General features: G+C 48.3%; 70 protein-coding genes (2 of these 70 cut by a window edge). 23 read left to right on the plus strand and 47 right to left on the minus strand.

Annotated elements, in window-relative coordinates; genetic code table 11:
- From L9P36_RS12020 to L9P36_RS12055, 8 genes are all read left to right on the plus strand, one after another.
- Window positions 1–137, plus strand: partial view of a hypothetical protein gene (locus L9P36_RS12020; RefSeq protein WP_237467227.1) — the final stretch only. It extends 226 nt beyond the left edge of the window; the window shows 137 of its 363 coding nt (coding positions 227–363); its start codon lies off the left edge, out of view; the stop codon is at window positions 135–137.
- Window position 138: 1 nt separating this feature from the next.
- Window positions 139–1,587: a Wzz/FepE/Etk N-terminal domain-containing protein gene (locus tag L9P36_RS12025; protein ID WP_237467230.1), complete on the plus strand. Its 1,449-nt coding sequence runs from the start codon at window positions 139–141 to the stop codon at window positions 1,585–1,587.
- Window positions 1,584–2,660: a glycosyltransferase gene (locus L9P36_RS12030; RefSeq protein WP_237467231.1), complete on the plus strand. Its 1,077-nt coding sequence runs from the start codon at window positions 1,584–1,586 to the stop codon at window positions 2,658–2,660. Before L9P36_RS12025 ends, L9P36_RS12030 begins: the two co-directional genes overlap by 4 nt.
- Window positions 2,657–4,468: a sugar transferase gene (locus L9P36_RS12035; RefSeq protein WP_237467233.1), complete on the plus strand. Its 1,812-nt coding sequence runs from the start codon at window positions 2,657–2,659 to the stop codon at window positions 4,466–4,468. The genes L9P36_RS12030 and L9P36_RS12035 overlap by 4 nt, the downstream gene beginning before the upstream one ends.
- A 90-nt stretch (window positions 4,469–4,558) precedes the next feature.
- Window positions 4,559–4,861 carry an STAS domain-containing protein gene (locus tag L9P36_RS12040; protein ID WP_237467234.1) on the plus strand — a complete coding sequence of 101 codons (303 nt, stop codon included), beginning with the start codon at window positions 4,559–4,561 and terminating at the stop codon, window positions 4,859–4,861.
- A gap of 11 nt (window positions 4,862–4,872) precedes the next feature.
- Window positions 4,873–5,640, plus strand: coding sequence for an OmpA family protein (locus L9P36_RS12045; RefSeq protein ID WP_237467236.1), 768 nt, complete (start codon window positions 4,873–4,875; stop codon window positions 5,638–5,640).
- Window positions 5,641–5,642: 2 nt separating this feature from the next.
- Window positions 5,643–7,724, plus strand: a complete 2,082-nt coding sequence (locus tag L9P36_RS12050; protein ID WP_290368698.1) for an SLBB domain-containing protein — start codon at window positions 5,643–5,645, stop codon at window positions 7,722–7,724.
- Window positions 7,721–8,419 (plus strand): P-loop NTPase family protein, encoded by a 699-nt coding sequence (locus tag L9P36_RS12055; RefSeq protein ID WP_237467253.1) that lies wholly within the window; start codon window positions 7,721–7,723, stop codon window positions 8,417–8,419. The genes L9P36_RS12050 and L9P36_RS12055 overlap by 4 nt, the downstream gene beginning before the upstream one ends.
- Window positions 8,420–8,448: 29 nt before the next feature.
- Here the strand turns inward: L9P36_RS12055 and L9P36_RS12060 are convergent, their stop codons facing one another.
- From L9P36_RS12060 to fkpA, 38 genes are all read right to left on the minus strand, one after another.
- Window positions 8,449–9,450, minus strand: coding sequence for a glycosyltransferase family 4 protein (locus tag L9P36_RS12060; protein WP_237467255.1), 1,002 nt, complete (start codon window positions 9,448–9,450; stop codon window positions 8,449–8,451).
- 101 nt (window positions 9,451–9,551) lie between these two features.
- Window positions 9,552–9,938 carry a 50S ribosomal protein L17 gene (rplQ, locus tag L9P36_RS12065; protein ID WP_237467264.1) on the minus strand — a complete coding sequence of 129 codons (387 nt, stop codon included), beginning with the start codon at window positions 9,936–9,938 and terminating at the stop codon, window positions 9,552–9,554.
- Window positions 9,939–9,971: 33 nt separating this feature from the next.
- Window positions 9,972–10,961: a DNA-directed RNA polymerase subunit alpha gene (locus L9P36_RS12070; RefSeq protein ID WP_237467266.1), complete on the minus strand. Its 990-nt coding sequence runs from the start codon at window positions 10,959–10,961 to the stop codon at window positions 9,972–9,974.
- A gap of 24 nt (window positions 10,962–10,985) precedes the next feature.
- The gene (gene rpsD / locus L9P36_RS12075; protein WP_237467275.1) at window positions 10,986–11,606 is read right to left on the minus strand and encodes a 30S ribosomal protein S4; all 621 of its coding nucleotides are present in this window, start codon (window positions 11,604–11,606) and stop codon (window positions 10,986–10,988) included.
- Window positions 11,607–11,633: 27 nt separating this feature from the next.
- Window positions 11,634–12,023 (minus strand): 30S ribosomal protein S11, encoded by a 390-nt coding sequence (gene rpsK / locus L9P36_RS12080; RefSeq protein ID WP_237467277.1) that lies wholly within the window; start codon window positions 12,021–12,023, stop codon window positions 11,634–11,636.
- A gap of 17 nt (window positions 12,024–12,040) precedes the next feature.
- Window positions 12,041–12,397 (minus strand): 30S ribosomal protein S13, encoded by a 357-nt coding sequence (rpsM, locus tag L9P36_RS12085; protein ID WP_237467280.1) that lies wholly within the window; start codon window positions 12,395–12,397, stop codon window positions 12,041–12,043.
- Between the two features lie 153 nt (window positions 12,398–12,550).
- Entirely contained in the window at window positions 12,551–12,664 is a 114-nt protein-coding gene (gene rpmJ / locus L9P36_RS12090; protein WP_039969906.1) for a 50S ribosomal protein L36, read from the minus strand.
- A gap of 24 nt (window positions 12,665–12,688) precedes the next feature.
- Window positions 12,689–14,020, minus strand: a complete 1,332-nt coding sequence (gene secY / locus L9P36_RS12095; protein WP_237467282.1) for a preprotein translocase subunit SecY — start codon at window positions 14,018–14,020, stop codon at window positions 12,689–12,691.
- A 20-nt stretch (window positions 14,021–14,040) separates the two neighbouring features.
- Window positions 14,041–14,475: a 50S ribosomal protein L15 gene (gene rplO, locus L9P36_RS12100; RefSeq protein ID WP_237467284.1), complete on the minus strand. Its 435-nt coding sequence runs from the start codon at window positions 14,473–14,475 to the stop codon at window positions 14,041–14,043.
- Between the two features lie 5 nt (window positions 14,476–14,480).
- Window positions 14,481–14,660, minus strand: a complete 180-nt coding sequence (gene rpmD / locus L9P36_RS12105) for a 50S ribosomal protein L30 (protein WP_237467286.1) — start codon at window positions 14,658–14,660, stop codon at window positions 14,481–14,483.
- Between the two features lie 5 nt (window positions 14,661–14,665).
- Window positions 14,666–15,172, minus strand: coding sequence for a 30S ribosomal protein S5 (gene rpsE / locus L9P36_RS12110; protein ID WP_237467288.1), 507 nt, complete (start codon window positions 15,170–15,172; stop codon window positions 14,666–14,668).
- 12 nt (window positions 15,173–15,184) lie between these two features.
- The gene (gene rplR, locus L9P36_RS12115; RefSeq protein WP_237467298.1) at window positions 15,185–15,538 is read right to left on the minus strand and encodes a 50S ribosomal protein L18; all 354 of its coding nucleotides are present in this window, start codon (window positions 15,536–15,538) and stop codon (window positions 15,185–15,187) included.
- Between the two features lie 9 nt (window positions 15,539–15,547).
- Window positions 15,548–16,081, minus strand: coding sequence for a 50S ribosomal protein L6 (gene rplF / locus L9P36_RS12120; protein ID WP_237467300.1), 534 nt, complete (start codon window positions 16,079–16,081; stop codon window positions 15,548–15,550).
- A 10-nt stretch (window positions 16,082–16,091) separates the two neighbouring features.
- Entirely contained in the window at window positions 16,092–16,484 is a 393-nt protein-coding gene (gene rpsH / locus L9P36_RS12125) for a 30S ribosomal protein S8 (protein ID WP_237467302.1), read from the minus strand.
- Between the two features lie 33 nt (window positions 16,485–16,517).
- On the minus strand, window positions 16,518–16,823 hold the full coding sequence (rpsN, locus tag L9P36_RS12130; RefSeq protein WP_237467304.1) for a 30S ribosomal protein S14: 306 nt from the start codon (window positions 16,821–16,823) through the stop codon (window positions 16,518–16,520).
- Between the two features lie 17 nt (window positions 16,824–16,840).
- Window positions 16,841–17,380 (minus strand): 50S ribosomal protein L5, encoded by a 540-nt coding sequence (gene rplE, locus L9P36_RS12135; protein WP_237467306.1) that lies wholly within the window; start codon window positions 17,378–17,380, stop codon window positions 16,841–16,843.
- A 15-nt stretch (window positions 17,381–17,395) separates the two neighbouring features.
- Window positions 17,396–17,710 carry a 50S ribosomal protein L24 gene (rplX, locus tag L9P36_RS12140; RefSeq protein WP_237467308.1) on the minus strand — a complete coding sequence of 105 codons (315 nt, stop codon included), beginning with the start codon at window positions 17,708–17,710 and terminating at the stop codon, window positions 17,396–17,398.
- A 12-nt stretch (window positions 17,711–17,722) separates the two neighbouring features.
- Window positions 17,723–18,091, minus strand: a complete 369-nt coding sequence (gene rplN / locus L9P36_RS12145; RefSeq protein ID WP_237467309.1) for a 50S ribosomal protein L14 — start codon at window positions 18,089–18,091, stop codon at window positions 17,723–17,725.
- Between the two features lie 160 nt (window positions 18,092–18,251).
- A complete protein-coding gene (rpsQ, locus tag L9P36_RS12150) occupies window positions 18,252–18,506 on the minus strand; it encodes a 30S ribosomal protein S17 (protein WP_237467311.1) in 255 nt (84 codons plus the stop codon).
- Complete coding sequence (gene rpmC, locus L9P36_RS12155) at window positions 18,506–18,697, minus strand: 50S ribosomal protein L29 (protein ID WP_237467314.1); 192 nt, start codon at window positions 18,695–18,697, stop codon at window positions 18,506–18,508. Before rpmC ends, rpsQ begins: the two co-directional genes overlap by 1 nt.
- Window positions 18,697–19,107, minus strand: coding sequence for a 50S ribosomal protein L16 (rplP, locus tag L9P36_RS12160; protein WP_237467316.1), 411 nt, complete (start codon window positions 19,105–19,107; stop codon window positions 18,697–18,699). Before rplP ends, rpmC begins: the two co-directional genes overlap by 1 nt.
- Window positions 19,108–19,118: 11 nt before the next feature.
- Window positions 19,119–19,808: a 30S ribosomal protein S3 gene (gene rpsC / locus L9P36_RS12165; RefSeq protein ID WP_237467318.1), complete on the minus strand. Its 690-nt coding sequence runs from the start codon at window positions 19,806–19,808 to the stop codon at window positions 19,119–19,121.
- 19 nt (window positions 19,809–19,827) lie between these two features.
- Window positions 19,828–20,160, minus strand: a complete 333-nt coding sequence (rplV, locus tag L9P36_RS12170) for a 50S ribosomal protein L22 (protein ID WP_237467320.1) — start codon at window positions 20,158–20,160, stop codon at window positions 19,828–19,830.
- Window positions 20,161–20,170: 10 nt separating this feature from the next.
- Window positions 20,171–20,449: a 30S ribosomal protein S19 gene (gene rpsS, locus L9P36_RS12175; RefSeq protein WP_004394525.1), complete on the minus strand. Its 279-nt coding sequence runs from the start codon at window positions 20,447–20,449 to the stop codon at window positions 20,171–20,173.
- A 20-nt stretch (window positions 20,450–20,469) separates the two neighbouring features.
- The gene (gene rplB, locus L9P36_RS12180; protein ID WP_237467322.1) at window positions 20,470–21,294 is read right to left on the minus strand and encodes a 50S ribosomal protein L2; all 825 of its coding nucleotides are present in this window, start codon (window positions 21,292–21,294) and stop codon (window positions 20,470–20,472) included.
- Between the two features lie 17 nt (window positions 21,295–21,311).
- The gene (rplW, locus tag L9P36_RS12185) at window positions 21,312–21,614 is read right to left on the minus strand and encodes a 50S ribosomal protein L23 (protein ID WP_237467325.1); all 303 of its coding nucleotides are present in this window, start codon (window positions 21,612–21,614) and stop codon (window positions 21,312–21,314) included.
- On the minus strand, window positions 21,611–22,213 hold the full coding sequence (rplD, locus tag L9P36_RS12190) for a 50S ribosomal protein L4 (protein ID WP_237467327.1): 603 nt from the start codon (window positions 22,211–22,213) through the stop codon (window positions 21,611–21,613). The genes rplW and rplD overlap by 4 nt, the downstream gene beginning before the upstream one ends.
- Before the next feature lie 16 nt (window positions 22,214–22,229).
- On the minus strand, window positions 22,230–22,859 hold the full coding sequence (gene rplC / locus L9P36_RS12195) for a 50S ribosomal protein L3 (protein ID WP_237467328.1): 630 nt from the start codon (window positions 22,857–22,859) through the stop codon (window positions 22,230–22,232).
- 13 nt (window positions 22,860–22,872) lie between these two features.
- Entirely contained in the window at window positions 22,873–23,184 is a 312-nt protein-coding gene (gene rpsJ / locus L9P36_RS12200) for a 30S ribosomal protein S10 (protein WP_237467335.1), read from the minus strand.
- Window positions 23,185–23,549: 365 nt separating this feature from the next.
- Window positions 23,550–24,734 carry an elongation factor Tu gene (gene tuf, locus L9P36_RS12205; RefSeq protein ID WP_237467336.1) on the minus strand — a complete coding sequence of 395 codons (1,185 nt, stop codon included), beginning with the start codon at window positions 24,732–24,734 and terminating at the stop codon, window positions 23,550–23,552.
- Window positions 24,735–24,835: 101 nt separating this feature from the next.
- Entirely contained in the window at window positions 24,836–26,932 is a 2,097-nt protein-coding gene (gene fusA, locus L9P36_RS12210) for an elongation factor G (RefSeq protein WP_237467337.1), read from the minus strand.
- A gap of 78 nt (window positions 26,933–27,010) precedes the next feature.
- Window positions 27,011–27,481, minus strand: coding sequence for a 30S ribosomal protein S7 (rpsG, locus tag L9P36_RS12215; RefSeq protein WP_237467339.1), 471 nt, complete (start codon window positions 27,479–27,481; stop codon window positions 27,011–27,013).
- 95 nt (window positions 27,482–27,576) lie between these two features.
- On the minus strand, window positions 27,577–27,951 hold the full coding sequence (gene rpsL / locus L9P36_RS12220; protein WP_237467341.1) for a 30S ribosomal protein S12: 375 nt from the start codon (window positions 27,949–27,951) through the stop codon (window positions 27,577–27,579).
- Between the two features lie 172 nt (window positions 27,952–28,123).
- Window positions 28,124–28,414: a sulfurtransferase complex subunit TusB gene (gene tusB, locus L9P36_RS12225; RefSeq protein ID WP_237467342.1), complete on the minus strand. Its 291-nt coding sequence runs from the start codon at window positions 28,412–28,414 to the stop codon at window positions 28,124–28,126.
- Window positions 28,414–28,776 (minus strand): sulfurtransferase complex subunit TusC, encoded by a 363-nt coding sequence (tusC, locus tag L9P36_RS12230; RefSeq protein ID WP_237467343.1) that lies wholly within the window; start codon window positions 28,774–28,776, stop codon window positions 28,414–28,416. Before tusC ends, tusB begins: the two co-directional genes overlap by 1 nt.
- Before the next feature lie 12 nt (window positions 28,777–28,788).
- Window positions 28,789–29,181, minus strand: a complete 393-nt coding sequence (tusD, locus tag L9P36_RS12235; RefSeq protein ID WP_237467346.1) for a sulfurtransferase complex subunit TusD — start codon at window positions 29,179–29,181, stop codon at window positions 28,789–28,791.
- Window positions 29,178–29,864: a helix-turn-helix transcriptional regulator gene (locus L9P36_RS12240; RefSeq protein ID WP_435532782.1), complete on the minus strand. Its 687-nt coding sequence runs from the start codon at window positions 29,862–29,864 to the stop codon at window positions 29,178–29,180. Before L9P36_RS12240 ends, tusD begins: the two co-directional genes overlap by 4 nt.
- 190 nt (window positions 29,865–30,054) lie before the next feature.
- Window positions 30,055–30,882 carry an FKBP-type peptidyl-prolyl cis-trans isomerase gene (gene fkpA / locus L9P36_RS12245; RefSeq protein WP_237467349.1) on the minus strand — a complete coding sequence of 276 codons (828 nt, stop codon included), beginning with the start codon at window positions 30,880–30,882 and terminating at the stop codon, window positions 30,055–30,057.
- A gap of 124 nt (window positions 30,883–31,006) precedes the next feature.
- Here fkpA and L9P36_RS12250 point away from each other — a divergent pair, with 124 nt between their 5' ends.
- Window positions 31,007–31,993, plus strand: coding sequence for a WD40 repeat domain-containing protein (locus L9P36_RS12250; RefSeq protein WP_237467352.1), 987 nt, complete (start codon window positions 31,007–31,009; stop codon window positions 31,991–31,993).
- The gene (locus tag L9P36_RS12255) at window positions 31,974–32,204 is read left to right on the plus strand and encodes a SlyX family protein (RefSeq protein ID WP_435532746.1); all 231 of its coding nucleotides are present in this window, start codon (window positions 31,974–31,976) and stop codon (window positions 32,202–32,204) included. Before L9P36_RS12250 ends, L9P36_RS12255 begins: the two co-directional genes overlap by 20 nt.
- Window positions 32,205–32,279: 75 nt before the next feature.
- Here the strand turns inward: L9P36_RS12255 and slyD are convergent, their stop codons facing one another.
- The 4 genes from slyD to kefG form a co-directional block, all read right to left on the minus strand.
- Window positions 32,280–32,885, minus strand: a complete 606-nt coding sequence (slyD, locus tag L9P36_RS12260; protein ID WP_237467361.1) for a peptidylprolyl isomerase — start codon at window positions 32,883–32,885, stop codon at window positions 32,280–32,282.
- A 64-nt stretch (window positions 32,886–32,949) separates the two neighbouring features.
- The gene (locus L9P36_RS12265) at window positions 32,950–33,162 is read right to left on the minus strand and encodes a YheV family putative zinc ribbon protein (RefSeq protein ID WP_237467362.1); all 213 of its coding nucleotides are present in this window, start codon (window positions 33,160–33,162) and stop codon (window positions 32,950–32,952) included.
- A gap of 2 nt (window positions 33,163–33,164) precedes the next feature.
- Window positions 33,165–34,964, minus strand: coding sequence for a glutathione-regulated potassium-efflux system protein KefB (gene kefB, locus L9P36_RS12270; RefSeq protein WP_237467364.1), 1,800 nt, complete (start codon window positions 34,962–34,964; stop codon window positions 33,165–33,167).
- Complete coding sequence (kefG, locus tag L9P36_RS12275; RefSeq protein ID WP_237467366.1) at window positions 34,957–35,517, minus strand: glutathione-regulated potassium-efflux system ancillary protein KefG; 561 nt, start codon at window positions 35,515–35,517, stop codon at window positions 34,957–34,959. Before kefG ends, kefB begins: the two co-directional genes overlap by 8 nt.
- Window positions 35,518–35,702: 185 nt before the next feature.
- Here kefG and L9P36_RS12280 point away from each other — a divergent pair, with 185 nt between their 5' ends.
- From L9P36_RS12280 to L9P36_RS12320, 9 genes are all read left to right on the plus strand, one after another.
- Entirely contained in the window at window positions 35,703–37,628 is a 1,926-nt protein-coding gene (locus L9P36_RS12280) for an ABC transporter ATP-binding protein (RefSeq protein ID WP_237467368.1), read from the plus strand.
- Window positions 37,629–37,634: 6 nt separating this feature from the next.
- A complete protein-coding gene (locus L9P36_RS12285; RefSeq protein ID WP_237467370.1) occupies window positions 37,635–38,603 on the plus strand; it encodes a hydrolase in 969 nt (322 codons plus the stop codon).
- 239 nt (window positions 38,604–38,842) lie between these two features.
- Entirely contained in the window at window positions 38,843–39,049 is a 207-nt protein-coding gene (locus L9P36_RS12290) for a hypothetical protein (RefSeq protein ID WP_237467372.1), read from the plus strand.
- Window positions 39,034–40,044: a DUF3187 family protein gene (locus L9P36_RS12295; protein WP_237467373.1), complete on the plus strand. Its 1,011-nt coding sequence runs from the start codon at window positions 39,034–39,036 to the stop codon at window positions 40,042–40,044. The genes L9P36_RS12290 and L9P36_RS12295 overlap by 16 nt, the downstream gene beginning before the upstream one ends.
- A 3-nt stretch (window positions 40,045–40,047) precedes the next feature.
- Window positions 40,048–40,272, plus strand: coding sequence for a YheU family protein (locus L9P36_RS12300; protein ID WP_237467382.1), 225 nt, complete (start codon window positions 40,048–40,050; stop codon window positions 40,270–40,272).
- Between the two features lie 373 nt (window positions 40,273–40,645).
- A complete protein-coding gene (gene crp, locus L9P36_RS12305; protein ID WP_237467384.1) occupies window positions 40,646–41,278 on the plus strand; it encodes a cAMP-activated global transcriptional regulator CRP in 633 nt (210 codons plus the stop codon).
- Between the two features lie 228 nt (window positions 41,279–41,506).
- Window positions 41,507–42,775: an O-acetylhomoserine aminocarboxypropyltransferase/cysteine synthase family protein gene (locus L9P36_RS12310; protein ID WP_237467386.1), complete on the plus strand. Its 1,269-nt coding sequence runs from the start codon at window positions 41,507–41,509 to the stop codon at window positions 42,773–42,775.
- Between the two features lie 28 nt (window positions 42,776–42,803).
- Complete coding sequence (locus tag L9P36_RS12315) at window positions 42,804–43,349, plus strand: PadR family transcriptional regulator (protein ID WP_237467388.1); 546 nt, start codon at window positions 42,804–42,806, stop codon at window positions 43,347–43,349.
- A 24-nt stretch (window positions 43,350–43,373) separates the two neighbouring features.
- Window positions 43,374–44,591, plus strand: coding sequence for a serine hydrolase domain-containing protein (locus L9P36_RS12320; RefSeq protein WP_237467390.1), 1,218 nt, complete (start codon window positions 43,374–43,376; stop codon window positions 44,589–44,591).
- Between the two features lie 175 nt (window positions 44,592–44,766).
- Here the strand turns inward: L9P36_RS12320 and metF are convergent, their stop codons facing one another.
- From metF to L9P36_RS12335, 3 genes are all read right to left on the minus strand, one after another.
- A complete protein-coding gene (gene metF / locus L9P36_RS12325; protein ID WP_237467391.1) occupies window positions 44,767–45,687 on the minus strand; it encodes a methylenetetrahydrofolate reductase in 921 nt (306 codons plus the stop codon).
- Between the two features lie 193 nt (window positions 45,688–45,880).
- Window positions 45,881–48,316: a bifunctional aspartate kinase/homoserine dehydrogenase II gene (locus tag L9P36_RS12330; RefSeq protein WP_237467393.1), complete on the minus strand. Its 2,436-nt coding sequence runs from the start codon at window positions 48,314–48,316 to the stop codon at window positions 45,881–45,883.
- Window positions 48,313–49,476, minus strand: a complete 1,164-nt coding sequence (locus tag L9P36_RS12335) for an O-succinylhomoserine (thiol)-lyase (protein ID WP_237467396.1) — start codon at window positions 49,474–49,476, stop codon at window positions 48,313–48,315. Before L9P36_RS12335 ends, L9P36_RS12330 begins: the two co-directional genes overlap by 4 nt.
- Before the next feature lie 207 nt (window positions 49,477–49,683).
- On the opposite strand from L9P36_RS12335, the gene metJ reads away from it, so the two are divergent.
- Entirely contained in the window at window positions 49,684–50,001 is a 318-nt protein-coding gene (metJ, locus tag L9P36_RS12340) for a met regulon transcriptional regulator MetJ (RefSeq protein ID WP_237467397.1), read from the plus strand.
- A gap of 129 nt (window positions 50,002–50,130) precedes the next feature.
- On the opposite strand, the gene L9P36_RS12345 is transcribed toward metJ, so the two are convergent.
- Both L9P36_RS12345 and rpmE read right to left on the minus strand, forming a co-directional pair.
- A complete protein-coding gene (locus L9P36_RS12345) occupies window positions 50,131–51,375 on the minus strand; it encodes a malic enzyme-like NAD(P)-binding protein (protein ID WP_237467399.1) in 1,245 nt (414 codons plus the stop codon).
- Between the two features lie 185 nt (window positions 51,376–51,560).
- On the minus strand, window positions 51,561–51,770 hold the full coding sequence (gene rpmE / locus L9P36_RS12350; RefSeq protein ID WP_237467401.1) for a 50S ribosomal protein L31: 210 nt from the start codon (window positions 51,768–51,770) through the stop codon (window positions 51,561–51,563).
- A 247-nt stretch (window positions 51,771–52,017) separates the two neighbouring features.
- Here rpmE and priA point away from each other — a divergent pair, with 247 nt between their 5' ends.
- The 3 genes from priA to L9P36_RS12365 all read left to right on the plus strand — a co-directional run.
- Window positions 52,018–54,216 carry a primosomal protein N' gene (gene priA / locus L9P36_RS12355; RefSeq protein ID WP_237467403.1) on the plus strand — a complete coding sequence of 733 codons (2,199 nt, stop codon included), beginning with the start codon at window positions 52,018–52,020 and terminating at the stop codon, window positions 54,214–54,216.
- A gap of 179 nt (window positions 54,217–54,395) precedes the next feature.
- Window positions 54,396–55,400, plus strand: coding sequence for a DNA-binding transcriptional regulator CytR (gene cytR / locus L9P36_RS12360; RefSeq protein ID WP_237467405.1), 1,005 nt, complete (start codon window positions 54,396–54,398; stop codon window positions 55,398–55,400).
- Window positions 55,401–55,582: 182 nt separating this feature from the next.
- Window positions 55,583–55,645, plus strand: the beginning of a protein-coding gene (locus L9P36_RS12365; protein WP_237467407.1) for an SPOR domain-containing protein. It continues 510 nt past the right edge of the window; only the first 63 of its 573 coding nucleotides appear in the window; the start codon lies at window positions 55,583–55,585; its stop codon lies off the right edge, out of view.

The following is a 55,645-nucleotide window of genomic DNA, read 5'->3' on the forward strand; positions in this document are numbered from 1 at the left end:
CAGCCTTTGACTCTCTTTGGCGCAGCCAGCAACGACTGAAACAGATCCACCAGCTCGCCATGCCCTATCGCATTCAGTTTGATCAGATCTTTGATCCCAATTTATCGATCAATACCGTGATCATCGAGACCTTGTGATATGCGTTATCGCCTCTTTCACCTTCTTTACCCCCTGCTTTTAGCGTTATGGAAACAACGCTATTTAGTGGTGGTACCGATGATCCTATTACCGATCCTCGCATTGCTTATTCACAGTAGCATGGAGAAGAAATACTACTCGCACACCACCATTTTGGTTCAGGAAAGTGCGCTGATTAATCCCTTTCTAGAAGATATTTCCATCTCCTATAACCTCAAAGAGCGAATCGAGGCACTGCGCGTACTTCTTCATAGCCGTAGCGTCTTAAGTGACGTCATTGATGAACTTGAACTAGTTGATGCTGCCAATCGTGCGCAATATGACGCCATGCTCAATCGGCTCTCTCAAAATTTAACTTTAGAGCTAGCGGGCAGCGATCTAATTCGCCTTAGCCTCACTTGGCACGAACCTGTACAGATGCCACATATTTTAGAGCAAGCTTCCGCACAATTTCTTTATCGCCTTCAAGCACCAGGACGCGCCTCATTAGATAGCTCAGAAAATTTTCTCAAAGATCAGCTAGAACGTCGGCAACAAGACTTGGTGCTGGCGGAAACACAGTTGGCACGCTTTAAAACCAGCAACGCTAACATTTTGCCACTACTTGAACAGGGATTAGGATTTAGTGAGCAACAGATTCGCAAGCAAATGCGTGAAACCGAACTGAAATTGGTTCATGCACAAAGTGAATACGACAGCCTAAGCAAACAGCTTACACAAAGCTCACCTGTGGTCAGCATGCTTGAAGAGGAAGTCGTCAAAGCTGAGGCTGAACTTGCCATTTTACGCGCCAGTTATACGGACCAGCACTCTTCAGTACAAGCGGTACTGCGCCGCTTATCTCAGCTAAAAATCGAGCGCGATAAATTGCTCAACCAGCGCCAGCAGCTGAATCAACAAAATATTGCCCAGCTGTGGCAGCTCGCCACTAGCCTATCGCAAAGCGATAACGAACGCCCCGCGCTGCTGCAAAGCCAACTCGAACAGTTACAGCAAGCAGAAGTAAAACTCTCTGGCTTAAAACAAGAGCGCGCATTGCTGGCTCAAAAAGGCAAAGAGCTCGCCCAGCAAGTGGTTGAGCTAGCCGAGCTAGAAAAGCAGCTGGCGGTATTGCAGCGAAACTATGATGTGCAATCTCGGCTTTATGACCAACTACTTGAACGCTATGAAATGGCGCGTGTTACCGGCCAGCTCGGACGCTTTGAAGAACCTGAAAAACTAAAAGTGATCGACCGCCCCTATCAACCACAAACGCCGCAACAACTTTCTTTATTCATTGTGTTAGCACTGAGCTGCATTGGCGGTTTAGGTGTTGGACTCATGCTGGCAACCGTCGCCGAAATTTTCGATAGCCGCGTTTACCACAATGAGCAAATTACCCACTTGGCACCGCTACCTATTTTGGCGCGCATTCCCAAACTCAAGGATCAAACCGAGGAGCCCATATGACACGTGTTTTGATGCTGGTTCAGCACCTAAGACCCGGCGGTATTGAGCGAATGACCCTAGATCTCGCACAAGCGCTCAATGAACAAAACCAAAGCCAAGTGCATATAGCCGCCTTGGAAGATAGCCAAGCGCAAGCCTTTGGCTATTGGCCTGCATTGGCAAGCTATCGTTTCCCGCTCCACTTTCTCAATAAGCAAGATGGTCTTGATTGGCGCTGCATCTATCAGCTTCGCCATCTGATGAAAGATCAGAAAATTGATGTACTGCATAGCCACCATATTGGCCCCCTGCTTTATGGTCGCTTGGCCAGCTTAGGCCTCTCACTCAAACATATTCATACCGAGCATGACAGCTGGCATTTTGACTCACGCAAGGCGCGCTGGCTCACGCGATTGGCCTTACTCGGTCGGCCACAACTGATTGCTGATGCCGATAGTGTCAGTCATGCCTTGCAACACATCGACCTCACACCAGAAAAAGTGATCACCAATGGGGTGAATTGCCAGCGTTTTCAGCCCAAAGAGCAACGACAAGCGCGCCATCATCTTCGCTTGCCTCGTCATGCATTTATTTTTGGCTGCGCTGGGCGCTTCGTTCCCGAAAAAGGCCTCGATCGCGCCTTAAATATGCTCGCTCAATTACCGAAACATGCACACTTAGCCATTGCTGGTGATGGACCACAACGCAAATTTCTTCAAGCCCATTGTGAAGCCATTAATATTCGCGATCGCGTACATTTCCTCGGTCAAATTGAGGATATGCCGCTGTTTTATCAAAGTCTCGATTGCTTTTGCTTACCCTCACGCAAAGAGGGACTCCCCTTTGCCATTTTAGAAGCACAAGCCTGTGGGATTCCGGTTTTAGCCAATAACGTTGGCGCAGTCGCCAGCTTACTTGCACCCGGCAGTCATTTAGTCGATGCGGATATTTTGAAATCCTTAGTGGCTGGTGCAACCACGATGATGAATGCAGCGCACGACCCCAAGCAACTTCATCAATTTATTCGTCGGCATGCTGATTTTGAGACCATGTGTCGCCACTACCTTGATTGCTATCAAGGAGCGCAAACATGATGGGGCTAAACATTCTACTGGGGCTACTCTTGATTCTTGTGTGTTATCACCATTTGATTTACCTGCCTTGGATGATCCATCAAGGGCGAAAGCTTCGTCTCTCTGAAGAGGCGCTCTATCAGCCAGCCTGCGACAATCAAAATCCTGATAGCTTTCCCTATATCAGCGTGATCATTCCTGCCTATAACGAAGCGGCGCTCATTGAGCAAAAACTCGCAAATCTACTGATTCAAGATTATCCCGCCAATCGATGGCAAATTTTGATTGGCTGTGATGGTTGCCTCGATGAAACGCCAGTACTCGCGCAACAATGGAAACCGAAATTTGAACAGGCCAACATTCATTTCGAGGTTCATGTTTGGCGTGATAACGAAGGAAAATCAGCGCGGCTAAATCAGCTACTCGCCATGGCGCAGCAAAAGAGTGACCTTCTGGTGAGCTCAGATGTTTCCGCGCTGTTATCTCAAGATGCGCTTCGCCAAGGCGCGCAAATGATGAGTAATATTGAGATTGGCGCCATTACCAGCCATTACCTACTCGCCGATGGCACCGAAGGCGAACAAAGTTACTGGCAGATGCAAAACCATATTCGTCATGCCGAATCAGAGCTGGGTTCAGTGATGGGCTGTACCGGCGCGTTTTTAATGATCCGCAGTCCGCTTTTTATTCCGCTTCCCAGCGACACCATTAATGATGACTTTATGCTTCCCATGCAGGTACTCAAACAGGGGTATCAAATTGTATTAAGTCCCAATATTAATGCTGTCGAAATCAACCCCAATACACCACAGCAGGAACTTACCCGTCGCCAACGCATCAGCGCAGGGAACTTGCAGCAACTGATTCGTTGTAATTTTCTACTCAATCCCAAAAACAGCAAACTGGCTTGGCTATTTTGGTCAGGCAAAGGCCTTCGAACCCTGATGCCATTTATTCTCTGTTTGATCGTGTTGATTGCCACCATACAGGCCATCGCAGGACAACTTTTCGCTCAGGCGTTGCTAACCATGGGGGCATCGGTATTTCTGTATGCTTGTCTTCCTCTCGCTCACATCAAGGCCCCCAAAGCAAAAGCGATTCATTACTTTGTATTTGGCTATCTGTACGCGCTCATCGGAATGATGCGCTTTTTGCTGGGACAGTTTCGCCACGGCTGGCGCCCCCCGCAAGAATTGAGCCAGTATCAATCGCGGGCGACGCTGATTTGTAAGCGCAGCGCTGATATTGGTATTGCGCTTCTGACGCTCTGTCTTAGCGCACCGATTTGGTGCCTTGTCGCACTTCTAGTCAAGGCCAGCTCAACGGGGCCCATTTTTTATCGGCAATTACGCGTGGGTGAAATCAGCCAGAGCCAAGCCAAACTGTTTTACATAATCAAATTTCGCTCGATGTACCAAGACGCAGAAGCGCAAAGTGGCGCCGTTTGGGCACAGAAAAACGATCCTCGCATTACCCCAGTGGGACGTTTTTTGCGAAAGACGCGCCTCGATGAACTACCTCAGTGCCTCAATGTGTTACGCGGCGAGATGTCTATCGTCGGTCCACGCCCTGAGCGCCCTGAGTTTTGTCGTAAATTGCAAAATGCATTGCCTTTTTATATTGAACGCACCGCAGGACTCAAACCTGGGATCACCGGACTGGCTCAAGTCAATCATGGCTATGACCAAGATTTAGATGATGTTCGACAAAAATTGAATTGGGACCATGCCTATGGCGCGGCGCTCAGCTCGCCTTGGAACTGGCTAAAAATGGATTTAGGCATTTTGTGTAAAACCATAGCCATTGTGATCTTAGGACGTGGCCAATAACGGCAGCGGATGAGAGTTGGCACGCCAATTGATTGCTAATCCATACAATCAGTCACAATCAACAGCCAGCTTTTCAATTTAGGAGGCACCATGAATATGAGCACATACGATTTAACACTCAGCCATGAATTTGATGCCGCTGCAGCACGCGAGATGGAAGGTATGTTTCAGCAACTCAGTGAAACGCAGCAAGGAAGCATTCGTATTGATATGCAGCAGGTTCAATTTATCGATTCATGTGGCATCGGTGCCATCGTGTTTCTCTACAAACGGTTAAAAAGTCATGGCAGTGAACTGTATCTCGAAGGGGTCAATGGTCAGCCGCTTGAACTGATGCGAATGCTACGTATCGATAAAGTGATTCCCTGTTTAAATGAGGCAGCAAACCAATGAATGGATGCAAATTGACATGGCTGCTACCGCTATTTTTAGTGGCTTGTTCTTCCAGCCCGCCCAGCTATGAAGTCAATGCCAAAGATGTACAGATGGCACGTATTCGACTGGATCAACTTGGCTTTGAAATAGAGCTACTGGGATTAAAAGGCGGCGTCCACTGTATGCCTGCACGCATGCAGCGAATGACGACACAACATCGACTTGCCGGAAGCGAATTACTAACCGGTATGGTCGACGACGCGATGATCAATATGGATAAGCTCGCTGTGGAACTCAAACAAAGCGATAACCTGTTACACCAGCTGCTCAAAAAAACCTATTGCGGTCATACCGAAAACGCCTTTGCCGAATCAGAGCTTCAACAAAAACTCCTACTGCTGATGTCCTTAGACAACCAGTTTCCCAGTGCGAGTGCGCGCTTACTTCCTGAATATCAACGTGCCCTTGCGAGCGCCGCTAAAATTCTGATTTCGCATCCACATTGGACGCTTTCTCTGGTTGGACACACCGATAACCAAGGTTCAAGTGCCAGTAATTTAAAACTCGGACAGCAGCGCGCTGAAGCTGTGCGTGATGTTCTAGTCAAACATGGCGTCTCAGAAGGACAAATTTCCATAACGAGCCAAGGTGAAATGCAACCCGTCACCATCAACGCCGACAGTATCGGCCGCCTTGCGAATCGCCGTGTGGATGCATATCTACTGATTCATCCCGATCGCGATCGTCCCATTCGCACCTATAGTTTGAAAGATTGGTATCACGCTCCTGAGAGGTAACGATGCATCGATTATGGATAATCATATTTTGCATATGGATCGCGCCAGCGTTTGCCAATAACCTCGCGCCAGGGGATAGCTTGTACTTACAACTGCCCGGTGAAAGTGCATTTAATGAACCCTTTGTGATTGATGATTTGGGCCAAATTCGCCTCCCCGAAGTGGGAGCTGTGAAAGTCTCTGGTTTGTCCCTAGCACAGGCGCAAACCCTAATCAAAGAAAGGCTCAGTACGGTTTATCGCAACTTGGATGAATTCGCACTTTCCATTCAAACCCGAGAGATTCGCGTCGCCGTACTCGGCTACGTCGAACAACCAGGCATCGTCTCCATTCCTCCAAACAGCCATGTTCAGTTAGCACTTGCGCAAGCTGGCGGTCTTCGCCCCGGCGCTCAACTCGATAAGTTCCAGCTTCGCCGCGGCGATCAAGTGCTCGTATTTAACTATAAAACCTACCTTGATAGCGGTGATTTAAGCAAGATTCCGACGCTACAACCGGGTGATGAAGTATTTGTCCCCGTGTCAGCTGTACTGGGTAATGTTGAGGTTGATTTTGATGCCGCCACCTTAATGGATCAGGGCGATGCGGATGAAAGCCAAGGGCTGACCATTTTTGGTGAGCTTATCAATCCGGGCACCTATAGCTATAAAGAAGGTATGACGGTTATCGATGCAATTATGCGAGCTGGCGGTGTTACCCGTTATGCTGATGTCACCAAAATACGGGTGATTACCAATGATGTGCCGCACCGCTTTGACCTTCGTGCCTATTTAGATACTGGCGATAGTAGCAATGCGCCGCCGATTCTGCCGAGCTCCACCATTTTTGTCCCCATTGAAGTCAAAGAGATCAGCGATGGCGGTCGTTCTATCTATGTAATGGGGGAAGTTCAAAAACCCGGAGCCTTTGAAAGCTCTGGTGCCAATTTCCTTGATCTGCTGGCCAATGCCGGCGGCCCAACACGCTACGCAGACACCACCAAAATTAAAGTATTTCGCGATAATGGTGCGCCCATCGATATCAATTTGGTGACCATTGCTAACAAACCTAACGTAAGTGCTCACTTACCTAAACTCAACCCAGGCGATGTCTTGTTTGTCCCTGAAAAGACAGATGTAAACGAAAAATCTTGGCTCAAAATCAGTCCAGATCAAGCGATTAAAATCATTGGCGCGGTACATCATCCCGGACGTTATGAATGGAGTTCTGAAATGGGTTTTTTAGACTTGCTCGCTCATGCTGGCGGCCCCATTGAGCGCGCGAATCTTGCCCAGATTCGTATTATTCATACCAAAGGTACAGGAACCGTTGATTACTTCGACCTTGATCGCTTTTTGCAGCAAGGCGGTGATTTTTCAACACTTCCGCGCCTGCAAGCTGGGGATACAGTGGTTATTGATGAACTGCCCCATGACCCCACCGATAATAAATCAAGCTGGGTTCGACAATCCGCCAAAGATTCCATCTATATTTTTGGCGCGGTCGGCGCACCCGGTCGATATGCTTTTAACCAACAACTCGGCTTTCTCGACATTGTCGCCGCCGCAGATGGGCCCAATCCCAATGCCGATCTGCGCAATATCAAAATCAGTCATCGAACTTCTGGTGCCGCGCGCGTCTCTCATATCAATTTACAACGCTACTTCGAGACCGGTGATGAAACACTGATCGCACAAGTCGTGCCTGGAGACGTTATCTATATTCCAGAACGCCGTGGAGATTGGCTGGAAAAAAAACCTGACGAAGTGGTACGCCTTGTTGGTGCAATCAAGCATCCCGGACGCTATCGCTTCAGCGATGAAATGAGCATTTTAGATCTGATTGCAGAAGCTGGTGGTACCACGGAACAAGCTTGGATCGACAATATCATGATCGTCAATAAATCATGCTGCGGCGATCGCGCTCATGTCTTTAGCTTAAAAGACTATGTCCATCATCCAAGTCGCTACCCACTGCCATTATTGCGAGCAGGCGACACCGTCTATGTGCCTTTCAAAGATGAATCAGGAATGGAGATCGCACGACAATGGCTCAGAGATGCGCTTGGCGTCGTAACACTTGTGGTGCTTGGAGCCAGCCTATGAAGCCTTGGCTTACTCAAGAGTTTGATCTCTTCTATCAACAAGTGATTGCAAGCGGAGCACAAGCCATTGCCGTGACTGGCAGCAATCATCAATGTGGCTGCTCAACAATGTCTCGCTGGCTCGCACAGCGCATCGGGGAAAGTGGCGAGTCCTGCCTATTGGTTGATCTAGATTACGCAGGACAAGGACAAGGCATTGACTCCATGCCATGGCAATATGCTGGCGAAGGCGAAAAAGAAGCGTTAAAACAATTAAACCACAACCTTTGGCTGCTACCGCAATCGAGCCTAAAGGGGCAAGCACTACGCATGCGTCAGCCAGAGATATTCAAACAATGCCTTCAAAATTGGCAGGCACAATATCACTATTTGATTTTTGATGCCGGAAGCTTGTGCGCAGATAACTGGCGAAATTTGCCCGCAGTGACCATTGCCAAATCGTGTCAAAGCACACTATTAGTTGTCGGCGCAGGACAAACATCCGATGAGCAACTGGTGACCAGCAGTCAGCGATTGAGTCAAGTGGATGCCAATGTACTTGGGCTGGTCATTAACGACTATCGTTTCCCGAGCTTAGCTAGCGAGCTATGCCGTAGCATGCATGAAAAAGGACGATGGATCCCCTATCACTGGCGACAAAAACTTCAACGCTGTTTCATGGACAGCCAACTGCTTCGCGGTGAATACAACCGCTAGCTTTAGGCAAATCCGAATTCTAGTTTTGCTTAGCCGATATTGTAAATTTCTTGGAGTTGAGGCCAGCGTGCATCACTGCTAAATCTGCTTTCAATAATGCCGCGCATATGATGGTGAATTTCTAGTATCTCACCGCTATTAAGCTGTGCTAAATGGTTTATCTTATCTGAAAGCGATAACCAATCATGTTCAGGCACTAAGAAATCACTTGGTAGAAGGTATTTTAAATCACCAACATCGGTCGCCAATACAGGGATGCCATAACCCATCGCTTCAAGAGCAACGAGCGGTAAACCTTCAAAACGCGAAGGCATCACCAACAAATCGATTTGAGACCAATAGTCCTGCATATTGGCAACGTGTCCGTGCATATGACAGCGCGGATGCTCTATGTCGAACTCACCTTCCCCAAAGCAGTGCCAACTGAGTTGCGCTGAACTGTGTTCAACTAAAGAAGTCAGACGATCAGCACCTTTGTCCCTATTTAAGCGGCCGACAAAGGCAATACGTTGAATCTTATAAGCCTCAGTCGTATTTTCGTTGGGCAGAATAGCTAACGCCGGTAACTCAACAAAGTTATGACATATCTCTGCCTTGAAAGGAATTTTCGACTTTATCAGCTCACTCACAGCTAAATTTCGTCCAATAAAGGCTGTATAGCGATTCAAGCATTCATATAACGCAACACGACCAGCACCGAGTTCCCCCGCGTGGAATGTGGTAACGCAAGGTGTGTGTGTTAATAATGATGCAACGCGCGCCATTATCGCCCCTTTGTAACCATGACCATGTATCAAACAGGGAGAGCACTGTTTCACGTATCGATTTAATGCGTTCAATGAACGATTGAGATAAGCGCAATGAATACCTGCGTTTATCAAGTGTGTTTGCGCATATTCAGGGAAATGGTTTTGCCAAAATAGGACAGAAACAGGAATACCTTTGCGGTATAGCAAATGAGCGAGTTGAACAACATGGGTTTCAATGCCACCAAATTTGGCGCTATCGAACAATAAAACGATGGTCGTCATAGCCCCTCCTTATTCAAGGATAGACAATCAATGACTAAATTCTTGGAAAATAGAAAGAAAAAAGCCGAGTCTAGGACTCGGCTTTTTCATGCTCAGTGCAATTATTCTGCAGCTGCTTCTTGCTCGAATGGAGCAGAACCAACTAGCTGAATGTATGCCATTGGAGCTTTATCACCAGTACGTACACCGCATTTGATAATGCGAGTGTAACCGCCTTGGCGAGCTGCAAAACGTGGACCTAGTTCAGAGAACAGTTTTGCAACAACTTCGTTGTCGCGAGTGCGAGCAAACGCTAGACGACGGTTAGCAACCGTGTCGTTCTTAGCTAGGGTAATCAAAGGCTCAATTACGCGGCGCAGTTCTTTTGCTTTTGGCAAAGTCGTCTTGATAGTCTCGTGACGAACCAAAGAGCTTGCCATGTTACGGAACATAGCTTGACGATGACTGCTGTTGCGGTTGAGTTGACGACCACTCTTACGATGGCGCATGGCTTAATCCTTCTAACTAAACCTGTTCGGTGATTAATCTTCTGCGATTGACGCTGGTGGCCAGTTTTCTAGGCGCATACCCAACGACAAACCACGAGAAGCAAGCACGTCTTTGATCTCAGTAAGAGACTTCTTACCAAGGTTAGGCGTCTTAAGAAGCTCAACCTCAGTACGCTGTACAAGATCACCGATGTAGTGAATCGCTTCTGCTTTCAAACAGTTAGCAGAGCGAACAGTCAATTCTAGATCGTCTACAGGACGCAGCAGGATAGGATCAAACTCTGGCTTCTCTTCCTTCTCTTCAGGAACGCGAACGTCACGAAGGTCTACGAAGGCATCCAATTGTTCAGCAAGAATAGTTGCTGCACGACGGATTGCTTCTTCTGGATCAAGAGTACCGTTTGTTTCCATCTCGATAACAAGCTTGTCTAGATCGGTACGCTGCTCAACACGAGCGGCTTCTACTGCGTAAGCGATACGATCAACAGGGCTGAAAGTAGCGTCTACTAGTAGGCGACCAATTGGACGCTCATCATCATCAGTATGGATACGAGCTGATGCTGGAACATAGCCACGACCACGCTCTACCTTGATGCGCATGCTGATTTCAGCATTGTCATCAGTTAGGTGGCAGATTACGTGTTCTGGGTTCGCAATCTCGACATCACCATCATGAGTGATGTCACCTGCTTTCACAGGGCCCGCACCAGACTTGCTAAGAGTCAAGATAACTTCATCTTTACCTTCGACTTTAACAGCCAAACCTTTAAGGTTTAGAAGGATTTCAAGAATATCTTCTTGTACGCCCTCTTTGGTGCTGTACTCGTGCAACACGCCGTCAATTTCAACTTCTGTGACTGCACAACCAGGCATAGAAGATAGAAGAATGCGACGAAGAGCATTACCAAGCGTATGGCCAAAACCACGCTCAAGTGGCTCTAGAGTTACTTTTGCATGCGCATTGTTGATTTGTTCGATATCAACAAGACGTGGCTTAAGAAATTCTGTTACAGAACCCTGCATTATGTCCTCTCTTAAATTTTAGCCTTACTTAGAGTAAAGCTCGACGATCAGGTGTTCGTTGATGTCCGCAGACAAGTCGGAACGCTCAGGAAGACGCTTAAACGTCCCTTCCATCTTGTTGGCGTCTACTTCCATCCAAGTTGGCTTTTCACGGTTGTCAGCAACTTCAAGTGCAGCTTTAACGCGCGCTTGTTTTTTCGCTTTTTCACGAATGCTGATAACGTCGCTAGCGTTCACTTGGAAAGAAGGAACGTTAACAACTTTGCCATTAACTAGGATCGCTTTGTGGCTTACCAACTGACGAGATTCAGCGCGAGTTGCACCAAAGCCCATGCGGTAAACTACGTTGTCAAGACGACCTTCAAGAAGCTGAAGCAGGTTTTCACCTGTGTTGCCTTTAAGGCGAGCAGCTTCTTTGTAGTAGTTACGGAATTGTTTTTCTAGTACGCCGTAGATACGACGAACTTTTTGCTTCTCACGAAGCTGAACGCCGTAGTCTGATAGACGGCCGCGACGAGCGCCGTGCACACCAGGGGCGTTATCGATTTTACACTTGGTATCAATCGCACGAACGCCTGACTTAAGGAACAAGTCAGTACCTTCGCGGCGGCTAAGCTTCAGCTTAGGACCCAAATATCTTGCCATGATCTTTCTCCAACAGTCCTAGAAACGTTAAACGCGACGTTTCTTAGGTGGGCGACAACCGTTATGTGGAATCGGAGTCGCATCTACAATATTAGTGATGCGGAAACCAGCCGCGTTAAGTGCGCGGATAGTAGACTCACGACCTGGACCTGGGCCCTTCACCATAACTTCTAGGTTCTTAACACCGTACTCTTTTGCCATTTCAGCACAACGCTCAGCAGCGACCTGTGCAGCAAAAGGAGTAGATTTACGAGAACCACGGAAACCTGAACCACCGGCAGTTGCCCAAGATAGTGCATTGCCTTGACGGTCAGTAATGGTCACGATTGTGTTGTTGAAAGACGCGTGGATGTGCGCAACGCCATCCGCGACTTGTTTACGAACGCGCTTACGCGCGCGTGTTGGTTGCTTAGCCATAGTACTCTATACCCCGATTATTTCTTGATCGGCTTACGCGGACCCTTACGGGTGCGAGCATTGGTTTTAGTACGTTGACCACGTACCGGCAGACTGCGACGGTGACGTAGACCACGGAAACAGCCAAGGTCCAAAAGACGCTTGATGTTCATGGATACTTCACGACGTAGGTCGCCTTCTACAGTGTACTTGGCAACACCATCACGCAGAATATCAATCTGCTCTTCACTTAGTTCACTGATCTTAGTGCTTTCAGCAATACCCGACTCAGCTAGAATAGCTTTTGAACGAGTTTTACCGATACCGTAGATCGCAGTAAGTGCGATTACAGCATGCTTATGATCAGGAATGTTAATGCCTGCTATACGGGCCACTATTCACTCCTAGTACTTATCAGAAGAAACCGCAGCAAAGCCCGTTTAGGATACGCTGCGGCTATACCACTTCTATGCATACGCAAAAGGTGGGTTGGCTAATCTAGCCAACCTGCCTATATATTGCAAGAAAAATTTCTGCTTAACCTGCGATTAGCCTTGACGCTGCTTGTGCTTAGGCTCGCTGCAAATTACGCGCACAACACCGTTGCGCTTGATAATTTTACAGTTACGGCAGATTTTCTTAACGGAAGCACGAACTTTCATTGCCAAACTCCGTAATGGGTAACCTTAACGGCCGTAGCCTTTAAGATTAGCCTTTTTCAAAACAGACTCGTATTGGTGCGACATCAGATGTGTCTGCACTTGAGCCATAAAGTCCATGATTACGACTACTACAATCAGTAGCGACGTTCCGCCAAAGTAGAACTGAACGTCCCACGCAATCATCATAAACTCAGGGATCAAACACACGAATGTAATGTAAAGTGCACCAACCAAAGTTAGGCGGGTCATCACTTTATCGATGTACTTCGAGGTCTGCTCACCCGGGCGAATACCTGGAATAAATGCACCAGACTTCTTCAAATTATCTGCTGTTTCACGTGGGTTGAAAACCAACGCTGTATAGAAGAAGCAGAAGAAGATGATCGCTGCTGCGTAAAGTAGTACATACAAAGGCTGACCAGGGCTGAGTGCCAATGACACATCAGTCAACCAACCAAATGCCCCTTGCCCGTTCTGACCGAACCATTGCGACAAAGTCGCAGGGAAAAGGATAATACTTGACGCAAAAATTGCTGGAATTACGCCTGCCATATTAATTTTCAATGGCAAATGTGTGCTCTGTGCAGCAAAAACCTGACGGCCTTGCTGACGTTTTGCGTAGTTTACAACGATACGACGTTGGCCACGCTCGACATACACAACAAACGCAACAACGGCAATTGCAATCACACCAATCAACAACATTTGAAGAACGGACATCTGTCCTTGGCTTGTTTGCTGTATGGTCTGTCCAATAGCCGGTAGCAATCCGGCAGCGATACCTGCGAAGATAATCAACGAGATACCGTTACCAATGCCACGTTCGGTAATTTGCTCACCTAACCACATCAGGAACATGGTACCAGTAACCAAGCTCACCACTGCTGTCAGATAAAAACCAAAGCCGGTATAAACGACTAGGTTATCTGCCATTGATGGCAATGCTGTGGCAATACCGATTGCCTGAAAGGTTCCGAGAAACAAAGTGCCCCAGCGGGTGTACTGGCTAATCTTACGACGACCTGATTCACCCTCTTTCTTCAACTCAGCTAATGCTGGATGAACGACCGTGAGCAGCTGGATGATGATCGATGCCGAAATGTACGGCATGATCCCCAACGCAAAGATCGAAGCACGAGACAGAGCACCACCAGAGAACATGTTAAACATTTCAATGATGGTACCCTGGTTTCTAGCCATTAGGTCAGCGAGGACAGCAGCATCAATGCCAGGTAGCGGCACAAAAGAGCCTGCACGGAATACCAATAGTGCCCCAAATACAAAAAGTAATCGGCGCTTTAGTTCCGATAGTCCATTCTGCGCACTGCTAAAATTATTTCCTGGTTGTTTAGCCATCTGTACCTCTTCCCCGAGGATTATTCCTCGATCTTACCGCCTGCAGCTTCGATTGCAGCTTTCGCGCCTTTAGTTACGCGAATACCTTTAACAGTGACAGCACGGTTGATTTCACCTGAAAGAACAATCTTAACAAATTCGATGTTCTTAGTGATTACATTCGCTGCTTTCAAGCTGTTAATGTCGACCAGATCACCTTCCACCTTCGCTAGCTCAGCTAGACGAACTTCAGCAGACACTAGGCTCTTACGAGAAGTGAAACCGAATTTAGGTAGACGTTGTTTCAATGGCATTTGACCGCCTTCGAAACCTGGACGTACTGAACCGCCAGAACGAGACTTCTGACCTTTGTGACCACGGCCACCAGTTTTACCAAGGCCAGAACCGATACCACGACCCAAGCGCTTTTTGCTGTGCTTAGCACCAGCTGCTGGTGATAGAGTATTCAAACGCATTCTGATTACTCCTCAACTTTAACCATGTAGTAAACTGTGTTGATCATGCCGCGTACGCAAGCAGTATCTTCAAGTTCTACAGTGTGGTTGATGCGACGAAGGCCTAGGCCACGTAGTGTAGCTTTATGCTTCGGCAAACGACCGATAGAGCTACGCGTTTGCGTTACTTTGATAGTCTTAGCCATGTCAATTACCCCAGAATATCTTTAACAGGAAGGCCGCGCTTAGCTGCAACCATTTCTGGAGATTTAACACCACCCAGCGCATCGATTGTTGCACGCACGATGTTGATTGGGTTGGTTGAGCCGTATGCTTTCGCTAGAACGTTGCGAACACCCACAACTTCTAGAACTGCACGCATCGCACCACCGGCGATGATACCTGTACCTTCAGAAGCAGGCTGCATGTACACTTTAGAACCAGTGTGACGGCCTTTAACTGCGTGGTGCAGAGTACCTTCGTTAAGCGCAACAGTAATCATGTTACGGCGCGCTTTTTCCATTGATTTTTGAATCGCAGCAGGTACTTCACGGGCTTTACCGTAACCGAAACCTACGCGACCATTACCATCACCAACTACTGTTAGTGCGGTGAAGCTGAAGATGCGACCGCCTTTAACCGTTTTAGAAACACGGTTAACAGCGATTAGCTTTTCATTCAGATCAGATTGTTGCTGCTGTTGTTTTTCGTTAGCCATCTTCCACTCACCTTAGAATTTCAGACCAGCTTCACGGGCAGCTTCTGCCAGTGCAGCTACTCGGCCGTGATATTGGAAACCTGAACGATCGAATGCAACATCAGAGATGCCTTTTTCGATGGCGCGCTCAGCAATTGCTTTACCAACTACTTTCGCTGCGTCTGCGTTACCGGTGTACTTCACTTGCTCACGGATCGCTTTTTCTACAGTAGAAGCGCTAGCGATAACTTCTGAGCCGTTTGCCGCAATAACTTGGGCATAAACGTGACGAGGAGTACGGTGAATCACCAAACGGGTCACGCAAAGCTCAGCAATCTTACGACGTGCACGAGTAGCACGACGGATGCGAGATGCTTTCTTATCCATAGTGTTACCTTACTTCTTCTTAGCTTCTTTAATACGCACGATTTCATCGGCGTAACGAACACCTTTACCTTTGTAAGGTTCAGGGCTACGGTAAGCACGAATGTCCGCTGCAACTTGACCAACTAGTTGCTTATCGATACTAGTTAGAACAATTTCGGTTTGAGTTGGACACTCAGCTTTAACACCCTCAGGTAGCTCGTGGTCTACTGGGTGTGAGAAGCCTAGGGTTAGGTTTACTGCGTTGCCTTTGATAGCAGCACGGTAACCAACACCTTTAAGAGTTAGCTTCTTAGTAAAGCCTTCGGTAACACCGATAACCATGTTGTTTACAAGTGCACGTGCAGTACCTGCTTGTGCATTTGCTTTAACAACACCTTCGCGAGGTGCGAATGTAACAGCGTTATCTTCTAGGCTTAGTTCTACCGCTTCGTTGATAACACGAGCTAGTTCGCCCTTGCTACCTTTTACGGTGATTTCCTGACCGTTTAGTTTCACCTCTACGCCGGCAGGAATTACTACAGGTGCTTTTGCAACACGTGACATATCCTACTCCTTACGCTACGTAGCAGATGATTTCGCCACCAAGGCCCGCTTGGCGAGCGGCGCGATCAGTCATCAAGCCTTTAGAGGTTGATACCACAGCAATACCAAGACCACCCATCACTGATGGTAGCGCATCTTTTTTCTTGTAGATGCGTAGACCAGGACGGCTAACACGTTGGATTTGCTCGATAACAGGTTTAGCTTCGAAGTACTTAAGGGTAACTTCTAGCTCTTTTTTAGCTTCGCCAATTACTGCGTAATCAGCGACATAACCTTCTTCTTTAAGCAGCTGTGCAATTGCAACTTTTAGCTTGGAAGAAGGCATTTTAACAGCAACTTTATTCGCTGCCTGACCGTTGCGAACGCGGGTCAGCATATCCGCGATAGGATCTTGCATGCTCATAAGTGTTTAACTCCCGTGATACTTAGTTGGCGATTACCAGCTAGCCTTGCGTAGGCCCGGAATCTCGCCTTTCATGCAAGCTTCACGAACTTTAATACGACACAGACCAAACTTACGTAGATAACCGTGTGGACGACCAGTCTGGTTACAGCGGTTACGCTGACGACTTGGACTTGAATCACGTGGTAGAGTCTGCAACTTAAGAACAGCGTCCCAACGCTCTTCGTCAGATGCGTTCACGTTGCTGATGATTGCTTTTAGCGACATACGCTTTTCAGCGAATTTAGCTACTAGCTTCGCGCGCTTTACTTCGCGCGCCTTCATTGATTCTTTAGCCATAACAGTAACCCTTAACCTTACTTACGAAATGGGAAGTTAAAGGCAGCCAGCAGAGCTTGACCTTCCTCATCTGAAGACGCAGTAGTGGTGATAGTAATATCAAGACCACGGATGCGATCGACTTTATCGTAGTCGATTTCAGGGAAGATGATCTGCTCGCGAACGCCCATGCTGTAGTTACCACGACCATCGAAAGACTTGTCGCTTAGACCGCGGAAGTCACGAATACGAGGAACAGCAATTGAAATTAGACGCTCAAAGAAATCCCACATACGCTCGCCACGTAGGGTTACTTTACAGCCAATAGGGTAGCCCTCACGAATCTTAAAGCCAGCAACAGACTTGCGAGCTTTGGTGATCAATGGTTTTTGACCAGAGATCGCTGTCATATCAAGAACAGCATTTTCCAAAAGCTTTTTGTCGTTGATCGCTTCGCCGACACCCATGTTCAGGGTAATCTTCTCGATTCTTGGGACTTGCATGACGCTATTGTAACCGAACTGCTTAGCAAGCTCAGGAACCACAGACTCTTTGTAGAAATCATGCAGTTTCGCCATAGTACTACTCCAAAATTACTTGATAGTTTCGCTATTAGACTTGAAGAAACGAACTTTTTTGCCGTCTTCAAATCGGAAGCCTACACGGTCTGCTTTACCAGTAGTCGCGTTGAAGATAGCTACGTTAGAAACGTCAAGAGCGGCTTCTTTTTCTACGATGCCACCTTGGATACCCATTGCTGGAACAGGTTTCTGGTGTTTCTTAACTAGGTTAATACCTTCAACGATAACTTTACCGGTCGCTAGGACCTTAGTTACTTTACCGCGTTTGCCAGTGTCTTTACCTGCAATTACGATAACTTCGTCGTTACGACGGATTTTAGCTGCCATTTTTCTCGCTCCTTACAGTACTTCTGGTGCCAAAGAAACGATCTTCATGAACTCATTACGTAGTTCACGCGTCACTGGACCAAAGATACGTGTACCGATCGGTTGCTCTGTAGTGTTATTCAACAATACGCAAGCGTTGCGATCGAAGCGAATGACAGAGCCGTCAGGACGACGAACGCCTTTACGAGTGCGCACTACAACCGCCTTAAGTACATCACCTTTTTTCACTTTACCGCGTGGAATTGCTTCTTTAACGGTAACTTTGATGATGTCGCCAACATGGGCGTAACGGCGGTGAGAGCCACCCAGAACCTTAATACACATTACGCTGCGCGCGCCGGAGTTATCCGCTGCGTCCAGCCTACTTTGCATTTGGATCATTTTAGTGCTCCGCTTAGTTTTACATCTAGACCCATCTCGGGTCGGGCTGCCTTATTACAAGGGCGGCGAATAATAACACTATTTTTGTGAGATGGGTAGACAAAAATAAGCGGCCTTTTAAGGCCGCTTATCACTTTTATTGAAAAAACTTCGGTATCAATTAGATACGTGCTTTTTCAACAACCTTAACCAATGTGAAAGACTTAGTCTTAGACAGTGGACGACACTCTGCGATTTCAACTAGGTCGCCTAGGCCACACTCGTTGTTCTCGTCATGAGCATGCAATTTGGTCGTACGCTTGATGTACTTACCGTAAAGAGGGTGTTTCACCTTACGCTCAATTGCAACAGTGATAGACTTGTCCATCTTGTCGCTAATTACTCGACCTTGCAAAGTACGAATAGTTTCGCTCATTATGCACCAGCCTTCTGTTTCAGAACGGTTTTAACACGCGCAATGTCACGACGCACAGTCTTCAGCGTGTGAGTTTGCTGAAGCTGACCAGTAGCAACTTGCATACGCAAGTTGAACTGTTCACGTAGAAGATTCAACAATTCAGCGTTCAAATCTTCAACGCTTTTTTCACGAAGCTCTTGTGCTTTCATCACATTACCGCCTTAGTTACGAAAGTAGTTTTGATAGGTAGCTTACGTGCAGCAAGATCAAATGCTTCACGAGCCAACGCTTCAGAAACGCCATTCATTTCATAAAGAACTTTACCTGGCTGGATCTGAGCTACCCAATACTCAACGTTACCTTTACCTTTACCTTGACGAACTTCCAAAGGCTTACCAGTAATTGGTTTGTCAGGGAAGATACGAATCCAGATTTGGCCTTGACGTTTAATGTGACGAGTCATAGCACGACGAGCCGCTTCAATTTGGCGCGCAGTGATACGACCGCGACCCACTGCTTTAAGACCGAATTCGCCGAAGCTTACTTCAGTACCCTTAGCAAGACCGCGGTTACGGCCTTTATGAGTCTTACGGAACTTAGTACGTTTAGGTTGCAGCATCGCTAGACTCCTTATTTACGGCCTTTACGCTGCTTCTTAGGCTTGTCAGCCTTTTGCTCTTCAACTGGCATACCACCTAGAACTTCACCTTTGAAGATCCAAACTTTAATACCAATTACACCATAAGTGGTGTGAGCTTCAGAAGTTGCGTAATCAATGTCAGCACGAAGTGTGTGTAGTGGAACACGACCTTCGCGATACCATTCGGTACGAGCAATTTCAGCACCGCCAAGACGGCCGCTTACTTCTACTTTGATACCTTGCGCGCCTAGACGCATTGCGTTTTGTACTGCACGTTTCATTGCACGGCGGAACATTACGCGACGCTCTAGTTGAGAAGCGATACTGTCAGCAACTAGTTTGCCGTCCAGTTCAGGCTTACGTACTTCAGAAATATTGATCTGAGCTGGAACGCCCGCGATCTTAGATACTGCAGTACGTAGTTTCTCTACGTCTTCGCCTTTCTTACCGATAACGATACCAGGACGAGCAGTGTGAATAGTCACACGGATGCTCTTAGCTGGACGCTCGATAACAATGCGAGATACTGATGCTTTGCTCAATTCCTTAGTAAGGAATTGACGTACTTTATAATCGCCGTCTAGGTTGTCAGCGAAATCTTGGCTATTAGCAAACCAAGTAGCATTCCATGGCTTAACGATGCCAAGACGAATACCATTAGGATGTACTTTTTGACCCATTGCTTACTCTCCTAGCCTATTAGCGATCAGCTACAACAACAGTGATGTGGCTGCTGCGCTTAAGGATACGGTCGGCACGGCCTTTCGCACGAGGCATAATACGCTTCATGGTTGGACCTTCGTCAACGCAGATCTTCGCGATACGTAGATCGTCGATGTCTGCACCCTCATTGTGCTCAGCGTTTGCGATAGCAGACTCAACAACTTTCTTCACTAGTACAGCGGCTTTTTTGTCGCTGAAAGTCAAAAGTTCTAGAGCTTGAGCTACGTTTTTGCCGCGGATTAGATCTGCAACTAGACGCGCTTTCTGCGGAGAAATGCGGGCAAAGCGATGTTTAGCAATAGCTTCCATTATTTACCCCTTAACGCTTCTTAGCTTTCTTATCAGCAGCATGGCCGCGATAAGTACGAGTTGGTGCGAATTCGCCCAGTTTGTGACCAATCATTTCATCGGTAACGAAAACTGGAACGTGCTGACGACCATTATGGACAGCGATGGTCAAACCGATCATTGTAGGAATGATCATTGAGCGACGGGACCAAGTCTTAATAGGCTTTTTGTCACCGCTTTCCACCGCTTTCTCTACCTTCTTCAGCAAGTGTAGGTCGATAAATGGACCTTTCTTGAGAGAACGTGGCATGGCTTATCCTCTAAATTAAATTACTTGTTACGACGACGTACGATGTACTTGTCGGTACGTTTGTTCTTACGGGTCTTGAAGCCTTTAGTTGGCATACCCCAAGGAGATACTGGGTGACGGCCACCAGAAGTACGACCTTCACCACCACCGTGTGGGTGGTCTACTGGGTTCATTACCACACCGCGAACGGTAGGACGAACACCACGCCAGCGGCTAGCACCAGCTTTACCCAGTTCACGTAGCATGTGCTCTGAGTTACCAACCTCACCGATAGTCGCACGACCTTCAGCAAGAACTTTACGCATTTCGCCTGAACGTAGACGTACAGTTACATATGCGCCATCGCGAGCGATGATTTGTGCATAAGCACCTGCAGAACGAGCGATCTGAGCACCTTTACCAGGTTTCAGTTCAACGTTGTGCACAGTCGAACCAACTGGGATGTTGCGCATTGGTAGGGCGTTACCTACTTTGATTGCTGCATCTTCACCAGATTGGATCATGTCACCAGCAGTTAGGCCTTTTGGTGCAATGATGTAACGACGCTCACCGTCTTTGTAAAGAACCAAAGCGATGTTTGCGCTACGGTTTGGATCGTATTCAAGACGTTCAACAACAGCTGGGATGCCGTCTTTGTTACGTTTGAAGTCAACCAAACGGTAGTGTTGCTTGTGGCCACCACCGATGTGACGAACAGTGATACGACCCTTGTTGTTACGACCACCAGTTTTAGAGTTTTTCTCTAGAAGTGGTGCGTAAGGCTTGCCCTTGTGCAGCTCAGGGTTTACCACTTTAACTAAGTGGCGACGACCTGCAGAAGTCGGCTTACATTTTACAATAGCCATTCTATCTACTCCTCAGCCTACTCAGCGCCTTCGATAAAGTCGATGTCTTGACCTTCTTTAAGCGTTACGTATGCTTTTTTCCAGTCGCTACGACGACCTTGGCGCATACCGTGACGCTTGGTCTTACCCTTAACTACGAGGGTACGAACAACATCAACTTCAACTTCGAATAGCTTTTCTACAGCTTTTTTGATCTCTAGTTTGGTTGCATCTTTCGCTACTTTAAACACGATAGTGTTTGTAGTTTCAGCGTTCAGAGTTGCCTTTTCAGAGATGTGCGGAGCACGTAGTACTTTCAACAAACGCTCTTCACGGATCATGCTAGCATCTCCTCAATTTGCTTCACTGCAGCAGCAGTCATTAGCACTTTATCGAAACCGATTAGGCTAACTGGATCAATTTGAGTCGCTTCGCACGCAGCTACTTTGTATAGGTTGCGTGAAGCAAGTGCTAGGTTGTCAGCGATCTCAGTATCTACGATAAGCACTTCATCAAGCTCTAGCGCTTTAAGTTGCTTAACTAGATCTTTAGTCTTAGGAGTTTCAGCTGCAAAGCTTTCAACAACCATTAGACGCTCTTGACGAACTAGCTCAGAAAGAATGCTCTTAAGAGCACCGCGGTACATTTTTTTGTTAACTTTTTGGCTGTGATTCTGTGGTTTCGCAGCGAAAGTTACACCACCGGAGCGCCAGATTGGGCTACGGATTGTACCTGCACGAGCGCGACCAGTACCCTTCTGACGCCATGGCTTCTTACCGCCACCAGACACTTCAGAACGAGTTTTTTGCGCGCGACTACCCTGACGAGCACCAGCAGCGAATGCAACAACTACTTGGTGAACAAGTGCTTCGTTGAACTCACGGCCAAAGGTAGTTTCGGAAACAGTTAGTGCGTTCGCACCTTTTACTACCAATTCCATTACTATCTCCTCGACGTTATGCTTTAACGGCAGGTTTAACGATCACATTCGCGCCAGTTGAGCCTGGGACTGCACCTTTGATAAGAAGCAGGTTGCGCTCAGCGTCAACACGAACGATCTCAAGGTTCTGAGTAGTAACTTGCTCAGCACCCATGTGACCAGCCATTTTTTTGCCTTTGAATACGCGACCTGGAGTTTGACATTGGCCAATTGAACCAGGAGCACGGTGAGACAAAGAGTTACCGTGGGTCATATCTTGAGTACGGAAGTTCCAACGCTTGATTGCGCCTTGGAAGCCTTTACCCTTAGACATGCCAGTAACATCTACTTTTTTAACGTCAGCAAATAGCTCTACAGTTAGCGCTGCGCCAACTTCGAATTGCTCGCCGTTTTCTAGACGGAATTCCCACAAGCCACGACCAGCTTCAACACCTGCTTTCGCGAAGTGACCAGCTGCAGCTTTGCTTACGCGGTTTGCTTTTTTCGCACCAGTAGTAACTTGGATCGCTGAGTAACCATCAGTCTCAAGAGTACGTACTTGAGATACACGGTTTGCTTCAACTTCAACAACAGTTACTGGGATAGAAACGCCTTCTTCAGTGAAGATGCGGGTCATGCCCACTTTACGACCGACTAAACCAATCATGCTTATCTCCCCCTTAACCTAGGCTGATTTGGACGTCAACGCCCGCAGCTAGGTCTAGACGCATCAAAGCATCAACAGTTTTTTCTGTTGGTTCAACGATGTCGATTAGACGCTTGTGAGTACGAATTTCGTATTGGTCACGCGCGTCTTTGTTAACGTGCGGAGAGATCAATACGGTGAAACGCTCTTTGCGAGTAGGAAGTGGAATTGGACCACGAACCTGAGCGCCAGTGCGCTTTGCGGTTTCAACGATTTCCGCAGTAGACTGGTCGATCAGACGGTGATCGAAAGCCTTTAGGCGGATACGAATACGTTGGTTCTGCATGAGACAGAGCTCCAAATAAAAATTACACAAAAAAACACCGCCGCTACAATCTTAACGATGCAACGACGTGACGTTTATGTGAAACCGTAGTGCCAAAATTAGGCACATTGTCAGTCATATTTTATGACTGCGAACATAAGCGGAGTATACATATAGGGTTAATAACCCAGTGATTCCTCGATGCTCATAGGTTCACACCACTGCCGTAAGATGTCGGCAGTGGGCGGTATTATACATATTCAAAGCGATGATGCAAGCCCTGCTGCTAATTTAATCAAAACGCTTGCCAGCTCACACTATGGAATATTGCAAATAATAAAAAAGGAGGCCTAAGCCTCCTTTTTCGGTGTTATTAAAATCAACGATTAAGCGATGATCTTAGCAACAACACCCGCACCTACAGTACGACCACCTTCACGGATAGCGAAACGTAGACCTTCGTCCATCGCGATTGGCGCGATTAGAGTTACTGTCATTGATACGTTATCACCAGGCATTACCATTTCAACGCCTTCTGGTAGCTCGATAGTACCGGTTACGTCAGTTGTACGGAAGTAGAACTGTGGACGGTAGCCTTTGAAGAACGGAGTATGACGGCCACCTTCATCTTTAGAAAGTACATAGATTTCTGAAGTGAAAGTAGTGTGTGGAGTGATTGAACCAGGCTTAGCAAGAACTTGACCACGCTCAACTTCGTCACGCTTAGTACCACGTAGAAGAACACCAACGTTCTCACCTGCACGGCCTTCGTCAAGAAGTTTACGGAACATCTCAACGCCAGTACAAGTAGTAGTTGCGGTCTCTTTGATACCAACAATCGCTACTTCGTCACCAACAGTGATGATACCGCGCTCAACACGACCAGTTACTACTGTACCACGGCCTTGGATTGAGAATACGTCTTCGATTGGTAGAAGGAACGGCATGTCAACTGCACGCTCTGGCTCTGGGATGTAGTTGTCTAGCGCTTCTGCTAGTTCAATTACTTTCGCTTCCCATTGCTCTTCGCCGTTTAGTGCGCCTAGAGCAGAACCCATGATTACTGGGCAATCATCACCTGGGAAATCGTACTCAGATAGAAGTTCACGTACTTCCATCTCAACTAGCTCTAGAAGCTCTTCATCATCAACCATGTCACATTTGTTCATGAATACGATGATGTATGGGATACCAACTTGGCGACCAAGTAGGATGTGCTCACGAGTCTGTGGCATTGGGCCATCAGTCGCTGCTACTACTAGGATACCACCGTCCATTTGAGCCGCACCAGTGATCATGTTTTTAACATAGTCGGCGTGCCCTGGGCAGTCTACGTGCGCGTAGTGGCGAGTTGGAGTGTCATACTCTACGTGTGAAGTAGAGATGGTGATACCACGCTCACGCTCTTCTGGAGCGTTATCGATTGATGCGAAGTCACGAGCGGCACCGCCGTAAACTTTTGCAAGAGTGGTACAGATTGCTGCAGTTAGAGTAGTTTTACCGTGGTCAACGTGGCCGATAGTACCAACGTTAACGTGCGGTTTCGTACGTTCAAATTTTTCTTTAGACACGATCGTGTTCCTTCCTAGTTAAGAAACATTTTTACCTTTGTAAAAATGCATCAGAAGTCGTTATCAAGGCGCCGCAACAACGGCGCCCATTCCATTCTCAATTAAGAGCGTTCTGCAATAATTGAGTCTGCAATGTTTTTCGGTACTTCAGCGTATTGGCAGAACTCCATAGAGTATGAAGCGCGGCCTTGCGTTGCTGAACGTAGATCAGTTGCGTAACCAAACATCTCAGATAGTGGCACTTGAGCACGAATAATTTTCAGACCCGCAGGGCCCTCATCCATACCTTCGATCATGCCGCGGCGACGGTTCAAGTCACCCACAACATCACCCATCCAATCTTCCGGTGTTGTTACTTCAACTTTCATCATTGGCTCAAGAATAACAGGATTTGCTTGGAGCGCACCTTTCTTGAATGCCATTGAACCCGCGATCTTAAACGCCATTTCTGACGAGTCAACATCGTGGTAAGAACCATCAAACAGGGTAGCTTTTACATCAAGCACCGGATAGCCCGCAAGCACACCGTTGTTCATCTGTTCTTCTACACCTTTAGATACGGCACCGATGTACTCTTTTGGTACAGCGCCACCAACGATTTCGTCAACAAAGACAAAACCTTCACCTGGCTCAGATGGTTCAATCTTCAGCCATACGTGACCGAACTGACCGCGACCACCAGACTGACGAACGAATTTACCTTCAACTTCAGTCTTACCACGGATAGTCTCACGGTAAGCTACTTGTGGTTTACCCACATTACATTCAACGCTGAACTCACGTTTCATACGGTCAACGATTACGTCAAGGTGAAGCTCACCCATGCCTGAAATCAAGGTTTGACCGGTTTCGCCATCAGTTTCAACGCGGAATGATGGATCTTCTGCCGCTAGTTTACCTAGCGCGATACCCATTTTCTCTTGGTCAGCCTGTGAACGAGGCTCAACCGCGATTTGAATCACTGGCTCAGGGAATTCCATGCGCTCAAGAATCACTTTATGGTCTTGATCACATAGGGTGTCACCTGTGGTCACGGTTTTTAGACCGATCGCAGCAGCGATGTCACCGGCGCGTACTTCTTTGATCTCTTCACGCTTATTGGCGTGCATCTGAACGATACGACCAAGACGTTCACGCTTTTCTTTCACTGAGTTATATACCGCATCACCTGATGTCACAACACCAGAGTATACGCGCATAAATGTCAGGTTACCCACGAATGGGTCAGTTGCGATTTTGAATGCAAGAGCTGCAAATGGTTCATTGTCATCAGCATGACGAATCAACTCATTGCCATCCATATCTTCACCACGGATCGCTTTCACTTCCGTTGGCGATGGCAGGAATTCAATCACCGCATCAAGTACAGCCTGTACGCCTTTGTTTTTGAACGCACTACCACATGTGGCAAGTACGATTTCGTTATTCAGCGTGCGCTGGCGTAGGCCTTGCTTGATTTCAGCTTCAGACAACTCACCTTCTTCAAGGTATTTGTCCATCAGCTCTTCTGAAGCTTCAGCGGCAGCTTCTACTAGATTGGTACGCCACTCTTCGGCTTCAGCTAGTAGTTCTGCTGGAATATCTTCATGACTAAAGGTGGTGCCTTGATCTTCTTCAGACCAGTTAATGGTCTTCATCTTAATCAAGTCAATCACACCTTTAAACTCATCCTCGGCTCCAATGTTCAATTGGATTGGCACTGGGTTTGCACCAAGGCGGTCTTTAATTTGGTTGATGACGCGAAGGTAATCGGCACCGGCACGGTCCATCTTATTGACGAACACCAAACGTGGCACTTCATACTTATCGGCTTGACGCCATACCGTTTCGGACTGAGGCTCAACACCTGAAGATCCACAGAAAACAACCACGGCACCGTCAAGCACGCGCAATGAACGCTCTACCTCGATGGTAAAGTCAACGTGTCCAGGGGTGTCGATGATATTGATGCGGTGTTCTTCAAACTGTTGATCCATACCACGCCAGAAAGTCGTGGTGGCAGCAGAAGTGATGGTGATACCACGCTCCTGCTCCTGTTCCATCCAGTCCATGGTAGAGGCACCATCGTGCGTCTCACCAATTTTGTGGTTCACACCAGTGTAGAACAGGATACGCTCAGTTGTGGTGGTTTTACCGGCGTCCACGTGAGCACAAATACCGATGTTGCGGTAGCGCTCGATAGGAGTTTTACGAGCCACAGTTGTATCCTCTTACTAAGGTTTGCCTTAGATTTTAGAATGGGGTAAAGCGCAGCCCAAGGGCTGCGCTTAGGGGCATTACCAGCGGTAATGAGCGAACGCTTTGTTCGCTTCGGCCATACGGTGAACGTCTTCACGTTTCTTAACCGCAGTACCTTTGTTTTCTGACGCGTCTAGCATTTCAGCTGCTAGGCGTTGCGCCATTGATTTCTCACCACGCTTACGCGCAGCTTCTACCATCCAACGCATAGCAAGTGCGTTACGGCGAACCGGACGTACTTCTACAGGAACTTGGTAAGTAGAACCACCCACACGGCGAGATTTAACTTCTACCGCTGGGCGAACATTTTCAAGTGCTTCTTCAAATACAGCTAGGTGCTCTTTACCAGAACGCTCAGCCATGATGTCTAGTGCGCCGTAAACGATTTTTTCGGCAGTAGACTTTTTACCGTCAACCATAACGATGTTGACAAATTTTGCCAGCAATTCAGATTTGAATTTAGGATCTGGAAGGATCTTACGCTGACCAATAACGCGACGACGTGGCATGGATATTCTCCGTTGTCTTCTTCAGGTTATCCAAAACTTTTCAGTTTCTTCAAAATTTTAACAAATTAGTGTTTGGCCTTACTTAACGGAATCCATTAAGACTTAGGACGCTTCACACCGTACTTAGAACGACCTTGTTTACGGTCATTTACACCTGCACAGTCAAGTGCACCGCGAACAGTGTGGTAACGCACACCTGGCAAGTCTTTAACACGACCGCCACGGATAAGTACAACGCTGTGCTCTTGCAGGTTGTGGCCTTCACCACCGATGTAAGAGGTTACTTCGTAACCGTTGGTCAGACGAACACGACATACTTTACGCAATGCTGAGTTCGGTTTTTTTGGAGTAGTGGTATATACACGAGTACATACACCACGTTTCTGTGGACACGCTTCTAGTGCAGGAACGTTGCTTTTCTCAACGACCTTTGCACGTGGTTTGCGTACCAACTGGTTGATTGTTGCCATTAAATAGCTCCTAGAAGTATTTCTTTAAAACACATGAAAAGATCCCTCATATAGAGGGACGCGAAATTTTAGGCTTGTGGGCAGGGGGTGTCAAGAAATATACAGCGACAATCTCGCGACAAATCGCCGACAATTTGTACTCTTGCTTGGCCAAATGAGCCAATTCACAGACTTACCAAGTGATGACGGGTGTGTGTATTTCCGTCAATTGAACCCACTGTTCATCATCGATCACCGCGATCTGTGGGGCGATTTTATCGCGCAAACCACGGGCCAGCACATCAGCCTCTCGAGCATAACAATGGTGGCAAAGATCCAGAAGATCAAGGTGCAGAGCTTGATCGGCTATCGCGGCATAGACGCCATCTTGTGTAAGTAGCAGCACATCATCGCGCGTTAAAAGTGCGCTACATTGTTGTAAGGCACTGCCCTGCCAAGGTGATTGGGTGACAATATGCAGCATTAGAACCTCACCATATGGCGACATTGCGTCATCTTTTGTTGCATCACATCCATCGCCATCACTGTCGCTGGCATCTCAATTAAATCATCAAGGCTTAAGCCTCGCTCAGCCAGCGATTCAGCACAGATATAACATTGCTCAATCTCATACAGATCGAACAACTTAAAGGTCGCAATATAATCACGACATTGAATCGCCTTTGGTTGCTGTTGTTTGAGTAGCTGCCAAACACCATCACCAAAAAAGAAAACACGAAGATTTTCACTCATCGCAGAGGTCGCCAGGATCGCATCCTGACCTTCACGACCGCTACTACGGCCATGCGGCGGTTGAGTAATTAAAAAACCAAGTGGCGCAGTCATCAGATACCCATTTTAAAATTGAATCACACGGTCGCAATCAAGCAAAGACTCAGCCAGCACACCCAAACCACCTTGGCTAAAACCATCAGCGAGATTGTGCTCAGTTAGATTCGCTTGTGTCGCTTCTTGCTCAGAAACAATCCCTCGACGCAGTGCTGCTGCAACACAGGTGATCAACTCACAGTTGGTCTGCTGCGCTAAAGCCTGCCATGCCGCAACCACATCAAATTCATCACTGGCGGGTAGATTTAAACTGGAAGCGTTATACACTCCGTCTTGATAGAAAAAGACGCGGACTAATTGATGGCCACGAGCAACCACAGCTTGTGCAAAAGCCAATGCGCTGTGACTGGCTTGGCTGCCATAGGCTGGACCTGAAACCACAAGGGCGTAACTTAAACTCACTCGCAAGCGTCCTCTGTTTTACGCTGACGAATATAAAGATAGACAGTGTGCTTGGAGATATTGAGACGATCGGCCACACGGTTGATAGCATCTTTAATATCAAAAATACCCTTATCAAAAAGTGCCATCACGATTTGTCGATTCTTCGCATTATTTGAGACCGTCTTGTCAGCATTGATCTCTTCAATGGTGCGCTCCACGGTTTGGTCAACCAGCTCATCTACATCGCTGGCAAAGTTCACAGAAGCGGTCGATTGCGTGGTTTGCGTCGGTGCCAATGATTGCAGAATCTGAGCAAAAGGTGCATCCAAGTTAATATTGATACACAGTAAACCAATAATCAGGTCATGACGGTTGCGAATCGCAATGGTGATCGATTTCATCAACTGACCACCCTTGGCGCGGGTAAAATAGGCGCGAGAAAAATTACGCTCAGAGCCTTCAATATCACGCAACATACGCAAAGCTAAATCGGTAATGGGCGAGCCCACCTGACGCCCCGTATTTTCGCCATTGGCAATTTTAATTGCGGACTTATTCAGATCATCCAAAGAGTGCAACACAATTTCACAGAAGGGACCAATCAGCGTAGCGAGGCCATCGACTACCGCGCTATAGGAGCGCAAAATTTGATGATCATCTTCAGAAAAGTTACGAGCATCGATAAAGGATTCTTCGATCATCGTTTCATTAATAAGGATATCGCTTTCAGACATGTCAGCCCGCCTTGCCGAGCGCGCAATCGCGCAATTCAAAAATTTTCGGCAAGTTTATCAGAATTTAATAAAAAAAAAGAAAGACCCAGCCCACAGGCTGAGTCTTTACTAACAATTTACGGCATTTTCACCGCCGCATGATCAATCCATTCAGCGCTTATTTTGCGTTTGGATTCACACCCAATAGTTCAACTTTAAACACCAAAGTTGAGTTTGCTGGAATTTGTGGGCTATTTTGCATGCCGTAGGCCAATTGAGGTGGAATCACCAACTCATAGGTTGAACCAACGTTCATCAATTGAAGACCTTCAGTCCAACCAGGGATAACGCCATTCAATGGGAAAGTGATTGGCTCGTTACGCTGATAAGAACTATCAAAAATGGTTCCGTCGACCAACTTACCTTCGTAGTTCACTTTTACTTTATCGGCGGCAGTCGGTTTTGCGCCATCACCTTGCTTGATCACTTTATACATCAAGCCAGATTTGGTTGTAACCACACCTTTTTGTTTTGCAAACTCATCGCGGAATGCTTTACCAGTGGCTTCAGTCGCTTCTGCTTTCGCAAGGAAAGCTTCTGCTTTCTTCTGCTGTTCAGCTTGAACCGCTGCGTTGACGCGCTCTTGGAATGCCATGATAGTGGTTTGCACTTCTTCATCAGACATTTTCAATTTACCAGCAAAGGTATCTTGAACACCTTGATAAATAATATCTTGATTTAGGTTGATACCAATTTCTTCTTGGCGAGATGCATTCTCAATCAGGTACTTGGCCATAGACACGCCAAGTGCATAGGAAATTTTGTCATCTTCGTTGGCAAATTGCGCCGACTCAGTTGCCGCCGCAGCTGAAGAAGTTGCTGCCACTTGTTGTACCTGCGCCGCAGGTGCTTCGGTTGCTGTCTTCGCTTCTGCTTCTTTATCTTGGCAACCCAAAGTGGCCAAAATCACAGCCGCTAGGCATGAGACTTTAAATACAGATTTCATTCACTACTCCATTTTTTTGCAAGGGCTCACTCCTTTGCTATCGCAAGCCGCTTGAAAGATGAAAACCACGGTATATCAAGTTAACATGCTGATGTAAAAATCCCATCAGAAGGATGCCAGCTTAATGCGAATTATCTCACGGATATTGCTTTTCAGTATCAGCATCCTCATTGCAGGTTGCTGGCAAAATCAAGCCCTGCAAACATGGCAAGTGGCACCCGAAGGTGCCAGTAGCGTCGCCTTAAGTCGCGATGGCCGTTTTGCCCTCCTCTATTCAAGCCAACAACAATTGGTGTTGTGGGATCTTGTAGAGAACAAAATTGCCGCCGAACTGGGCGCGCAGGATCAAAACAAAAGCCGCGTGATTCAAATTGATATCAGCGACAACCTGCGTTACGCCATTACCGCAAGCCAAGATAATTTTGCCATTTGGGACCTCGCCTGGGGAACCGCCACAGGTTTATGGTCAATCTCCGATGGGGCGATTCGCGCTGTTGATCTCAGTAGTGACGGTCAACAAGTGCTGCTTGGTCTCACCAATGGCAAAGCCATCTATGTTAACTTAGATACTGGCAGACGCATGGAGTTCCTTGCCCATCGAGAAATTGTCAACAGCGTGGCACTTTCGGCCAATGGCCGCTATGCGCTTTCTGGCGGTGACGATGGTATGGCCTATTTTTGGGACACCGAAACTGGCCAAGCCATCTACCAATTTAAGCATGATACGCGCGTCAATCGCGTCGCGCTGCAGCGAGATGGCCTCTATGCCTTTACCGCCGATAGCGGCAAAGGCGCCACCATTTGGTCACTCAAAACAGGTAAAGCTTATAGCCAGCTTAAATCTCGACTGCGCCAGCTGGTCTTTGCTAGTGCTCGTTTCTCAGACGATGGTGATTATTTGGTGACAGGCGCGCAATCACGACGCGTCTCCTTGTGGCAAACCAAAACCGGTGAGCGCTTAGCGCAATGGGAAGCCACCGCACAAAAAGACACCCGTCCACCAAGTGCAGTAGTGTATGATGTCGCCATCACGCCACAGGGCGATGTGATTAGTGCAAGCTCTGCTGGATTTATTGAAGCGTGGAAAAGTGATGACCTCAACCATGAATGAACAAAACCTACTAACTCGTATTGATGAGTTGGAATGTAAGTTAGCCTTTCAAGATCAATTGATTGACGATCTCAATCAAGCCATCACTGCACAGCAAGCTCAGCTGGAAAAAATGCGTGTGCAAATGCAATTTATGGTGGGCAAAGTCAAAGCGATGAGTCCTTCGCAAATTGCCAGTGAGCGCGATGAAACCCCACCGCCGCATTATTGATCGCAATCTCTGGCGGTAATCCACCATAAAAAAACCGAGGCATGGCCTCGGTTTTTTTGACGCAAAAGATCAGACTTAGTGACTGCAACCGCAACCACAACCGCCTTTTTCTTCTTTTGGCTCGTCGTCGCTGCAGCAACCGCCGCCGCCACAACATTCATGGTCATCACCATGGTCGTGATCACCACAACCACCGTGACCACCACAGCAACCACCACCTTGGTGAAGGTGACCGTGCTCGATCTCTTCTTCAGTTGCTTCGCGAATCGCAACAACTTCGATATCAAAGTGTAGCGTTTGACCAGCCAACATATGGTTCGCATCAACAACCACATCATCGCCGTCTACTTCAGTGACTTCAACTGCGATTGGACCTTGGTCAGTATCCGCCATAAAGCGCATACCCACTTCAACTTGCTCAACGCCTTGGAATACAGCCGCTGGTACACGTTGAACCATCTCGTCGATGTATTCGCCGTATGCTTCTTCAGGCGCTAGCGTTACGCTAAATTTGTCGCCTTGCGCTTTGCCTTCCAATGCTTTTTCAAAGCCAACCACCATGTTCTGATGACCGTGTAGGTAATCCAATGGTGCATCAACGGTAGCTTGGTCAATCATATGACCTTCATCGTCTTTAAGTAGATAAGCAACGCTTACCACAGTATTTTTGCTGACCTTCATGGTGTCTCCAGCAGTCATGGATTGATAAAACAGGCGATATGATAGCCACTCTCATTACAGATTGCTATTGCGATGATGGCTTGTTGAGATCAAATCTTGCAATCAGTGATGACGACGTCACTTGCCCTTTTGTACTTTCATCCAGCGCATCAGACTGCTGCTGCCAATCGCAAGCCACACAAAATACCCGCTGCGCGCCTGCTTTATCCTCAAGGGCAATACTATCGCGCTGCTGACATTGCGGACACACTGCGCCCGCGATAAATCGAGTCCTCATCCCTACTCCCATTGTTTATGCTGGGCGCGCTCATAATCCATCTCTCTGGCAAATAGCTCTTCAAGCTCCAAACGCGCTTCACGTGAACGTGATGCATCAAGCTTGCTATCGGTATGACGCGGTAATAGTTCACGCAGCATCTGCGCATCCAATTTTTTAAAATGCGACTCTGCGCGCTTCGCTTGGTAGGGATGCATGCCGAGCGTCACCAAAGCCTCTCGCCCCAAATCCAAGGCACTATTTAAGGTTTCACGGGCAAAATGATCAACCCCAAGGTTGAGCAACTGGTACGCCTCCACGCGACTGCGAGCGCGCGCTAAAATTCGCAAATGTGGAAAATGCTGCTGACATACGGAAACAATCTTTATCACCAATTCAGGATCTGCCGTACAAATGACAATCGCCTCTGCGGTTTGTGCGCCGGCAGCGCGCATCAAGTCCACTTGACTGGCATCACCAAAATAAACCTTATAGCCAAAACGGCGCAGCAACTCGATTTGACTCGGATCGCGCTCTAAAATGGTCAAGCGAACTTTATTGGCAAAGAGCAATCGCCCCACCACTTGGCCAAAACGACCAAAGCCGGTAATGATCACCCGCGGCTGACGATCCGGCACCGCTTGCTCATGTGTACTGGACTGCGGATTTAAATCCCGTGCATACCAGCGCTGTTGCAAGCGTAATAGAAGCGGTGTGGTCATCATGGATAAGCTCACCACCACCAGCAAAAAATTAAGCTGAGATTGCGACAACAATTGCTGACCATAGGCCGCTGTAAACATTACAAATGCAAATTCACCGCCCTGTCCCAGCAGCATCGCCAATTGACTGCGTGCTTTGGCCGCCACCCCCATCAAATACGCCAATAGATAAAGCAGCAGGGTTTTTAGCAATAGCAAAGCCGTGACCGCCAATAAAATCGCCACGGGCTGCTGCCACAACACATTGAGGTGCACCGCCATACCCACAGAGATAAAAAACAAACCCAGGAGCAATCCCTTAAAGGGCTCGATGGTGATCTCTAGCTCATGACGAAACTCACTATCAGCCAGTAGCACCCCAGCTAAAAAGCTACCCAAGGCCATGGATAACCCCAGGTATTGCATGGCAAAAGCCATGGCCATCACCAACAATAAAGTGGTCATGGTAAACAGCTCACGCACTTGGCTGCGCACCACGTAACGCAATAATGGCAGCAATGCGAAATGCCCCACCACCAGCACGACCAGTACCGCAAAAAACTTATAGCCTAGGACTAACCAATGCATATCACCACTGCCAGCCAAAAGTGACAGCAGCGCAAGCATGGGGATCACCGCGATATCTTGAAACAGCAGCACCGCAAATCCCGCTTGCCCTGTTTCGGTTTGCCCCCAGTTACGCTCTTCGATTAAACGCATACCAATGGCGGTTGAGGAGAGCGCCAAGCCCATGGCGATCGCCAGTATGGTTTGCCAGCGCAATGCCAGCCCCTCACACACCAGCCAAATCACCGCAGCAATCGCAAGCGTGGTCAGTCCAACCTGCGCGCCGCCCAAACCAAAAATAGGACGGCGCATCTGCCACAATTTTCGAGGATTAAGCTCAAGGCCAATCAAAAAAAGCAGCAGTACGACGCCAAATTCTGAAAAGTGCAAAATGGCATCCACATCACCAACCCAGCCCATACCCCAAGGACCGATCACCATGCCCGCCAGCAGATACCCCAAAACTGCGCCCAGCCCCAAACGCTGCGCTAAGGGTACAGCGACCACAGCGGCAACCAGCAGCAATAACCCAAGCACAATCAGCGACTCACTCATGGTGCATCTCCACTGAACTCTGATCATCGAGCAACGGCTGCTCTAACCACTGTCGATAGGTTTTCGCATGCTGATGTTGCGTGGCAGCCGCGGCTTTTCTTGCCCAATAAAGCACTAGTGGTGGTTGCCATTGCATTTGACAAAGCGCGGCGATGAGCTCAAAAGGCTGCAAGATATCTTCTAAGGGATAGCGGTTATAACCCGACTGACTAAAGGCGCTCTCAGCCGCGCCAGCCGTGATCACTGAGCGCCAAATCTTCCCGGCCAAGGCCGCTTGGTCACCATGGGCATAACCCTTAGTCAATACCACATCAAACCACTCTTTCAGGAGCGCCGGACAGGAATACATATAGAGGGGATGCTGAAACACAATGAGATCGTGGGCGTTCAGCAGTTGGCGCTCACGCGCTACATCAATAAAAAAGTCAGGATAACAAGCGTACAAGTCATGCACGGTAACATGCGATAACGCCGCAGCCTGCGCCAACATTAGGCGATTGACCTGTGAGGCTTGCGGATCGGGATGGGCATAGATGATCAATATTTTCAGCATGAAATGACGGCCACTCCTTTGCCGAGCATTAAGTTCGCGAATTCCAATTGATTACAATTTGATAGCACTTTTATAACTATATCGACAACTTACCAGAATTGTAAGCACGCCATGCTTTTGCACATATCGACAAGATCGCGACAACCGCCTAATATGCCGCCAGCATAATTTTCTATGAGAGCCCTATGATTCGTTTTTCTGACATTCAACTGCTTCGCGGTGGCCGTGCCCTACTCGACCACACCACAGCAACCATTCAGCCTGGAGATAAAGTAGGCTTGGTGGGAAAAAATGGCTGCGGTAAATCGTCGCTTTTTGCCTTAATTAAGGGCGAATTGCACACCGATGCAGGTGAAATCAGCGTACCGCATCATTGGGCTGTGGCTTGGGTTGCCCAAGAAACACCGGCGCTTGAACGCTCAGCGCTGGAATACGTCATTGATGGTGATCGCGAGTACCGCCAACTAGAGCGTGATTTGGAAGCTGCGCAACAGAGCGGTGATGGCACCAAAGAAGCCGAATTGCATGGCATGATAGAAACCATTGGCGGCTATACCATTCGCTCACGCGCCGCTGAGCTGCTGGCTGGCCTTGGTTTTGCACAAGAGCAAATGGATTGGCACCTCACCGAATTTTCCGGTGGCTGGCGTATGCGTTTGAACTTGGCGCAAGCACTCCTTTGCCGCTCCGATCTATTACTGCTTGATGAACCGACCAACCACTTGGATTTGGATGCAGTGCTTTGGCTTGAGCGTTGGCTACAAAGCTATCGCGGCACACTGGTACTCATTTCCCATGACCGCGACTTTCTCGACCCTATCGTCAAGCGCATCATTCATATTGAGCATGAACAGCTCAATGAATACGGTGGCAACTACTCTAGCTTTGAAGTGATGCGTGCTGAAAAACTCGCCCAGCAACAAGCGCAGTTTCAAAAGCAGCAGCGCGATATTGCCCATATGCAAAGCTATATCGACCGTTTCCGCTATAAAGCCAGTAAAGCGCGCCAAGCGCAGAGCCGCTTAAAAGCCCTAGAAAAAATGGAACGTGTATTGCCAGCGCAATATGACAACCCATTCCAATTTCAATTTCGCGAGCCTGCCGCGCTGCCCAATCCTATTTTGATGATGGATGATGTCGCCGCCGGTTATGGCGATCGCGTGATTTTGCAAAAGATTCGCCTCAACTTGGTTCCCGGCTCGCGTATTGGCTTGCTCGGCCGTAACGGTGCAGGTAAATCAACGCTAATTAAACTGCTCGCCAACGAGATCCAAGCGCAGGGCGGTGAGTGTACCTACTCACAGGGCGTGAAAATTGGCTACTTTGCTCAGCACCAACTTGAAACCTTGCGCCTAGACGATACGCCATTGGCGCATATGATGAGCTTGGCGCCGGAAGCTACCGAGCAACAACTGCGTGATTACTTGGGCTGCTTTGGTTTTAACGGCGATCAAGCGCTATCCATCGTGCGCCCATTCTCCGGTGGTGAGAAAGCGCGTTTGGTATTGGCCTTAATTGTCTGGCAAAAGCCCAACTTGCTACTGCTCGATGAACCGACCAACCACTTGGATTTGGATATGCGCCAAGCGCTTACACTAGCGCTGCAATCCTTTGAAGGGGCCATGGTCATCGTCAGCCATGACCGCTACTTACTGCGTGCCACCACTGATGATCTTTACTTAGTGGATAACCAGCAAGTGATGCCTTTTGATGGCGATCTCGATGATTACTATCAATGGCTGCTCCAACAAAAACGCGAACAGCGCCAAGCAGAGCAACCCAAAACTGAACAAGCAGATAAACCCAGCGTTTCGCGTAAAGAGCAAAAGCGCTTAGAAGCGGAACACCGTCAATCCACAGCGCCGCTGCGTAAGATCATTCAGCAAGCCGAAAGCAAAATGGACAAGCTCAACGCCGAATTGGCTGAGCTTGAAAATCAACTGCTCGATACCAGTCTCTATCAAGCAGAAAACAAGGCGAAATTAAGCCAAGTGCTCAGCGCGCAAACGCAATGCAAGCAGGCGCTTGAAGAAATTGAGATGGATTGGATGGGCGCACAAGAAGAACTTGAAGCGGCTGAAAATGCATTTCAAACACAGTTAAGCGCTTAAGAAGCCATGCCACACGTTTTTACCCCAGCCAAAGGCCTGAGCAACTGCCATGTGCAGACGCTGCTGCCTCGCCTGCTCCATCGTAAGCCTAGCTTTAGCCCGCTGTGGCAAACTTGGTCAACGCCCGATGGCGATACTTTGGAACTGGCTTGGGCTGGCGAGCCCAAAGCCAAGCAGCCCATGGCGATTTTGTTTCATGGCCTTGAGGGAAGCTTTGATAGCCCCTATGCCCACGGCCTGCTTGCAGCGCTTAAAGCCCAAGGTTGGTGCGCTCTCATGCTGCACTTTCGCAGCTGTGGCCGCAGTTTAAACCAACAGTTTCAAAGCTATCACGCAGGGGATACCCGCGATATTCGCTGGGTGATTGAGCAGCTCAATGAACGCTATCTACCCTCACATATGGTCGCGATTGGGGTCTCTATTGGTGGCAATATGCTGCTCAACTATCTCGCGGAACAAGGCAGCGATACACCGCTGTGCGCTGCTACCGCCATTTCTGCGCCCATCGATTTAGCCAGCTGCTCGCAGCGAATTGAGCAAGGGTTTTCTCGGATTTACCAACGCTATTTACTTAGCAGTCTCAAACAAAAAGCGGCGGAGAAGCTCAGCGCCCATCCTCATATGGCGCATTCACTACAGCTCAACACCACGGATGCCAAGCAGATTCAAACCCTGTATCAATTTGATGATCGCATCACCGCGCCAAGCAATGGTTTTGCCAATGCGCAGGACTATTATCAGCGAGCCAGCGCCAAGCCCAAGTTGCATCAGATTGCGATCCCAACCCAGATGATTCACGCCAAAGATGATCCCTTTATGACGGACAGCGTAATCCTCACGCAGCATAGTAATCCCCATATTGATTATCAGCTGAGTGAACATGGCGGCCATGTCGGTTTTGTCAGTGGTACGCTGCGCCAGCCCAAATTTTGGCTCGAGCATCAGGTTCCCGCATGGTTTGCCGAGCATCGTTAACGCAAACGACTGTAATCACCCTTTGCTAAGCCAGCGCATTCAGCGATAGCCAATGGCATCGCTAATGCCCAATTCGCCCCTTTGATGCCGCGATAGTTCGTAGAATAGACTTCCCTTAGATAGACTGTCCCTTAAATAAACTGCCCCTTTAATTAACAGTCTCTTTAATAGACGTCCCATTAACTAACCCACCCCGCTCACTATGCAGTTCACTATGCAGCTAAATATGCCGCTATCTCATGGCTGATATTGAGTTTCTTCTCAGCTCAACTAATTTGAACAAAGAGAGAGGAGGGAGACTCGGCGCTCCCGCCCAGCCAAAACGCAATAAAAAAACAAGAAAAGAAGCCAATTTAAAGAAAACAAGAAATCGCGCTATTGCTATCAATATTCGCGATCAATATAAAAGCCAGCCAAAGTGGGAAGCCAAATGGGATTGTTGTTGATAAGCAAGCCCATCGCGTTGCAATCTATCTCGCGATGGTGTCTGCTCTTTTTCTTTCTATTCAGTAGCCAAGCAACTTGGGGGTATGCCAACCAAACAAACAGCGAATTTGGCCCGCTGTTTGCGCCAAGCCAATCCCCGCTACAAGCAGCAAGCCTAACCCCCATGCTACAGGATGCTATCTGGCAAGCTGGCGACAGCGAAGTGCAAGCCAGTGCCACTGCCGCCAGTATTTGGGGGATCACCAATGAGCTATTTCTTGATTACTACCACAATGAACTGCGCTTCAATTATCAACACGCACCCTCAAAGCAATGGCGCTGGTCTATGGATTATCGGTATCGCTTTAGTGCCAATAATCATATTGATACTCTCACCATTAAATTTCATGACGCCTTTGATATTGGTCAAAATGGCCGTGATACCGTGCCCAAGCACCAAGCAACCTTTCGCGCGCCTAGCGAAGGTTTAGATCAATCAGGCGACTCGACCCTAAGCTTTGGCCACCGCCTAACCCTACAGCTAGACCACGCTATTTGGTCCAATCCCTATCACGCGCTGTCTGCCAGTGGTGCACTGCTTTATAGCTATCAACCCAATGGTCCATTTGCTCACCACAATTTTGAGCAAAGCCTGCAACTCAACTATCGCTATGCCCCCAGCCCCAAACATCGTTGGTATGGCATGGTCGGCGTCACGCATCGACAGCAAACCGAGGTGTTGCAAATTCGTGCTAAAGCCGTCAATAGCCATATCGCCTTGGGTTATCTCTATCGCTGGCAGCACAATCATCACCTTTGGGCGCAAGCACAAGTCAGTGAAGGTATCGCCACCCATGTGTTTAGCCTCAACAAACCTGTATATGAAACTATGCTCGGTTACCGCTATCTTTACAGCCCGCGACAGGCCATTGAAATGGTGATTTTGGAAAATTGGGTTTACTACGATAACAGTGCCGATGTAGCCTTTACGCTTTCCTATCGACAAAAGTTCTAATCAATGATTATTCCTTGGCAACAGCTCGACCCAGAGACCCTGCGTAATGTGGTGGAAAGTGTGATTCTGCGAGAAGGCACAGATTATGGTGACAGTGAGTTATCTCTAGATGAAAAAGTCGATTTAGTGCTTGCACAGCTGGCTCATGGCGATGCCGTTCTGGTCTATTCAGAACTTCATGAAAGCGTCGATATTAAATCGAAACAGCACTTTCAGCAGTCGATTTAACGCACGGCATCAGCGTCAAAAAAATGACTAAAAACATAGGCATTTCGCATTTCTCAGTACGTTTTATAAGGTAAATCCATTCGCTTTTTTTCACCTTTTTTTAGCGCTTATAATTTCGGCAAATTTATTTGCTGAGAAGAAAATAAATACTCGTGATCCACTGCACACTTTCACACCGGAAAACCACCTTTCATCCCGATTAAAATCAAGAAATCCCACATAAAAAGCGATAGAATCTGTATCTCGCTCACCCGAGTTTGCAGCCTAACGTCAGAGTCTATATTCTAACCGCGGCAAAATTATTTTTACGCCCAAGCAATATATCGGACATAGTCTTGGCTGTTGGGCTTTTAACGCAGAGGAAGAAAGTTATATGGTTCTCGGTAAACCTCAAACAGACCCAACTCTGGAGTGGTTCCTGTCTCACTGCCACATCCATAAGTACCCATCAAAGAGCACCCTGATTCACGCAGGCGAAAAAGCAGAAACCCTTTACTACATCGTCAAAGGTTCTGTGGCTGTATTGATTAAAGATGAAGAAGGCAAAGAGATGATCTTGTCTTACCTTAACCAAGGTGACTTCATCGGTGAACTTGGTCTTTTTGAAGAAGGTCAAGAGCGTTCAGCTTGGGTTCGTGCGAAATCTCCATGTGAAGTCGCTGAGATCTCCTTTAAGAAGTTCCGCCAGCTGATTCAAGTAAACCCAGACATCCTAATGCGCCTTTCAGCGCAAATGGCACGTCGTCTACAAGTGACCAGCCAAAAAGTGGGTGACTTGGCATTCCTTGACGTGACTGGTCGCATCGCTCAAACCCTATTGAACTTGGCGAAACAACCTGACGCTATGACCCACCCTGACGGCATGCAGATTAAGATCACCCGTCAAGAGATTGGTCAAATTGTCGGCTGTTCACGTGAAACCGTTGGTCGTATTTTGAAGATGCTAGAAGAGCAAAACCTCATCTCAGCACACGGTAAGACCATTGTGGTTTACGGCACTCGCTAGTCGATACCCTTTTGAAAAAACCAGCCGCATGGCTGGTTTTTTTTTATCACAGAATTACGCCTGCAGTAACGCAGTCCACTGGATAAAGTTGTACAGACAACCGAACAACTTGTGCAGGCATTCACAAAAACAAATATTGACCCCGAAACCGATTGCATGACAATAGAACAGACAATAATGTCTATCTCCAACTAGCTAAATAAGCGAATTATCAGCAAGGAATGCGATATGAAAGATGAAACGCTAGCCATTCACCACGGCTACCAAACGGATCCAACCACTAAGGCCGTGGCAACCCCAATTTACCAAACCGTTGCCTATGAATTTGACAACGCACAGCACGGTGCGGACCTCTTTAATCTTGAGGTTCCGGGGAATATTTACACCCGCATTATGAATCCAACCACAGATGTCATTGAGCAGCGTATGGCGGCTCTTGAAGGTGGTGTTGCCGCACTTGCAGTCAGCGCTGGCGCAGCGGCCATTCATTACGCGGTACTCACCCTTGCCAAGCAAGGTGACAACATCGTCGCAACGCCGCAGCTCTATGGTGGCACCTATACCCTCTTTGCGCACATGTTGCCAAGTTTGGGCATTGACGTGCGTTTTGCCGCATCAGATAAACCAGAAGATATTGCGGCGCTGATCGATTCACAAACCAAGGCGGTTTACTGTGAGTCCATCGGTAACCCTGCGGGCAATATCGTTGATATCGCAGCGCTTGCAGAAGTGGCACATGCTCAGGGCGTGCCTTTGATGGTGGATAACACAGTCGCCACGCCTGTGCTGTGTAAGCCTATCGAGCTAGGTGCGGATATTGTGGTGCACTCTATGACCAAATATATCGGCGGTCACGGCAACTCTCTCGGTGGTGTGATTGTTGATAGCGGTAAATTCCCTTGGCCCAAATATCAGGATCGCTTCCCGATGTTTGCCACCCCGGAACCCTCTTATCACGGCGTGATTTATAACGAGACCTTTGGTCCGGCCGCATTTGTAGCGCGCGCACGTACTGTGCCACTGCGCAATACTGGTGCTGCGCTCTCGCCGATGAATAGTTTCTTGCTGCTGCAAGGGTTAGAAACCCTACCTTTGCGCATGGAGCGCCATTGCCAAAACGCATTGGCGGTGGCTGAGTTTCTCGACGCCCACCCTATGGTGGCGTGGGTGAACTACGCTGGCCTGAAATCCCACCCAAATCATGCGTTGTGTCAACGTATGCTGCGCGGTGGCTTACCTTCATCTTTGCTCTCATTTGGCCTCAAAGGCGGCTATGAGGCGGGGGTGAAATTCTATGATGCATTGAATTTATTTAAGCGCCTAGTCAACATCGGGGATGCCAAATCCCTAGCCTGTCACCCAGCCTCGACCACCCATCGCCAGATGAGTGAAACCGAGCAAGCTGCGGCAGGTGTACAACCAGAGATGATTCGTTTATGTGTCGGCATTGAGCATATCGAAGACATTCTGACCGATCTTGATCAAGCGTTACGCTAATAACTATTGATTAAATGGAACTTGAAAGATGTCGCTACCTCATGTCATTTTGACCTCGCTGTGTCACGCAAGTGCTACTGGTTATGACCTGACTAAACAATTCTCCCAGCAAGTGGGCTATTTTTGGCGTGCGAGCCACCAACAGGTGTATCGCGAACTCAATAAAATGGCACAACTTGGTTGGGTTGGATATTTACTCGAACCACAAGATGGCAAACCCGATCGTAAGGTGTACACCATTACTGAAGAGGGCCGCGCTGCATTGATGCTTTGGCTGGAAAAACCATTGGCACCGCCTGCGGTGCGTGATGAGGTCTCCGCGAAACTTTATGCATGCCAAGAGGGCGATAGCGGTGTGATGTCACAACACTTGACTCGCTTGCTTGACGACTCAAAACGTGAGTTGGCAAACTTTCAAGAACTTGAAAAGATTCACTTTGCGGATATCAGTCGACTTGACCGCCAGCAGCACCTGATGCGTTTGACTTTACGTCGCGGCATCCATGGTAAAGTCGCATGGATCAATTGGATTGAAGAAGCGCTTGAAATCCTCAATCAGTTACCTTCAAAGTAACGGATAAGCGCTCAGGGAGCGCTTATGAAGGATCACATACATTACAAAGCAGTAGGCCTGGTCCTGCTGCTTTTGTTTTTTGCCTTAGGCTGGAGTTATCGACTCTACACCCTACCCTCAGCGCAAGATTTTCAATGGACACAAAAGCCCGCAGAGCCTGACTGGCCCACCACAACACCAGAAATACAAGGTTTTGATCCCATCGAACTGCTACGCCTTCACCGTAAATTATTAGAAGATGAAGATCAGCGCCCGCAATCACTACTGATTGCGCGTCATGGCCAACTGCTATTTGAGCACTACTACCAACATCCTACCCGTGGTACCAGCACGCCGCAATTTAGCAATGAAAGCCATTACAATACGCTTTACCCCTTGATGGAAATCAGCCAAACCCTCACCGCAACCTTGATTGGCCGATTACTGATGGATGATCAAATTCAATCCATTGAACAACCACTTCTCAGTGAGGCACAAATAGCGCGCCAGCCCAAAGCCGATGGGAAAAAAGCCATTCGCCTGATTGATGCGCTGAATATGCGCAGCGGCTTGCACTGGCAGGAGGTGTCACGTAGCGAGAACCATCAGCCCAGTGATCGCCAACTCATGCACCAAGCCCCAACACCCATTGATTATGTATTGAGCCTGCCCATGGATAGCCAGCCGAATCAGCGCAGTCGCTATCAAAGCGCGATGCCTGTGCTACTTGGTGATTTTATCGAGCGCACCACTTCGCAAAGCTTGGTACAATATGCCAACAATGCCCTATTTGCCCCTTTGGATATTCAGTATTTTGAGTGGGGAGGCCCCTTACGACATAAATTGGGCGATCAAGGGCTTGCCTTGCGTAGTCGCGATCTCGCGAAAATTGGCCAACTTTACCTCAATCAAGGCCATTGGCATGGACAGCAGCTGCTTGATCCAGCCTGGATCCACTTTATCTATCAGCCCGGCGCGCCTTTGATTGAACAGCCACATTTGCGATTTGCCATGGGCTGGTATCAACCGCAATTTCGCTATCAAACACGTCCAATTCAAGTGGTCGCAGCGCTCGGCCAAGGCGGCCAAGGCTTACTCTTGGTACCCGAGCTAGAGTTATTGGTAGTGATGACCGGCGGCGCCTATTTGGGACAAGATAAGGATTATCTGTTTCGTCTAATGGAGGCGCATATCTTTCCCGCCTTAGGCTATCCGATAACATTTATGCGACATCAAGAGAGTGCAGATGCAATTGAGCACTGAACTGATAAGAAAAAATAACAGTCAATTAAGCCCAATAAAAAAGCCGCAGATGCGGCTTTTTTATTGGACGTAGAGGTTGGCTTCAACATTTAACTGGCGTCAGCTTCAGCATTTCACTCAAATACGCCACTTTCTCTCAGCCGTTTCTCTCAATCACTTCTCATCATGAGTTAGGCTAAACCGCTTTGGCCGTTAAGCCCTGAGTCGCTGTTTGCGGGCGCACCCCTAAGGTATGGCAAATGGCATAGGTCAGCTCAGCGCGATTGAGGGTATAGAAATGGAAATCCTTGACCCCTTCTCGGCTCAGCACGCGAACCATATCAATGGCATTGCTCGCGCCTAGCATCTGACGCGTCAGCAGATCATCATCCAAACCTTGGTACTGCTTTTCCATCCAACTTGGAATACGCACATTGGTCATTTTGGCAAAGCGTGATGCCTGTTTGAAATTCGACACCGGCAAAATGCCCGGCACAATCTCCACATCAATGCCTGCGGTGACACAGCGATCGCGAAAACGCAGATAGGATTCCACATCAAAGAAAAATTGGGTGATCGCGCGGTTGGCACCCGCATCAATTTTACGCTTGAGGTTAATCAAATCCGATTGCGCATTTTTCGCCTCAGGATGCACTTCAGGATAAGCCGCCACTGAAATATCAAAGTCAGCTTCCTTGCGCAGCAGCTCAACCAAATCAGCTGCATACATATCAGGTTTACCGCCATTTTCTGGCAAATCACCACGCAACGCGACAATCTGACGAATGCCGTTTTGCCAGTAATCACGGGCAATTTGGCGCAATTCATCACGGCTTGCATCGATACAAGTTAAATGCGGCGCTGCAATCAGACCAGTTTGCTCTTTAATCTCTTTGATAATGGAGTGCGTGCGATCACGCTCTCCGGAGTTCGCCCCATAGGTCACTGAGACAAATTTGGGTTGTAACTCTTTGAGCCGATGAATAGAACCCCACAAGGTCTGCTCCATGCTTTCGGAGCTTGGCGGGAAAAACTCAAAAGACACATTAATGTCGCCATTGAGTTCTGCAATATTTTGGTTCAGTAAATCAAACTGACCTGCGTGTGAATATGCCATAGGTGCTCCTTGCGTTGGCATCCAAAATCCTTTTGGACGTCTATATGTCTAAATACTGTCTTAGCCTGCCATTGAAGTCAACGCTCTGAACATGAATTTTATTCAATGCCTGCGTGAGCAAACTTCATCTTCATTTTCCTCTTTATGAAATGCCGCTTCCCCATTGGCTTATAGCAATTGATTACTGTCCATTTTAATGAGACAGCAAGGTAGCTAAACGATTCAGATCCGACTGAATCGCCCCTGCGGTGACATCTCGCCCTGCGCCAGGACCACGAATCACTAAAGGATTATCGCGATACCACTGACTTTCAATAGCAAAAATATTATCGCAGGGCAGCATCATCGCCAGCGGATGGTTCTCGGCAATGGCTTCCACGCCCACACTGGCTCGGCCATCTTTATCTAAACGCGCCACATAACGCAGCACTTTACCTTGGCGCTGAGCGCGCGCCAGTCGCTCTGACATTAAGGTATCCAGTTCATCCACCGACTCAAAGAAACAATCGAGCGATACTTCCGCCAATGAGTCTGGCACCAAGCTTTCCACTTTGACCTGCTCAGGTTCAATGGCCAAACCGGCTTCACGCGCCAAAATCACCAATTTGCGCATCACATCTGAGCCATCGAGATCATGACGCGGATCGGGCTCAGTTAAGCCCTGCTGCCAAGCCAAATCCACCAGCTGACTAAAGGGGATGCTACCGTCAAATTGCAAAAACAGCCAAGACAAAGTACCAGAGAAAATGCCCGACAGAGACAATAGCTGATCGCCACTGTCTCTTAAATCTCGCACCGTATGGTTGATGGGCAAACCAGCACCAACCGTGGCATTGTGTAACCAATGGCGGCCGGTTTTGGCAAAGGCATGACACACAGCTTGATAATTGGCAGTGGTACTTGAACCGGCAATTTTATTGGCACAAATCAGGTGATAACCCAACTCCGCAAACTGTTGATATTGCTTTGCTAGCACCTCACTCGCCGTCAAATCCACAATCACCACTTCATCGCAGCCACTTTGCGCAAAGCTAGAAAACAAGGTGGCATCATAGGGCTGCGCTTGCTTTGTGAACTCTTTCGCGATGCGTGCGCCATCAATGCCCTGAAAATCTACCCAAGCGCGGTCAGTTTCCACCACAGCTAACAAATCAAATTGCATCTCATGACGCGTGACTAATGACGCTTGCTGCTCGGCAAACAGGGACAGCCAACGACTGCCAATATTGCCGTTTCCGCACACCACCAAACCAATGCGCTTTTGCGCCTTAAATAAGCGCTGATGAATCCCACGCACAATGCTGCCACTATCTTGGCTACGCACCACAGCAGCCAAACTTAATTTGGAATCAGCCGCGGCAATAAACTCCACAGATTGGTCAGCCAATTGCTGATAAAAGCCGTAACAATGCACCGGATTATTCACCACCCCAGCACCCACGGCGGCAATCAAGCTATAGCCATCTTTGAGATTGAGTTCACCCAAGCCTTGCTGATCCAGCAGGCTGAGCACACTCCCCACCACTTCACTGGTATAAGCCAGGGCAATGGTGCCCAGCTCAGGATTGATATCATAGGCCAGTGGTTGCAGCTGCTTTTGCGCCAGTTGCGCAAATAAGCGCTCACTCACACCATGGGTTAACTTTGCTTTGGCAAGCTCCACTGTCAGTAAGTACACATCATCCAGAGCTGTAATAATTTTAGCGCCGCGACCGCTCGCCAGTACCCGCTCAATATGTGTTGAACCAAGCTCTGGCTCGTAGCTACAACGCAGCATCAGATCCAATGTGCTTTGTGCGACAGGTTGTAAAGTGCGGCTATGCAAGACTGGCGAGGCTAACCGCGCCAACTCACTGGCCTCATCTAAACGCAGTAATGGCAGTAAACAAGCATCATCCACCACATGTGGATCAGCGCTATATACCCCAGCGACATCGCTCCAAATGGTCACCCGTGAAACATCGGCCAAAGCACCAATCACAGTGGCGGAATAATCTGAACCATTGCGGCCAAGCAGCACGGTTTCTTGCGCATCGTTTTGCGCCATAAAACCGGTGATCACCTGCAGCTGTTTTCCCTGCGCTGCATTTTCTGCGAGGCACTGTTGAAGCAACGGCAAGGAAAGCTGAGCATTCACTTCGGGCTGAGCTGAGTCTGCTTGCGCACGTAAAAAAAGACGAGAGTCCAACGCTTGCGCCGGCATCGATTCGCTATTCAGTCTCGCCGTCAGCAATCGCGCAGACCACAACTCACCAAAACCCAAGGCGCTCGCACGCTTGGCAGCCGAAAGCGACTCGCCCGTAAAGCTCGTTAATTCACTAAAGTCCCGATGCAAGCTTTGTAATAAAGGCGTAGCTTGCGATGCAGGTAAAGTTCGCTCAATCAGTTGCTGCTGATATTGGCGCAGCGCCATCAAACGCTCATGGGCGACGCGGCCATCTTGCTGTAATTGCTCAAGCCAGTCCCACAATAAATTGGTGGTTTCGCCCGCGGCAGAAACCACCACCAAATCATCCGTGCTGGCATATTGGCGTAAAATACGCACCGCGCGCAGATAAGCATCACTATCGGCAAGGCTGCTACCACCAAATTTATGCAGCTGGCGTCCCTGCACCTGTGTTGCGATCATTCACATCTCTCCAAAGCGGCAAATGCCACCTTCAAATCAGCAATCAAATCTTGGCTATCTTCCAGCCCCACCGACAGGCGAAGTAAGGTTGGTGAAATCCCCGCCTCTTGCTGCGCTTGGTCAGACATAGCGCGGTGAGTCATGGAGCTTGGATGGCAAATCAGACTTTCAACACCGCCCAAGGATTCTGCTAAGGAGAACAAACTCAAAGCATCAACAAAAGCTTTGAGCTGCTTTTCTGTGACATCCAGTTCAAAACTCAGCATCGCGCCATAGCCTTGCTGCTGGGCTTTGGCAATTTGGTGTCCTGGGTGCTCTGGCAAACTTGGATGGTAGATGGTGCGAACGCGAGACTGCTGCTGTAAAAATGCCAAAATAGCTGCGGCGTTGGCCTCATGCGCGCGCATTCTTGGCGCCAAGGTACGCAGACCTCGCAGCGTTAAATAGGCATCAAAAGGAGATCCAGTCGCGCCCAAACAATTTCCCCACCAGGTCAGCTGTTCAACATGCGCTTGGCTTTTGGCAATAGCAACGCCCGCCACCACATCGGAGTGACCATTGATATATTTGGTGGTGGAGTGCACCACGAAGTCCGCACCCAGCGAAATGGGCTGCTGTAAAATCGGCGATAAAAAGGTGTTATCAACGGCGAGCCAAGCATCAATGGCTTTGGCTTGAGCACTAATAGCGGCGATATCAACCACCCGAAGGAGCGGATTAGACGGGGTTTCCAGCCACACTAACTTTGGCTTTTGTGCCAGTGCCTTTGCCAGTGCTTGCGAGTCACTTTGATCAACAAACAGCACCTTGAAATCGCCCTTTTTCGCCCGCGATTCAAATAAACGATAGGTACCGCCATAGCAATCATGGGGCGCAACGATCAGATCAGCAGGACTGAGCAAACTGACAATCAAGTTAATCGCAGACATGCCGCAGTTGGTGACCACGCCACCGGCGCCGCCCTCAAGCTCGGCCAGAGCATCCGCTAAAATAGCGCGCGTAGGATTGCCGCCACGAGAATAATCATACTGCGGCACTTCGCCAAAACGCTGAAAACCATAGTTGGAGGTTAAATAGATGGGAGGAACCACTGCGCCAAATTGTTGATCCGATTCGATCCCACTTCTGACGGCAATGGTTGCAGCTTGCTTCTTGCTCATAGTTCGGCCCTTCCTTGGCTGATTTGGTTGCAACACGATAACAATGCACTACAACTTGATGACTTTCCATACAGGGAATAAACATATCGCGCATCACTTGAGACGTCAACACATCTAGACGTCTATATGTTTTTGCTTATGGGAGTAAAAGCCGCTAAAATCGCACAACACTCACTTCAGTGATCGATAAGCAAAATAAGGTGAAGCATGGCAGATTGGAACGGCGACTATATTAGCCCCTACGCCGAACACGGAAAAAAAAGCGAGCAAGTCAAAAAAATTACCGTCTCAATTCCGTTGAAAGTACTGAAAGTACTCACTGACGAGCGTACTCGCCGTCAGGTAAACAACCTACGCCATGCCACCAATAGCGAGCTACTTTGCGAGGCATTTTTGCACGCCTATACTGGCCAGCCTTTGCCAACCGATGAAGATCTACGCAAAGATCGTCCTGATGATATTCCCGTTGAAGCCAAAGCATTGATGGATGCCATGGGCATTGAGTACGAAGATATCACTAAATAATCGTGAAAGTGATCAAACAAATGACAAAAAGCCTCGCAATTGCGAGGCTTTTTTCTAAGGGCTATTTCGCGTTTTTGCCGCGATTGATTCAGCCTAATTCCCTAAAGGATGTGCCTTAAACTGGATACCTTAAACCATATAGTTCTGCGGCATGGCAATGCGCGCTACGCCAGACTCAACCGCCGCTTGCGCCACCGCTTTCGCCACACGTGGTAGCAAACGCGGATCCATTGGTTTCGGAATAATGTATTCACGGCCAAAGCTCAACGCCTCAACACCTGCCGCTTTTAATACTTCTGCAGGAACCGGCTCTTTGGCCAAGTGGCGAATGGCATCCACCGCCGCAATCTTCATCTCGGTATTGATCTCACTGGCGCGTACATCAAGAGCGCCACGGAACAAAAATGGAAAACAGAGCACGTTGTTAATCTGGTTTGGATAATCCGAGCGACCCGTGCCCATAATCAAATCATCACGCACTTGATGCGCCAGCGCCGGTTTGATTTCTGGATCGGGGTTCGAACATGCAAACACAATGGGCTTGTCTGCCATCAAAGCTAGCGCTTCTGGTGGCAATAAATCTGGGCCAGAGACACCGACAAAAATATCAGCGCCTTGAATGACGTCTTCCAGCGTGCGCTTATCAGTATTATTGGCAAACAGCTTTTTGTACTCATTGAGATCATCACGACGGGTATGAATCACCCCTTTGCGATCCAACATATAGATTTTTTCACGCTGCGCACCGCATTGAATCAACAGCTCCATACAAGCAACCGCAGCTGCGCCTGCGCCCAAACAAACAATAATCGCCTCTTCCAGTTGTTTGCCTTGTAGCTCAAGCGCATTGAGCATACCGGCGGCAGTCACAATCGCTGTACCATGCTGATCATCGTGGAACACAGGTACTTGGCAGCGTTCAATCAGCTTTTTCTCAATCTCAAAACAATCAGGCGCCTTAATATCTTCAAGGTTGATGCCACCAAAGGTATCCGCGATATTGGCCACGGTATCGACAAACTCATCAATGGTGCGATGCTTGACCTCAATATCAATGGCATCAAGACCAGCAAAACGTTTGAACAGCAGCGCTTTACCTTCCATCACAGGCTTGGATGCCAAAGGCCCCAAGTTGCCCAGCCCCAAAATGGCAGTGCCGTTTGAAATCACCGCAACCATGTTGCCCTTACCGGTGTACTTATAAACATTTTCCGCATCTTGCGCGATTTCACGCACTGGCTCTGCCACGCCTGGGCTATAAGCAAGCGCGAGATCCTCTGCGGTATCCGCAGGTTTGGTGAGTTCAACGGCGATCTTCCCTGGAACGGGATAAGCATGGTAATGCAGCGCTTGCTGGCGAAGTTGGTCTGACATGGTTCATGTATCCTGATTGTTATCAATTCTTTAATTTTGAAGGCTGCTAAATACAAAAACTGTGATTCAGCGCGAATATGATTACAGATTGAGCATAATTGGCAAGCGCCAATTGTCCTTAGCGATTTTCAGACATAAAAAAAGGGATGCTAAAAAGCACCCCCTTCTCGATTCTGCTAACGCAATTACTTGCTAAGCATACCGAAACGCTTGTTGAAGCGATCAACACGGCCGCCGGTGTCAACGATACGTTGCTTACCAGTGTAGAATGGGTGACATTTGTCACACACGTCTAGGTTTAGATCTTTACCAACAGTTGAAGCAACTTCGATAACGTTACCGCAAGAACATTTTGCAGTGATTACTTTGTATTCTGGGTGGATACCAGCTTTCATGGGAAAACCTCTAATGAAAGGCCGTGCCGCTCTTCCGATCCAAAGCCGGACACCGCACGTCGTTAAATAACAATTGTGTTAAGGCCGCGGATTTTAATCAATCATCGCCCTCGGATCAACCTTTGCTGCAGATCTTTTCGCCACAATTCAAGCCCCTCAATTGGTGCCATTGGCGAAGCCTGATACACTGAGCCATTCCTATTTTTCCGGTGCATTGGGCATCGAAATATTGAGTAGATTGCCACCCATGACTATAGCGCGCATCGCCCTTCCCGTCCCGCTCGATAAGCTATTTGATTATCGTATCGGTGACACACAACCCAAGGTTGGCGCGCGTGTAAAAGTCCCCTTTGGTCCGCGCCAACTCATTGGTATGGTTGTGGCGTTACCGCAACACAGTGACTACCCCATCGAAAAACTCAAAGCCATTAGCCAAGTACTCGATGCCGAGCCACTCTGGCAACCGCCGCTCTATCAAACGCTACAATGGCTAAGTCACTACTATCAATATCCACTGGGCGATACCCTCAATCTATTGATGCCCGCAGCGCTGCGCCAAGGTAAACCCGCGTCGATGCAAGCGCTCAAAATGTGGCGCATCACCGACCAAGGGCGCAACGAACAACATACGCTAGCTAAAAATGCGCACCAGCAAGCAAGGTTATTGGCTGCTCTCACCAACCAAGCACAATCACACAGTGATCTTCAACAGGCTGAATTTAGCGCAGCTACCATCAATAGCTTGGCGAAAAAAGGCTGGATTGAATCCTTTTTTGAAGCGCAAAAAAACACCAGTTTATGGCCCAAGCAGGCACCGCTAAAACAAGCGCCGCTGCAACTGAACGATGAACAAGCCTTGGCCGTTGCGACCATTCAAAGCCAACACGAATTTGCCTGTTTATTGCTTGAAGGGATCACCGGCTCAGGCAAGACTGAAGTCTATCTACAAGCCATTGCACCGGTGTTAGAACAAGGCAAGCAAGTCTTGGTTCTGGTGCCGGAGATTGGCCTCACCCCGCAGACCATCGCTCGATTTACGGAGCGTTTTGATGTCCCCGTTGCCGTGGTCCACTCCAACCTCAACGATACTGAACGCCTCAAAGCTTGGCTCAATGCGCGTGATAATCACTGCGCCATTGTGATTGGTACGCGCTCAGCGCTATTTACGCCATTTCATGACTTGGGGCTCATTGTGGTGGATGAGGAGCATGATGCCTCCTATAAACAGCAAGACACCATTCGCTACCATGCCCGTGATGCCGCGATTATGCGTGCCAATAAAGAGCAAATCCCCATAGTGCTTGGCTCGGCAACACCTTCTTTGGAGACGCTGTATAATGCGCAAACTGGTAAATATCATCACCTCACCCTTAAACGACGCGCAGGCAATGCCAGCCTGACCAAAAATCGCCTGCTGGATATCAAAGGCATGCATTGTGAGGCGGGTCTGAGTGCGCCACTGATGGCGCAAATGCGCCAGCATCTGCAAGCGGGTAATCAGGTGATGCTATTTCTCAATCGTCGCGGCTTTGCACCTGCATTGATCTGTCATGAGTGCGGCTGGCTGGCACAATGCCCACGCTGTGAGCGTTATTACACTGTGCATCAGCAATCGCAGCAGCTATGTTGTCATCACTGCGCCACCCAGCGACCACTACCGCATCAATGCCATCAATGTGGCTCAACACAGCTGGCAGGCGTCGGCGTCGGTACAGAGCAACTTGAGCAAACACTGCAACACCTATTTCCTGATTTCTCAGCGATTCGCATCGACCGTGATAGTACTCGACGAAAAGGCAGTCTTGATCAGGCGTTAACCGCTATTGCGCAAAATCAGCATCAAATTTTAATTGGCACGCAAATGCTAGCCAAAGGCCATCACTTTCCCAATGTCACCCTTGTGGGTTTAATTGATGTAGATAGTGCATTGTTTTGTAATGACTTTCGTGCCCCTGAGCGTCTTGCCCAACTATTTGTGCAAGTCGCTGGCCGCGCTGGACGTGCCAGTAAACCCGGCGAAGTGGTACTGCAAACCCATCATCCTGAACACCCTCTTCTTCTTTCTCTGTTGCGATCCGGTTATGGACCATTTGCACAAGAAGCACTCAATGAACGGCGCATCGCTGAATTACCGCCCTACAGTCATCTGTGTTTATTTCGCGCAGAAGATCATCAAGGTTCACAAGCCGAACTGTTTTTGTCTCAGGTGAAACAAACTCTCGAGGCGCATCCAGAATTCAAGGCACACGATCATTTCATTATGGGTCCAATGCCAGCCCCTATGGCCAAAAGAGCGGGCCGATACCGCTGGCAACTTATTTTGCAATCGAATCAAAGAAGTTTACGTAACAAACTGATAAGTCAAAGTAAAACAGCCATTAACATTTTACCTCTCAGCAATAAGGTACGCTGGTCCATGGACGTAGACCCGCAGGATATGAGCTAGCGAAAAATTAACCACTCTGGGGCTCAGCTCACGAAAACCATGTAACTTTTGCTAGTCAGCTCGTGTTTCACGGCGCGAATTAAGATTACAATATAGCCATTCATCGAGATTCTTTGAGCGGCCGATTTGCTGCTTATTCGATGCTGACCCACCGAGAGAAATGAGAGAGGATTACCACTATGGCGACAATGAAGGATGTTGCCCAGCTAGCAGGCGTTTCAACAGCCACGGTTTCCCGTGCTTTGATGAACCCAGAGAAGGTCTCTGCCTCAACCCGCAAAAAGGTTGAGAAAGCTGTGCTAGATGCGGGCTATTCGCCGAACTCATTGGCTCGCAATCTACGCCGCAATGAATCCAAAACGATTGTTGCCATCATCCCTGATATCTGTGACCCCTATTACGCCGAAATTATTCGCGGTATCGAGGAAGCAGCGATGGAGCACGGTTATTTGGTTCTACTCGGCGATGGCGGCCAACAGAAAAACCGTGAAAATTCATTCGTAAACCTAGTTTTTACCAAACAAGCAGATGGCATGCTACTGCTCGGCACTGATGTGCCTTTTGATGTCAGCAAGCCTGAGCAAAAGAACCTACCACCATTGGTGATGGCCTGTGAGTATGCTCCCGAGTTGGAACTGCCAACCGTACATATTGATAACCTCACCGCAGCCTTTGAAGTGGTGAACTATCTGACCCAAATGGGTCACAAACGTATTGCCACTATCACCGGCTCTGATAGCGCCGCGATCAGCAATTTCCGCCATCAAGGCTATCAACAAGCGATGCGTCGTGCTGGTATTGAAATCAATCCAGCTTATCGCGTCAAAGGTGACTACAGCTTTGCTGGCGGCGCGCGTGCCATGACCTCGCTATTGTCCTTGCCTGAGCCTCCAACCGCGGTGTTCTGTCACAATGACACCATGGCCATTGGTGCCATGCAACAAGCCAAACGTCTTGGTCTACGCGTTCCACAGGATATCTCTGTGGTTGGCTTTGATGACATTAAGTTCTCTGAGTACTGCGATCCACCGCTCACCACAGTCTCTCAACCACGCTACGACATTGGTCGCAAAGCGATGTTGATGCTGCTGGAATTGCTCCGTGGTAAAGAAGTACAAGCTGGCTCGCGTCTGCTGGATGCCAAGCTAGTGATTCGTGAAAGTGCGGCGCCACCATCTCGTTAATTCAATTTGCCAAACTATTCATCGATATACGCCAGCAACTGCTGGCGTATTTTTTTCACCAAATTGCATCAATACCCTGAACAAAATGCCATCTTGCCCCCACTTTTATGGCTGCCTCTAGCCTCAGCGCGCGCAAGTCAGTAACATGCACCCCATGTCCCCTCAATCATTCACAGCAGAACGTGGCACCAAGAGATTACGTAAAACGTGGCCGTGCGCCCAAAAAAACCAAAACCAGTAAAAAG

The organism is Vibrio stylophorae (genome assembly GCF_921293875.1).
Taxonomy (GTDB): Bacteria; Pseudomonadota; Gammaproteobacteria; order Enterobacterales; family Vibrionaceae; genus Vibrio_A; species Vibrio_A stylophorae.

Bases quoted from the DNA above. Each gene is read 5' to 3' on its own strand.
- L9P36_RS12025 (WP_237467230.1), top strand. From the start codon at position 139: ATGCGTTATCGCCTCTTTCACCTTCTTTACCCCCTGCTTTTAGCGTTA.
- L9P36_RS12030 (WP_237467231.1), top strand. From the start codon at position 1,584: ATGACACGTGTTTTGATGCTGGTTCAGCACCTAAGACCCGGCGGTATT.
- L9P36_RS12035 (WP_237467233.1), top strand. From the start codon at position 2,657: ATGATGGGGCTAAACATTCTACTGGGGCTACTCTTGATTCTTGTGTGT.
- L9P36_RS12040 (WP_237467234.1), top strand. From the start codon at position 4,559: ATGAATATGAGCACATACGATTTAACACTCAGCCATGAATTTGATGCC.
- L9P36_RS12050 (WP_290368698.1), top strand. From the start codon at position 5,643: ATGCATCGATTATGGATAATCATATTTTGCATATGGATCGCGCCAGCG.
- L9P36_RS12055 (WP_237467253.1), top strand. From the start codon at position 7,721: ATGAAGCCTTGGCTTACTCAAGAGTTTGATCTCTTCTATCAACAAGTG.
- L9P36_RS12060 (WP_237467255.1), bottom strand. From the start codon at position 9,450: ATGACGACCATCGTTTTATTGTTCGATAGCGCCAAATTTGGTGGCATT.
- rplQ (WP_237467264.1), bottom strand. From the start codon at position 9,938: ATGCGCCATCGTAAGAGTGGTCGTCAACTCAACCGCAACAGCAGTCAT.
- L9P36_RS12070 (WP_237467266.1), bottom strand. From the start codon at position 10,961: ATGCAGGGTTCTGTAACAGAATTTCTTAAGCCACGTCTTGTTGATATC.
- rpsD (WP_237467275.1), bottom strand. From the start codon at position 11,606: ATGGCAAGATATTTGGGTCCTAAGCTGAAGCTTAGCCGCCGCGAAGGT.
- rpsK (WP_237467277.1), bottom strand. From the start codon at position 12,023: ATGGCTAAGCAACCAACACGCGCGCGTAAGCGCGTTCGTAAACAAGTC.
- rpmJ (WP_039969906.1), bottom strand. From the start codon at position 12,664: ATGAAAGTTCGTGCTTCCGTTAAGAAAATCTGCCGTAACTGTAAAATT.
- secY (WP_237467282.1), bottom strand. From the start codon at position 14,020: ATGGCTAAACAACCAGGAAATAATTTTAGCAGTGCGCAGAATGGACTA.
- rplO (WP_237467284.1), bottom strand. From the start codon at position 14,475: ATGCGTTTGAATACTCTATCACCAGCAGCTGGTGCTAAGCACAGCAAA.
- rpmD (WP_237467286.1), bottom strand. From the start codon at position 14,660: ATGGCTAAGACTATCAAAGTAACGCAAACGCGTAGCTCTATCGGTCGT.
- rpsE (WP_237467288.1), bottom strand. From the start codon at position 15,172: ATGGCTAACGAAAAACAACAGCAGCAACAATCTGATCTGAATGAAAAG.
- rplR (WP_237467298.1), bottom strand. From the start codon at position 15,538: ATGGATAAGAAAGCATCTCGCATCCGTCGTGCTACTCGTGCACGTCGT.
- rplF (WP_237467300.1), bottom strand. From the start codon at position 16,081: ATGTCACGTGTTGCAAAAGCACCTGTAGTAATTCCTGCCGGCGTAGAG.
- rpsH (WP_237467302.1), bottom strand. From the start codon at position 16,484: ATGAGCATGCAAGATCCTATCGCGGATATGCTGACCCGCGTTCGCAAC.
- rpsN (WP_237467304.1), bottom strand. From the start codon at position 16,823: ATGGCTAAAGAATCAATGAAGGCGCGCGAAGTAAAGCGCGCGAAGCTA.
- rplE (WP_237467306.1), bottom strand. From the start codon at position 17,380: ATGGCGAAACTGCATGATTTCTACAAAGAGTCTGTGGTTCCTGAGCTT.
- rplX (WP_237467308.1), bottom strand. From the start codon at position 17,710: ATGGCAGCTAAAATCCGTCGTAACGACGAAGTTATCGTAATTGCAGGT.
- rplN (WP_237467309.1), bottom strand. From the start codon at position 18,091: ATGATCCAAATGCAAAGTAGGCTGGACGCAGCGGATAACTCCGGCGCG.
- rpsQ (WP_237467311.1), bottom strand. From the start codon at position 18,506: ATGAGCGAAACTATTCGTACTTTGCAAGGTCGAGTAATTAGCGACAAG.
- rpmC (WP_237467314.1), bottom strand. From the start codon at position 18,697: ATGAAAGCACAAGAGCTTCGTGAAAAAAGCGTTGAAGATTTGAACGCT.
- rplP (WP_237467316.1), bottom strand. From the start codon at position 19,107: ATGCTGCAACCTAAACGTACTAAGTTCCGTAAGACTCATAAAGGCCGT.
- rpsC (WP_237467318.1), bottom strand. From the start codon at position 19,808: ATGGGTCAAAAAGTACATCCTAATGGTATTCGTCTTGGCATCGTTAAG.
- rplV (WP_237467320.1), bottom strand. From the start codon at position 20,160: ATGGAAGCTATTGCTAAACATCGCTTTGCCCGCATTTCTCCGCAGAAA.
- rpsS (WP_004394525.1), bottom strand. From the start codon at position 20,449: ATGCCACGTTCTCTCAAGAAAGGTCCATTTATCGACCTACACTTGCTG.
- rplB (WP_237467322.1), bottom strand. From the start codon at position 21,294: ATGGCTATTGTAAAATGTAAGCCGACTTCTGCAGGTCGTCGCCACTTA.
- rplW (WP_237467325.1), bottom strand. From the start codon at position 21,614: ATGATCCGTGAAGAGCGTTTGTTGAAAGTACTACGTGCTCCGCACATC.
- rplD (WP_237467327.1), bottom strand. From the start codon at position 22,213: ATGGAATTGGTAGTAAAAGGTGCGAACGCACTAACTGTTTCCGAAACT.
- rplC (WP_237467328.1), bottom strand. From the start codon at position 22,859: ATGATTGGTTTAGTCGGTCGTAAAGTGGGCATGACCCGCATCTTCACT.
- rpsJ (WP_237467335.1), bottom strand. From the start codon at position 23,184: ATGCAGAACCAACGTATTCGTATCCGCCTAAAGGCTTTCGATCACCGT.
- rpsG (WP_237467339.1), bottom strand. From the start codon at position 27,481: ATGCCACGTCGTCGCGTTATTGGTCAGCGTAAGATCCTTCCAGATCCT.
- rpsL (WP_237467341.1), bottom strand. From the start codon at position 27,951: ATGGCAACAATCAACCAGTTGGTACGCAAACCACGTGCAAAGGTCGTT.
- tusB (WP_237467342.1), bottom strand. From the start codon at position 28,414: ATGCTGCATATTGTCACCCAATCACCTTGGCAGGGCAGTGCCTTACAA.
- tusC (WP_237467343.1), bottom strand. From the start codon at position 28,776: ATGACTGCGCCACTTGGTTTTTTAATTACTCAACCGCCGCATGGCCGT.
- L9P36_RS12240 (WP_435532782.1), bottom strand. From the start codon at position 29,864: ATGATCGAAGAATCCTTTATCGATGCTCGTAACTTTTCTGAAGATGAT.
- fkpA (WP_237467349.1), bottom strand. From the start codon at position 30,882: ATGAAATCTGTATTTAAAGTCTCATGCCTAGCGGCTGTGATTTTGGCC.
- L9P36_RS12250 (WP_237467352.1), top strand. From the start codon at position 31,007: ATGCGAATTATCTCACGGATATTGCTTTTCAGTATCAGCATCCTCATT.
- L9P36_RS12255 (WP_435532746.1), top strand. From the start codon at position 31,974: ATGACCTCAACCATGAATGAACAAAACCTACTAACTCGTATTGATGAG.
- slyD (WP_237467361.1), bottom strand. From the start codon at position 32,885: ATGAAGGTCAGCAAAAATACTGTGGTAAGCGTTGCTTATCTACTTAAA.
- L9P36_RS12265 (WP_237467362.1), bottom strand. From the start codon at position 33,162: ATGAGGACTCGATTTATCGCGGGCGCAGTGTGTCCGCAATGTCAGCAG.
- kefB (WP_237467364.1), bottom strand. From the start codon at position 34,964: ATGAGTGAGTCGCTGATTGTGCTTGGGTTATTGCTGCTGGTTGCCGCT.
- kefG (WP_237467366.1), bottom strand. From the start codon at position 35,517: ATGCTGAAAATATTGATCATCTATGCCCATCCCGATCCGCAAGCCTCA.
- L9P36_RS12280 (WP_237467368.1), top strand. From the start codon at position 35,703: ATGATTCGTTTTTCTGACATTCAACTGCTTCGCGGTGGCCGTGCCCTA.
- L9P36_RS12285 (WP_237467370.1), top strand. From the start codon at position 37,635: ATGCCACACGTTTTTACCCCAGCCAAAGGCCTGAGCAACTGCCATGTG.
- L9P36_RS12290 (WP_237467372.1), top strand. From the start codon at position 38,843: ATGGCTGATATTGAGTTTCTTCTCAGCTCAACTAATTTGAACAAAGAG.
- L9P36_RS12295 (WP_237467373.1), top strand. From the start codon at position 39,034: ATGGGATTGTTGTTGATAAGCAAGCCCATCGCGTTGCAATCTATCTCG.
- L9P36_RS12300 (WP_237467382.1), top strand. From the start codon at position 40,048: ATGATTATTCCTTGGCAACAGCTCGACCCAGAGACCCTGCGTAATGTG.
- crp (WP_237467384.1), top strand. From the start codon at position 40,646: ATGGTTCTCGGTAAACCTCAAACAGACCCAACTCTGGAGTGGTTCCTG.
- L9P36_RS12310 (WP_237467386.1), top strand. From the start codon at position 41,507: ATGAAAGATGAAACGCTAGCCATTCACCACGGCTACCAAACGGATCCA.
- L9P36_RS12315 (WP_237467388.1), top strand. From the start codon at position 42,804: ATGTCGCTACCTCATGTCATTTTGACCTCGCTGTGTCACGCAAGTGCT.
- L9P36_RS12320 (WP_237467390.1), top strand. From the start codon at position 43,374: ATGAAGGATCACATACATTACAAAGCAGTAGGCCTGGTCCTGCTGCTT.
- metF (WP_237467391.1), bottom strand. From the start codon at position 45,687: ATGGCATATTCACACGCAGGTCAGTTTGATTTACTGAACCAAAATATT.
- L9P36_RS12330 (WP_237467393.1), bottom strand. From the start codon at position 48,316: ATGATCGCAACACAGGTGCAGGGACGCCAGCTGCATAAATTTGGTGGT.
- L9P36_RS12335 (WP_237467396.1), bottom strand. From the start codon at position 49,476: ATGAGCAAGAAGCAAGCTGCAACCATTGCCGTCAGAAGTGGGATCGAA.
- metJ (WP_237467397.1), top strand. From the start codon at position 49,684: ATGGCAGATTGGAACGGCGACTATATTAGCCCCTACGCCGAACACGGA.
- L9P36_RS12345 (WP_237467399.1), bottom strand. From the start codon at position 51,375: ATGTCAGACCAACTTCGCCAGCAAGCGCTGCATTACCATGCTTATCCC.
- rpmE (WP_237467401.1), bottom strand. From the start codon at position 51,770: ATGAAAGCTGGTATCCACCCAGAATACAAAGTAATCACTGCAAAATGT.
- priA (WP_237467403.1), top strand. From the start codon at position 52,018: ATGACTATAGCGCGCATCGCCCTTCCCGTCCCGCTCGATAAGCTATTT.
- cytR (WP_237467405.1), top strand. From the start codon at position 54,396: ATGGCGACAATGAAGGATGTTGCCCAGCTAGCAGGCGTTTCAACAGCC.